At 44.5% G+C, this 57671-nt stretch carries 48 protein-coding genes and 1 pseudogene (1 of these 49 running past the window's edge); 18 read left to right on the forward strand and 31 right to left on the reverse strand.

The features are described 5' to 3' along the window. Window positions 1–26 precede the first annotated feature (26 nt). The 5 genes from W293_RS15900 to W293_RS0101365 form a co-directional block, all read right to left on the reverse strand. Window positions 27–953 carry an IS30 family transposase gene (locus W293_RS15900; RefSeq protein ID WP_037025096.1) on the reverse strand — a complete coding sequence of 309 codons (927 nt, stop codon included), beginning with the start codon at window positions 951–953 and terminating at the stop codon, window positions 27–29. Window positions 954–1392: 439 nt separating this feature from the next. After that, window positions 1393–2136 carry an amino acid ABC transporter ATP-binding protein gene (locus W293_RS0101350; protein WP_025650740.1) on the reverse strand — a complete coding sequence of 248 codons (744 nt, stop codon included), beginning with the start codon at window positions 2134–2136 and terminating at the stop codon, window positions 1393–1395. A gap of 69 nt (window positions 2137–2205) precedes the next feature. After that, complete coding sequence (locus W293_RS0101355) at window positions 2206–2889, reverse strand: amino acid ABC transporter permease (protein WP_173240328.1); 684 nt, start codon at window positions 2887–2889, stop codon at window positions 2206–2208. A 53-nt stretch (window positions 2890–2942) separates the two neighbouring features. After that, window positions 2943–3779: an amino acid ABC transporter substrate-binding protein gene (locus W293_RS0101360; protein WP_025650742.1), complete on the reverse strand. Its 837-nt coding sequence runs from the start codon at window positions 3777–3779 to the stop codon at window positions 2943–2945. A gap of 361 nt (window positions 3780–4140) precedes the next feature. Next, on the reverse strand, window positions 4141–4905 hold the full coding sequence (locus W293_RS0101365; RefSeq protein ID WP_025650743.1) for a UTRA domain-containing protein: 765 nt from the start codon (window positions 4903–4905) through the stop codon (window positions 4141–4143). A 304-nt stretch (window positions 4906–5209) separates the two neighbouring features. Here W293_RS0101365 and hutU point away from each other — a divergent pair, with 304 nt between their 5' ends. From hutU to hutI, 5 genes are all read left to right on the forward strand, one after another. Continuing rightward, entirely contained in the window at window positions 5210–6919 is a 1710-nt protein-coding gene (hutU, locus tag W293_RS0101370) for a urocanate hydratase (RefSeq protein ID WP_025650744.1), read from the forward strand. A gap of 67 nt (window positions 6920–6986) precedes the next feature. After that, on the forward strand, window positions 6987–8378 hold the full coding sequence (locus tag W293_RS0101375) for a YjiH family protein (RefSeq protein ID WP_025650745.1): 1392 nt from the start codon (window positions 6987–6989) through the stop codon (window positions 8376–8378). Window positions 8379–8518: 140 nt separating this feature from the next. Continuing rightward, a complete protein-coding gene (gene hutH / locus W293_RS0101380; RefSeq protein ID WP_037025909.1) occupies window positions 8519–10081 on the forward strand; it encodes a histidine ammonia-lyase in 1563 nt (520 codons plus the stop codon). A gap of 101 nt (window positions 10082–10182) precedes the next feature. Beyond that, window positions 10183–11310 carry a formimidoylglutamase gene (locus W293_RS0101385; protein ID WP_025650747.1) on the forward strand — a complete coding sequence of 376 codons (1128 nt, stop codon included), beginning with the start codon at window positions 10183–10185 and terminating at the stop codon, window positions 11308–11310. 290 nt (window positions 11311–11600) lie between these two features. Continuing rightward, a complete protein-coding gene (gene hutI / locus W293_RS0101390) occupies window positions 11601–12917 on the forward strand; it encodes an imidazolonepropionase (RefSeq protein WP_025650748.1) in 1317 nt (438 codons plus the stop codon). A gap of 163 nt (window positions 12918–13080) precedes the next feature. Here the strand turns inward: hutI and W293_RS0101395 are convergent, their stop codons facing one another. Further along, window positions 13081–13662: a PepSY domain-containing protein gene (locus W293_RS0101395; RefSeq protein WP_025650749.1), complete on the reverse strand. Its 582-nt coding sequence runs from the start codon at window positions 13660–13662 to the stop codon at window positions 13081–13083. A 233-nt stretch (window positions 13663–13895) separates the two neighbouring features. Here W293_RS0101395 and W293_RS0101400 point away from each other — a divergent pair, with 233 nt between their 5' ends. Further along, the gene (locus W293_RS0101400) at window positions 13896–14690 is read left to right on the forward strand and encodes a hypothetical protein (RefSeq protein WP_025650750.1); all 795 of its coding nucleotides are present in this window, start codon (window positions 13896–13898) and stop codon (window positions 14688–14690) included. Between the two features lie 177 nt (window positions 14691–14867). On the opposite strand, the gene W293_RS0101405 is transcribed toward W293_RS0101400, so the two are convergent. The 5 genes from W293_RS0101405 to gdhA form a co-directional block, all read right to left on the reverse strand. Continuing rightward, window positions 14868–15845, reverse strand: coding sequence for a glycosyltransferase family 2 protein (locus tag W293_RS0101405; RefSeq protein WP_051395141.1), 978 nt, complete (start codon window positions 15843–15845; stop codon window positions 14868–14870). 48 nt (window positions 15846–15893) lie between these two features. Continuing rightward, entirely contained in the window at window positions 15894–17150 is a 1257-nt protein-coding gene (locus W293_RS16660; protein WP_025650752.1) for a hypothetical protein, read from the reverse strand. A 113-nt stretch (window positions 17151–17263) separates the two neighbouring features. Beyond that, window positions 17264–18475, reverse strand: a complete 1212-nt coding sequence (locus W293_RS0101415; RefSeq protein WP_025650753.1) for a glycosyltransferase — start codon at window positions 18473–18475, stop codon at window positions 17264–17266. A gap of 102 nt (window positions 18476–18577) precedes the next feature. Beyond that, window positions 18578–20320 (reverse strand): glycosyltransferase family 2 protein, encoded by a 1743-nt coding sequence (locus W293_RS0101420; protein WP_198015405.1) that lies wholly within the window; start codon window positions 20318–20320, stop codon window positions 18578–18580. Between the two features lie 485 nt (window positions 20321–20805). Next, window positions 20806–22152 (reverse strand): NADP-specific glutamate dehydrogenase, encoded by a 1347-nt coding sequence (gene gdhA, locus W293_RS0101425; RefSeq protein WP_025650755.1) that lies wholly within the window; start codon window positions 22150–22152, stop codon window positions 20806–20808. A 665-nt stretch (window positions 22153–22817) separates the two neighbouring features. Here gdhA and W293_RS0101430 point away from each other — a divergent pair. The 6 genes from W293_RS0101430 to W293_RS0101455 all read left to right on the forward strand — a co-directional run bounded on the left by W293_RS0101430 (window position 22818) and on the right by W293_RS0101455 (window position 27521). Next, window positions 22818–23180, forward strand: coding sequence for a roadblock/LC7 domain-containing protein (locus W293_RS0101430; RefSeq protein WP_010201036.1), 363 nt, complete (start codon window positions 22818–22820; stop codon window positions 23178–23180). 295 nt (window positions 23181–23475) lie between these two features. Then, window positions 23476–23970: a PAS domain-containing protein gene (locus W293_RS0101435; protein WP_025650756.1), complete on the forward strand. Its 495-nt coding sequence runs from the start codon at window positions 23476–23478 to the stop codon at window positions 23968–23970. Window positions 23971–23973: 3 nt separating this feature from the next. Continuing rightward, the gene (locus W293_RS0101440; protein ID WP_025650757.1) at window positions 23974–24729 is read left to right on the forward strand and encodes a phosphate/phosphite/phosphonate ABC transporter substrate-binding protein; all 756 of its coding nucleotides are present in this window, start codon (window positions 23974–23976) and stop codon (window positions 24727–24729) included. Between the two features lie 284 nt (window positions 24730–25013). After that, window positions 25014–25643, forward strand: coding sequence for a hypothetical protein (locus W293_RS0101445; RefSeq protein ID WP_025650758.1), 630 nt, complete (start codon window positions 25014–25016; stop codon window positions 25641–25643). A 40-nt stretch (window positions 25644–25683) separates the two neighbouring features. Then, window positions 25684–26298, forward strand: a complete 615-nt coding sequence (locus W293_RS0101450) for a hypothetical protein (RefSeq protein ID WP_025650759.1) — start codon at window positions 25684–25686, stop codon at window positions 26296–26298. Window positions 26299–26855: 557 nt separating this feature from the next. Then, window positions 26856–27521 carry a class I SAM-dependent methyltransferase gene (locus W293_RS0101455; protein WP_025650760.1) on the forward strand — a complete coding sequence of 222 codons (666 nt, stop codon included), beginning with the start codon at window positions 26856–26858 and terminating at the stop codon, window positions 27519–27521. Here the strand turns inward: W293_RS0101455 and W293_RS16665 are convergent. The 8 genes and pseudogenes from W293_RS16665 to nfsB form a co-directional block, all read right to left on the reverse strand. Beyond that, window positions 27518–28612 (reverse strand): hypothetical protein, encoded by a 1095-nt coding sequence (locus tag W293_RS16665; RefSeq protein WP_025650761.1) that lies wholly within the window; start codon window positions 28610–28612, stop codon window positions 27518–27520. The two genes, W293_RS0101455 and W293_RS16665, sit on opposite strands and share 4 nt — an antisense overlap. 105 nt (window positions 28613–28717) lie before the next feature. Then, a pseudogene (locus tag W293_RS15920) lies at window positions 28718–29273 on the reverse strand (GNAT family N-acetyltransferase). Between the two features lie 34 nt (window positions 29274–29307). Then, window positions 29308–30057 (reverse strand): nucleotidyltransferase family protein, encoded by a 750-nt coding sequence (locus W293_RS0101470; RefSeq protein WP_025650762.1) that lies wholly within the window; start codon window positions 30055–30057, stop codon window positions 29308–29310. Continuing rightward, entirely contained in the window at window positions 30054–31340 is a 1287-nt protein-coding gene (locus tag W293_RS0101475; protein ID WP_025650763.1) for an XdhC family protein, read from the reverse strand. The genes W293_RS0101470 and W293_RS0101475 overlap by 4 nt, the downstream gene beginning before the upstream one ends. A 106-nt stretch (window positions 31341–31446) precedes the next feature. Beyond that, window positions 31447–33870: a xanthine dehydrogenase family protein molybdopterin-binding subunit gene (locus W293_RS0101480; RefSeq protein WP_025650764.1), complete on the reverse strand. Its 2424-nt coding sequence runs from the start codon at window positions 33868–33870 to the stop codon at window positions 31447–31449. 2 nt (window positions 33871–33872) lie between these two features. Beyond that, window positions 33873–34865 (reverse strand): FAD binding domain-containing protein, encoded by a 993-nt coding sequence (locus W293_RS0101485; protein WP_025650765.1) that lies wholly within the window; start codon window positions 34863–34865, stop codon window positions 33873–33875. Next, entirely contained in the window at window positions 34862–35518 is a 657-nt protein-coding gene (locus W293_RS0101490; protein WP_025650766.1) for a 2Fe-2S iron-sulfur cluster-binding protein, read from the reverse strand. Before W293_RS0101490 ends, W293_RS0101485 begins: the two co-directional genes overlap by 4 nt. 348 nt (window positions 35519–35866) lie before the next feature. Further along, window positions 35867–36523, reverse strand: a complete 657-nt coding sequence (nfsB, locus tag W293_RS0101495; protein ID WP_025650767.1) for an oxygen-insensitive NAD(P)H nitroreductase — start codon at window positions 36521–36523, stop codon at window positions 35867–35869. 247 nt (window positions 36524–36770) lie between these two features. Here nfsB and W293_RS0101500 point away from each other — a divergent pair, with 247 nt between their 5' ends. The 3 genes from W293_RS0101500 (at window position 36771) to W293_RS0101510 (ending at window position 39004) form a co-directional block, all read left to right on the forward strand. Beyond that, a complete protein-coding gene (locus W293_RS0101500; protein ID WP_025650768.1) occupies window positions 36771–37325 on the forward strand; it encodes a carboxymuconolactone decarboxylase family protein in 555 nt (184 codons plus the stop codon). A gap of 244 nt (window positions 37326–37569) precedes the next feature. Further along, window positions 37570–38238, forward strand: coding sequence for a DsbA family oxidoreductase (locus W293_RS0101505; RefSeq protein ID WP_025650769.1), 669 nt, complete (start codon window positions 37570–37572; stop codon window positions 38236–38238). Between the two features lie 70 nt (window positions 38239–38308). Continuing rightward, entirely contained in the window at window positions 38309–39004 is a 696-nt protein-coding gene (locus W293_RS0101510; RefSeq protein WP_025650770.1) for a haloacid dehalogenase type II, read from the forward strand. A gap of 177 nt (window positions 39005–39181) precedes the next feature. On the opposite strand, the gene W293_RS0101515 is transcribed toward W293_RS0101510, so the two are convergent. After that, entirely contained in the window at window positions 39182–40306 is a 1125-nt protein-coding gene (locus tag W293_RS0101515; RefSeq protein ID WP_025650771.1) for an S-(hydroxymethyl)glutathione dehydrogenase/class III alcohol dehydrogenase, read from the reverse strand. A gap of 196 nt (window positions 40307–40502) precedes the next feature. On the opposite strand from W293_RS0101515, the gene W293_RS0101520 reads away from it, so the two are divergent. Beyond that, window positions 40503–41411 (forward strand): LysR family transcriptional regulator, encoded by a 909-nt coding sequence (locus W293_RS0101520; RefSeq protein WP_025650772.1) that lies wholly within the window; start codon window positions 40503–40505, stop codon window positions 41409–41411. A 156-nt stretch (window positions 41412–41567) separates the two neighbouring features. Next, window positions 41568–42086: a DUF302 domain-containing protein gene (locus W293_RS0101525; protein ID WP_025650773.1), complete on the forward strand. Its 519-nt coding sequence runs from the start codon at window positions 41568–41570 to the stop codon at window positions 42084–42086. An 81-nt stretch (window positions 42087–42167) separates the two neighbouring features. Here the strand turns inward: W293_RS0101525 and W293_RS0101530 are convergent, their stop codons facing one another. The 8 genes from W293_RS0101530 to epmB form a co-directional block, all read right to left on the reverse strand. Beyond that, window positions 42168–42455, reverse strand: a complete 288-nt coding sequence (locus W293_RS0101530) for a DUF4031 domain-containing protein (protein ID WP_025650774.1) — start codon at window positions 42453–42455, stop codon at window positions 42168–42170. A 68-nt stretch (window positions 42456–42523) separates the two neighbouring features. After that, a complete protein-coding gene (locus tag W293_RS0101535; RefSeq protein ID WP_025650775.1) occupies window positions 42524–44800 on the reverse strand; it encodes a transglutaminaseTgpA domain-containing protein in 2277 nt (758 codons plus the stop codon). After that, on the reverse strand, window positions 44797–45846 hold the full coding sequence (locus tag W293_RS0101540) for a hypothetical protein (protein WP_025650776.1): 1050 nt from the start codon (window positions 45844–45846) through the stop codon (window positions 44797–44799). The genes W293_RS0101535 and W293_RS0101540 overlap by 4 nt, the downstream gene beginning before the upstream one ends. Window positions 45847–45935: 89 nt before the next feature. Continuing rightward, window positions 45936–46964, reverse strand: coding sequence for an AAA family ATPase (locus tag W293_RS0101545; protein ID WP_037025906.1), 1029 nt, complete (start codon window positions 46962–46964; stop codon window positions 45936–45938). A gap of 46 nt (window positions 46965–47010) precedes the next feature. After that, entirely contained in the window at window positions 47011–47472 is a 462-nt protein-coding gene (locus tag W293_RS0101550; protein ID WP_025650778.1) for a c-type cytochrome, read from the reverse strand. A gap of 377 nt (window positions 47473–47849) precedes the next feature. Further along, on the reverse strand, window positions 47850–49943 hold the full coding sequence (locus W293_RS0101555) for an EAL domain-containing protein (protein ID WP_025650779.1): 2094 nt from the start codon (window positions 49941–49943) through the stop codon (window positions 47850–47852). A 354-nt stretch (window positions 49944–50297) separates the two neighbouring features. Further along, the gene (locus W293_RS0101560) at window positions 50298–52115 is read right to left on the reverse strand and encodes a hypothetical protein (RefSeq protein WP_025650780.1); all 1818 of its coding nucleotides are present in this window, start codon (window positions 52113–52115) and stop codon (window positions 50298–50300) included. A 154-nt stretch (window positions 52116–52269) separates the two neighbouring features. After that, entirely contained in the window at window positions 52270–53277 is a 1008-nt protein-coding gene (gene epmB / locus W293_RS0101565; protein ID WP_025650781.1) for an EF-P beta-lysylation protein EpmB, read from the reverse strand. Between the two features lie 165 nt (window positions 53278–53442). Here epmB and efp point away from each other — a divergent pair, with 165 nt between their 5' ends. Beyond that, window positions 53443–54015, forward strand: coding sequence for an elongation factor P (efp, locus tag W293_RS0101570; RefSeq protein ID WP_025650782.1), 573 nt, complete (start codon window positions 53443–53445; stop codon window positions 54013–54015). Between the two features lie 285 nt (window positions 54016–54300). On the opposite strand, the gene W293_RS0101575 is transcribed toward efp, so the two are convergent. From W293_RS0101575 to W293_RS0101585, 3 genes are all read right to left on the reverse strand, one after another. Next, window positions 54301–56118 (reverse strand): ATP-binding protein, encoded by a 1818-nt coding sequence (locus W293_RS0101575; RefSeq protein ID WP_227502378.1) that lies wholly within the window; start codon window positions 56116–56118, stop codon window positions 54301–54303. 21 nt (window positions 56119–56139) lie between these two features. Then, the gene (locus tag W293_RS0101580; protein WP_025650784.1) at window positions 56140–57009 is read right to left on the reverse strand and encodes a ThiF family adenylyltransferase; all 870 of its coding nucleotides are present in this window, start codon (window positions 57007–57009) and stop codon (window positions 56140–56142) included. A 117-nt stretch (window positions 57010–57126) separates the two neighbouring features. Next, window positions 57127–57671, reverse strand: the 3' portion of a protein-coding gene (locus tag W293_RS0101585; RefSeq protein WP_051395140.1) for a TatD family hydrolase. Its footprint extends 496 nt past the window's final position; 545 of the gene's 1041 nt are visible here — the last part of the coding sequence; the start codon falls outside the window, past its right edge; its stop codon occupies window positions 57127–57129.

Consider the following 57671-nt stretch of genomic DNA (forward strand, 5'->3'; position numbering starts at 1 on the left):
CCTAGATTAACACACCAAGTGCAACGCTAAGTAATGGAATAAAACACCTGGTTTGGCGTTTTAAACCCTAATCGTTTTCTTGGTCTGTTGTTTAACCTGTCTTCAATGTTTTGAACCTCATCATCAGATACTTGTCTAAAGTCACATCCTTTAGGCAAGTACTCTCTAATCAAGCCATTGGTATTTTCGTTTGTTCCTCGTTGCCATGAGGCATAAGCATCAGCAAAGTAGAACCCACTATAGAGTCTTTGCTTAATGGCTTTATGATCCGCAAATTCCTTGCCATTATCGGACGTAATCGTCTTAACGTGTAGTTTCACTGGAGTTAGCATTACCACCATCGCATCCGCGACCAGATGAGCACTCTTTTTAGTCACTCGCTTCATCTTAACCAAACCTGTCTTTCGCTCTACCACTGTCACGATAGCTTGTTTATGGTTTTGACCAATGATGGTGTCCGCTTCCCAATCACCGATGCGGGATCGCTCTTTTACTACATGAGGGCGCTCATGAATTGAGATCCTGTCATTAATACGCCCACGAGTCTCAGTGGTAAGCCTTTGACGATAGGGTTTGGCTTTGCGTCTTAAATACTGCCATAGCGTGCCGCCTTGCCTCTTATCCGTCCATAAGTAACGATAGATACTCGTGTGACTGACTCCACTATGAACGCCTGCTATTTGCTCAGGACTCCACTGCAGTTTAAGCTTAGTCACGACCCAGTCCCAGACGTTTAAAATGATGGTGAAGGCATTATTTGCTCGCCTCGCTTTAGCGGTGTTGTCTGCATGCTTTGCCCGGTAGCCTCGTAGGCTTTTATTGCGTCTAAGCTCTCTTGATATGGTGCTGGGACTTCTGCCTAACGCCCCTGCTATAAATTTAATACTATGTTGTGCCCCTCTAAGGGCATAAATCTGATATCGTTCCTCTAGGCTTAGATGTGTATAGCTCATGGTTGCAATCTCACTTTGGCGGTGGATAGTAGCTTTGATGCTAGCGCATCTAGGCCTCTTTTTCACCTGCTCTTTGATATTGCACTTCATGTGTTAATCTAAGAAGTCTTTGATGTCATCGAAGCTTTTCATGCTACCAGCCATTTGCTCAGCCAGTTTCTTGATGTCAGATTGAGTCGTCATTGCTTATTCTCCTGTTAGTGGATTATAAGCAGTTACACAAAGTTTGGGAAACTCCCGAGATTTCAGTATAAATCTATCCATCATTTTCAGGTTATCTCTACATTCATTCAAATATTACAGACTATTTTATTGTTTTCAATATGATGAATCAAGATCACTTCATCGGATAGATGAACGGTCAATCACTTTAAAGGACCATCAGCCAAGCGACTGATGATTTTTTTATAGCTTAGTACATTACAATTAGATAAGTAGCTTATAGTTGAATACGCTGCAAAAATGCTTGCGTCCTTGGATGCTCTGAATCCTCAAAGAGCTGCTTGGCACTGCCCTCTTCGACGACAACACCATCTTCAATTAAAACCACATGATCTGCGACATCACGAGCAAAGTTAATCTCATGCGTAACTACGACCATTGTCCAACCTTCTGACGCCAATTTTTTCATGGTTTCAAGGACATCTTGTACCAACTCAGGATCAAGCGCGGACGTTGGTTCATCGAACAACAATAATGACGGCTCAATCGCAAGTGCACGAGCAATACCAACTCGCTGCTGCTGACCACCAGATAGCTGAAACGGATAAAGATCCGCTTTGTCCGACAGACCAACTTTTTCCAATAATACTAAAGCCTGCTCACGAGCATGCGCTTTACTTTGTCCTTGTACGACTGTCGGGCCAAGCATTAAGTTTTCAAGCGCGGATTTGTGCGGGAATAAATTATAAGACTGAAACACCATGCCCGACTTACGTTGCAGCGCCAACAAGGTTTTTTTCTTAGGCTTAGTGGCAAAATCTACCGTCAAGCTGCCGTCGTCAAAGGCAATAACGCCTTGATCTGGAATTTCTAGCGCATTTAAGCATCGTAAAAAAGTGGTTTTACCAGACCCTGATGGCCCTAATATCACCACGACTTTGCCTTTTTCAATGGTCAAATCAATGCCTTTGAGCACTTGATTGCTGCCAAAGGCTTTGTGAATGTTGGTGACTTTGATCATAAAGGTTCCTGTTGTGCGGATGATACTAAAGCTGTTCTGCAATCAGTCAAAAAGCTATTTCGTACTTAGCTATTTCGCCACGTAGCGATCAAGTCTGGTCTCAAGCTTACCTTGAATAAAGGTTAGGAATAAACAAATACCCCAATAAATCACTGCCGCTTCGGTGTAAACCAACATAAACTCATAGTTACGTGCGGTGATAATCTGAGCCTGTTTAAACAGCTCCGTGACCAGCACCAATGAGGCTAATGAGGTGTCTTTTACCAAGCTAATAAAAGTATTGGATAACGGTGGTACCGATACCCTAAGCGCTTGTGGCAAAATTACATGGCGGAAGGTTTGTAGGTAGGTTAACCCGACCGTTGAGCCTGCTTCCCACTGACCTTTTGGAATAGATAAAATCGAGGCACGTACCGTCTCCGAGGCGTAAGCACCGATATTCAATGAAAAGGCAATAATCGCTGAAGGAAACGGATCGAGCTTAACACCGACACTGGGCAAACCATAGAAGATAATAAACAGCTGCACGAGCATGGGTGTACCGCGAATAGCAGACACATAAATACGCGCAAGCCGGTAAACAATCTCATGGAACCAGCCAGCGCGTGGGACGATACGAATGAGCGCCACCGACAGCGCAATTGCCATACCAATCGCAAAGGATATCAATGCCAGCGGTATCGAATAATAGATACCGCCTTTGAGCATTGGCCAAAACGAATTGATAACAATTTGCGCTCGAGCAGGGTCCATGAATGGCAATAATGCCAGTAATTCGGCCAGCACTGACGTGATAGAAGCTAGCATTATTTTTGTTGACTTATATCAGCACCAAAGAATTCTTCGCTGAGTTTGGTCAACGTACCATCCGCTTTTAATGCGGCCATGGCTTCGTCTAGTTTGGCGACCACAGCATCATCACCTTTTAGCAATACTAAGCCCGAGCCCGTCTGCTCACTGACAGGAGCGACCAATTTGATTTCAAGCGCACTGTCGGGGAATTTCTTGAGATAATCCAATATGGCAAGATTGTCATTCATCGTAAAGTCAGCACGGTCTTGTTTGACCAATTGAATCGCTTGCGCCATACCATCGACAGGGACAACTTCGGCTTCATAGCGTTCTGCCAGCTCACCATAATTACTGCTCAGTGACTGTGCTGAACGCAAACCTTTTAACGCTTCCCATGAGCTATAACGATTGTCATCAGTTGGCGCTAACACCACAGCACCTGACCAGCTATAAGCGGTGGCTTTGTCATATTTGGCTAGACGTTCAGGCGTGGTCAAGCTAACTTGGTTGGCGACCATATCAAAACGTTTTGAGTCTAGACCTGCCAGCATCGCATCCCACTGAGTTTCTTTAAACTCAACATCAACGCCTAGTTTATCAGCGACTGCACGCGTCACTTCGACGTCATAACCCGTCAACTGACCGCTCTCATTATGATACGTGAATGGCGGATAGGTGCCTTCGGTACCGACGTTAATCGTGCCGCCATTATTGATACGTTGTAGCAAATCTGAACCACCAGTCGCAGCACTATCTGTCGCATTGGTGTCGGCTTCATTGGTGCTAGACTGACCACAAGCGGCAAGCAATACAGTACTGGCGGCAAGGGCTAAAAGGTTACGACGTTTCATAAGGCGTCCTTATAGGATAAATGAATAATGCAAAAATATAAGTAGAGCAAAATATATAAGCCAAATAAAAACGGCTAAATGATGACATACAGAGATAGCAATAAAACCTGTACGCTATTATCTGTGTCTTTGGTTGCTCAATTTGAGGATAGTAAGTCTGTTTTTCAATACTACTTTTAGGTATTAGATATAATTTTTAAGCATTTTACAGTAACGTTTACCTTTAATCACAATGGCTAGTCAGCGCTAATGGCTGTTGCCAGCTACCTAGCAAACTTAAAAATCAAATCGTAGCTAAGTTATATACTATCGTAATTGGGTAAGAATAACCGTACAAAAACAGTGAGCATGCGTAAGATTGTTAGAGTGCACCTGAGAATTGATAACGATCGCCAGCATGCCACATCTTTACAAAGGTCAATACTTTCCCTGCCGAATAAGTCTGACGACGTAGCACTAACGTCGGTGACTGCGGTGCAATCTGTAGCGCCTCAGCAATCTCATCAGGTGCTGCTAAGGCGCGAATGGTATAGTTACCGCGCTCGAGTGGACTTTCAGCAATCAAGTAGTCGCTAGTATTCACCACGCTAAAATCTTGCTCAATGAATGCTGGTACTTTTGTCGCATCGACCCAACGCTCTTCAAATTGTATCGGCTGGCCATCCGCGAAATGAATGATTTTTACTTCGTATAAAATAGCCGCCTCGGTGCTATTAATAGTGCTATCAGCTTCATTTGCCTCAGAATGCAAGACTGCTTCATCAATACTAAATTTACGGCGCATTTCATCATCTAACATGCTCGCGGTAATAGCGCGTTTGCTCAGCACTTGTGCCTGATAGTCACGATTGGCTGATTTTAAGTCTTGAGCAATATTACGCACTTCTACAAAGGTATGATTGAACTGCTGCTGGGCGACGAATGTCCCCGACCCTTGGCGGCGCTCCAATACCCGCTCTTCACTCAACTCTTTCAAGGCACGATTGACCGTCATACGCGATACCCCAAACTCTTCTGCCAAGGCCATTTCGGTAGAGATTGCATTGCCCGCCTGCCATTTTCCGGAATGGATATTGTCCAATATGGCATTTTTAATCCGCTGATAGGCTGGAATCGTCTTTGTCATATTCGTCTTTAACCGTTAGTTTCATCAATAATAATGAGGCCATAATATCACGAGATAACTTCATGAACCTCAGCAAAACCCCTTCACCTCTGTCTATCTGCCAAAACACTCACAAAAATAATTGAGTCATTTATAAAAAAGTACTTGCGTGTGAAAATAATCTTTGATAATTTGTATATACAACTTTACAGTAGTGCTAAAAATCTGCGTCATCTAATCGATATTTCGCCGAATTTATAGACTGACTGTAAAACGCTTACCTTGATTACTTTATTGTCTAAAAAGATTTCATAAGGATTTGACCATGACTACTGATACCGATAGCAACAAACCTACCCGCCGTGATGAGAGCCGCGAAATCGCCGCGCCGACTGGTAGCACATTAAATTGCAAAAGCTGGCTGACCGAAGCGCCTTATCGCATGCTGCAAAACAACCTACACCCTGATGTGGCCGAAAACCCAAAAAGCTTGGTTGTGTATGGCGGTATCGGACGTGCAGCCCGTAACTGGGAAAGCTATGATCAAATCCTAGCGTCACTCAAAGAATTAGAAGACGATGAGACCTTATTAGTGCAATCAGGCAAACCAGTTGGCGTCTTTCAAACTCATGAAAATGCGCCACGTGTGTTGATTGCTAACTCCAACCTTGTCCCGCGCTGGGCAACGTGGGAGCATTTCAACGAGCTTGATCGCAAAGACCTATTTATGTACGGCCAAATGACTGCCGGTAGCTGGATTTATATCGGCACTCAAGGCATCGTCCAAGGCACTTATGAAACTTTTGTCGAAGCCGGTCGCCAGCATTATGATGGCAGCTGGGCAGGACGTTGGATTTTGACCGCTGGTCTTGGTGGTATGGGCGGCGCACAGCCATTAGCCGCGACCTTTGCCGGCGCGACTTCTTTAAACATCGAATGCCAACAGTCTAGTATTGATTTCCGTTTGCGTACTGGTTACGTCGATAAGCAAGCCGACAATCTTGACCATGCTTATGAGCTGATTAAGCAGCATACGGATGCTGGTGAAGCCGTCTCTATCGCGCTACTTGGTAACGCTGCAGATATCTTGCCTGAGATGGTCAAGCGTGCCAATGCAGGCGAGATAAAACCTGACTTGGTTACTGATCAAACCTCAGCGCATGACTTGATTAATGGCTATCTACCAAGTGGCTGGACAGTTGAAGAATGGAAAGCAGCACAAGAAAATCCAGACCAACATGCCGCCTTAACCAAAGATGCTGCTGCATCTTGTGCCGTACACGTGCAAGCAATGCTCGACCTACAAGAAATGGGTATCCCAACGACTGATTATGGTAACAACATTCGTCAAGTTGCCTTTGATGAAGGGGTAAAAAATGCCTTTAATTTCCCGGGTTTTGTCCCTGCTTATATTCGTCCGCTGTTTTGCCAAGGTAAAGGTCCATTCCGCTGGGTCGCATTATCAGGTGATCCAGAAGATATCTACAAAACCGATCAAAAAATTAAAGAGCTGTTCCCTGAAAATCAGCATATTCATCGCTGGCTAGACATGGCGAAAGAACGCATTCAATTTCAAGGCTTGCCAGCACGTATCTGCTGGTTAGGTCTTGGTGAACGTGATAAAGCAGGCTTGGCATTTAACGAAATGGTTAAAAGTGGTGAGTTAAAAGGTCCTATCGTTATCGGTCGTGACCATTTGGATACTGGCTCTGTTGCCAGCCCAAACCGCGAAACAGAAAGTATGAAAGATGGCTCGGACGCTGTATCTGACTGGGCGTTATTAAACGGCATGCTCAATGTCGCAGGCGGCGCCACTTGGGTGTCATTACATCATGGCGGCGGCGTGGGTATGGGTTACTCGCAGCACTCTGGCATGGTCATCGTCGCTGATGGCACAGATGCCGCTGCCAAGCGCTTGGCGCGAGTACTGGTCAATGATTGCGGCTCAGGTGTGATGCGTCATGCGGATGCGGGCTATGAGCTGGCCATCAAAACAGCCAAAGAATATGGCTTAAATCTACCGATGATTAAATAGCTTGCCCTTGTCCTTATATGCCCAAATGATATAGGGACATCATCAACACTTTATCAAGGACGATAATATGTCTGAACGTGATATTTTGCCCCCAGGCAGCTCCGTGCCTAGAACGCCTCTAGACAGTCCAGCACCTGCTAGCCCGCCGCCTGAAAAGCTGCTGTCCAAACCTGTCGCACTGATACAGCTAATCGTATTTAGTGCTATTGGCTTGGTGATGTTCTTTGTGCCTTTTACTATTGGTGAAAAGAGCACCATTTTATTTGATCATGGGGCAACTTATCTAGTCACTCAGCAGCACACCCTTGCTGTGTTTTTGCTGTTTCTACTGATGATTTATGGTGTTGGCAAACCCATTTATGATGGTTCATGGCGTAAAAATATCACCAATATGATATTAACCGCCTTCAAGATTATCGGGCTAGTACTCGCCATCATGTATATCACTGATATGGCGCCTGCTATCATCATGGAAAAGGACATGTTGCCGTTTTTGTTTGAAAAACTGGCATTACCAGTCGGTATGATTGTCCCTATTGGCGCATTAATCCTCGCTTTTTTGCTCGGTTTTGGCTTGCTGGAGATGTTTGGGGTACTCATGCAGCCTATTATGAAGCCAATTTGGAAAACGCCCGGCTCATCGGCGATTGATGCCGTTGCGTCCTTTGTTGGTAGTTATTCTATTGGGCTGCTCATTACCAATCGGGTCTTTTTGCAAAATCAATATTCGGTCCGTGAAGCCATCATCATTGCTACTGGGTTTTCTACGGTATCGGCAGCCTTTATGGTGATCGTTGCTAAGACCCTTGGTCTAATGGAGTTTTGGAATCTGTTTTTTTGGTCGACACTGATTATTACTTTTATTGTCACCGCCATTACCGCACGTATTCCACCTATTCGAGGTTTTGATGATAGCGTCGAGCGTCCAAACTTAGACCACCAACAAGGCAATCGCTTAGCAGCAGCGTATCATTTAGGACTGGCTACTTCACGCCGTGCAACTGACCTCAAACAAATTATGTGGTCGAACTTTCGCGATGGACTGACGATGGCAGCTGCGATTGTGCCTTCTATTATCGCGGTAGGGTTAACTGGTTTATTACTAGCCAAATATACGCCAGTCTTTGATGCGTTAGGTTTGCTCTTGTATCCATTCACTTGGGTAACTGGTATGCCTGAGCCATTAGTTGCTGCCAAAGGCATGTCAGCAGGATTGGCTGAGATGTTCTTGCCTGCCCTATTGCTAACGGAAGCTGAGGTCTTGACCCGTTATGTGGCAGGCGTAGTTTCGATTAGTAGCGTACTGTTCTTTTCAGCGATGATTCCTTGTGTATTGGCAACTGAGATACCGCTGTCAGTACCTAAGATGGTCATTATTTGGTTTGAGCGAGTGGTGCTTAGCATTCTAATCGCTGCACCTTTTGGACATTTAGCGATATACTTGGGCTGGATCAGTTAGACCGACTGAAACAAGCGGGATTAGTTAAAGAAATTTAGACGACATAGCCTTTAGCTGTTTATAAACAACAACGCATAAACTAAAATGTATAGACAACAAAAAATACAATTAATATAGCTCATAAAATTAGGATGAATCGCATGACTGATATCAAAAAACTAACCCTACACCCACGCCAATTAAGCTTTGAGATGTTGCGCGATATTTATGAGCAACCTGTCATATTGACGTTACCTGACAGTGCTTATGAGGCGATAGATGCCTCGCATGAAGATGTACGTACCATTATTGCGCGTGATAAAAGCGCTTATGGTATCAATACCGGTTTTGGCCTATTAGCAAAAACCCGTATCAGTGATGATCAGCTTGAGCTACTTCAGCGTAACTTGATCGTGTCGCATTCTGTTGGTACTGGTGAGGCGCTACCAGACGGCGTGGTACGATTAATCATGGTCATGAAAGTAGCCAGCTTATCGCAAGGCGTGTCTGGTGTACGCCGCGAGGTAGTCGACAGCCTATTGGCTTTGATTAATAATCAAATTACGCCACACATTCCAGTAAAAGGCTCCGTTGGGGCCTCTGGTGACTTAGCCCCTTTATCACATATGACGCTGGCCATGATGGGCGAAGGCGATGTCTATGTTGGCGGCAAAAAAGTACCCGCTGCTGAGGCATTAGCGCAGCATGGTCTTGAGCCAATTACCCTTGCAGCCAAAGAAGGTCTTGCCCTTATCAATGGTACACAGGTCTCAACGGCATTAGCATTGCGCGGTTATTTCTTAGCGCGTGACTTGCTTGAGACAGCCACCATCGTCGGCTCTATGTCTATCGATGCCGCCAAAGGCTCGGATGCCCCATTTGACGCACGTATTCATGAAGTGCGTGGCCATCATGGTCAAATTGAAATCGCTAAAGCGCATCGTCAGCTGATTAAAGGCAGTGCTATTCGCGCCTCCCATGATGGTGAGCAAGACGATAGAGTACAAGACCCTTATTGCTTACGCTGCCAGCCACAGGTCATGGGTGCTTGCCTTGATATCATCAACCAAGCAGGCAAGACTTTATTAATTGAATCTAATGCGGTAACCGATAACCCACTTATCTTTAACAATGATGACGGCCCAGTGGCTATCTCAGGTGGTAACTTCCATGCTGAACCAGTTGCTTTTGCTGCAGACATTTTAGCCTTGGCGATTGCTGAGATTGGTTCTATGTCTGAGCGCCGTGTGGCTTTATTGATTGATGCAACCTTATCAGGCGGCTTACCGCCATTCTTAGTTGATAATGCTGGGGTAAACTCAGGCTTTATGATTGCCCACGTGACCGCAGCGGCGCTAGCCTCAGAGAACAAGTCTATCGCCCACCCTGGCAGCGTTGATAGCATTCCAACTTCTGCCAATCAAGAAGACCACGTATCTATGGCAACCTATTGTGCGCGCCGCCTATATGAGATGGCGCAAAATACCGCCACCATTATCGGCATTGAGCTATTGGCTGCTGGTCAAGGTATCGACTTCCATCGTGGACTAGATACCTCAGAGCCGTTACAGACAGCGCATCAGAAACTACGCGAGCAAGTCACTTTTTATGATAAAGATCGCTACCTAGCGCCTGATATTGAAGCAGCAAAGCAGCTGGTATTAGATGGCACTCTGACAAGCCACTGGCAGTCATTGCGTAGCGATTGGTACGAGTCTAAATAAAAGGTTTTATATATTTAAATCCGCTCTCAATCATCTAATTTTACGGGTGTAGGTCATACTAAATTGAGAGTCAGGTTTTATATTATGCAAGGAGTTCAACAATGACAATAACCGTTAGCTACAGCGCAGCTGATATGAGTCAGTGGACAGGACGTGCAGAGCCGTTTGAGTCTGCGCGCGCCCGCTACTGGTATCAAATAGCCGAGCCTTATGCCTTTGATAGCACCGGTCAGCAAAACGGTCAGCGCATTGGGCTGGTCGGGTTCGCTTGTGACCAAGGCGTCAGACGTAATCAAGGACGCGTAGGTGCAAGAGCTGCGCCGCCCTTAATTCGTCAAACATTTGCGGCACTACCGGTCATCGCTGAGTTACAACAACGCTTTGATGGTCAATTGCCAACCTTATTGGGTGATGCTGGCGATATCCATTGTCATGATAATGATGATTTTGCCGAGCGTACCCTTGAGCAAGCCCAAGTAAAGTATGCCGATAAGGTTAGCCATATTATCCAGCAAGGCGGCCTGCCTATTGGTCTTGGTGGTGGTCATGCCATCGCTTATGGTAGCTTTTTAGGATTGTGGCAGGCGCTGTCATCAGAAACCGATCAGCCTACTCATGACGTTAGCAATGTCAAAAACTATTTTGAAAATGATGTCGAAAGCAATCTTGAAAGCCATGTTAAAAGCCATGCAAGCACAATGCATACTATCGGGGTGATTAACTTTGATGCGCATTTGGACATTCGCCAATCTGATGTCGCCACGTCTGGTACACCATTTCGCCAAATAGCCGAGCACCTTGAAGCACAAGGTCAGCCATTTCACTATTGCTGTATCGGCGTTAGCCGGTTTTCCAACACTGCCGCGCTCTTCGACCGTGCTGAGCAGTTAGGCGTCCACATTATCAGTGACGAAGACTGCACCAATAAGAAATGGAAAAAAATTGCAGCTCAAATAGAAGAATTTATCAATGACGTTGATGTGGTCTACTTAACCATTGATATGGACTGCTTGCCATCGAGCGTCGTTCCTGGTGTCAGTGCACCAGCAGCTTATGGTATTGAGCTGAGCTTCGTTGAGCGCGCGGTCAAACGTATCATGGCGTCGAATAAAGTAAAAATGGCCGATATCGCCGAGATTAACCCGAGCTTTGATATTGATGGACGCAGCTGTAAGGTTGCCGCTCGGCTTTTGGCAACTATTATCGAGCAGCATTTACTTTTAGTATAAATAAATCGATACAGAATAAAAGTGTTATGAATATTTATACAAGTGACTGGGATGAATTTTGCGAAGCCTTTGTCTCGCTTGCGCACAACAAGCGAGTAAAATTTGTACCAGTCACGCTATAACATTTTTAAAATAAACCAACCATACAAGGCTACTGAAGTAAATTTTGCACATCCTCTGTCAGCAGCACCACAGCAAGAAGCGTTTTTACCAACGACACAATGTCTATTTTAAAGTAAGCGGACTATGGATGGCTGCACTAAATCTATACTAATAAGTAGGAGCACATTATGACTAATACGACAAATTCTACAGACCAAACGCCTATAAACGATTCCACTCTGACATCGTTTGACAACATTATTATCAATGCCAATCTCGCCACCTTTTCAGCGCAATACAGGTTTAATATTTATAGCGATAGTCAACAAGATAGCACCCCTTATGGTCAATTAATGAACGCCGCTATCGGTATCAAAGATGGCAAAATTGCATGGGTTGGCACGCATGAGCAAATAAAGCCGCACCTTACCCAATATAAAAATGATCAAATCAAAGACGTTGACGGCAACTGGGTCACGCCTGGACTCATCGATTGTCATACCCATATCGTTTATGGCGGTAACCGCAGCAACGAGTTCGAAGCGCGATTGCAAGGTGCCAGTTATCAAGATATCGCGGCACAAGGTGGCGGCATTGTCTCAACCGTTAGCGCTACCCGCGTAGCGAATGAGGAAGAATTGTTTGCGCAAAGTGAAAAGCGCCTGCTCGCGCTCATCAAAGAAGGCGTGACCAGTGTCGAAATCAAATCTGGCTATGGACTGGACTTAGAAACTGAGCGAAAAATGCTAAAAGTCGCCCGCGCGCTCGCTGACAAACACAACATTCATGTCAGCACCACCTATTTAGCCGCCCATGCCCTACCGCCAGAATATAAAGACAATGCCGATGCCTATATCGAACAAGTTTGCCAGTGGTTACCAATCTTGCATAGCGAGGGCTTGGTCGATGCGGTCGATGGTTTCTGTGAAAACATCGCCTTTAGTAGCGAGCAGATTCAGCGCGTCTTTGACGTTGCCCGCTCGTTAGAGTTGCCAGTTAAGCTGCATTCCGAGCAGCTCTCAAACATAGGTGCTAGTGCTTTGGTAGCAGAATACCAAGGACTATCAAGCGACCATTTAGAGCACTTAGCAGAAGAAGATATTGAAAAAATGTCCGCAAGCAACACGGTAGCCGTACTATTGCCAGGTGCTTTTTATACGCTACGTGATACTAAGTTGCCACCGATAGAAGCACTGCGCAAACATCAGGTCAACATTGCCATATCGACAGATTGCAACCCCGGCACTTCACCACTAACGTCGCTGTTATTAGCGATGAATATGGGCTGTACACTATTTTATTTAACCCCTGAAGAAGTATTGGCATGCGCAACTGTTCACGCGGCACAAGCGTTAGGTCTCGCCAAAAAAGGCAAAATAGAAGTGGGTTACGATGCTGATTTGGCATTATGGGATATCGCGCGCCCTGCTGACCTTGCTTATCAAATGGGGCTAAATCCTATTGCAGGTATTATGGTTCAAGGTAAATGGCGCGAGACGGTATAGCGAATTTATATAAACATTTACCATAATTAAAGAAGCCCCAACCATTAAATGATTGGGGTTTTTTTATTGGCTATCGATAGAAGTTAAGACACTGCTACTCTATAGTCAGTAAAAAATAATGTCGATACATCATGCACTGCTGATATTTATTTATGTCGCTCAGTTATTTTTTAAACTTGTTTTTAAATGTACTCCCCGTATCGGCATCGATATTTAGCCAAAGCAGACTATTGCCTTTGAGAAGTTGGGTTTCGTAGTAGGACGCATGATTAGCATAATCGCGATCATTCTTAAACTCAATTTCGAGAATGCGACCACCCGTTTGCTTCTCAGCGATACTCATCGCATCCATCACCTTGATTTTTGCTTGCTGCTGAGCCTTATAGTCAGCCAAATCGTCCTTATCCAGACGTTCGGTTTCAGTCTTTACGATTTTGCCAGTTATAGCATCAACTTTGATTTCATAACCAGTGGTATTAGTACTAAATTCCAGCTCATAGACACCGCCATCACCCTCAGCATCGCTATCATCGTCATCAAACTCTGCGCTGATTAAAGTACCGGAAGCTTCTTTGCTCGCCGTAGTAATCGCCTGCTTTAGGCTAATTTTCGCTGCTTGAGCAGCACTCACTTCGTCAGTATGATTGGCAGCACTAACAGCTGTACTAACTACACCTGCGCTCAATGCTAAAGTTAGACAAGCACCCAATGTAGTCAGTTGAAGTTTTTTGATAATATTACTCATATCTCTTTATCCTTATAGCCATTATGGAATTGCTTTTATGATACGGATATATAGGGATGAATAGCAGATAAAAAGGTAGCGTAATGTAGCTTTCCTGTTTATGCTTCTAAAGCAAGCACATGTGGAAAGAACACGAGATAACTCTTTGGTTTATATATTAATTTGAGCGAGTAAGCGCTATAATATGTCTGCCATTTCCTTCTCTGAATTTCCAAATATTGAGACCATAATTAATGATGCGAAACACGCTACAAAACTTACTTTACAACAGTAATTATGATCAATCAGACCCTTCAACCGCCGCTTTTGACACTTTGCCAATTATCATACAGAAAGCGCTATTACAACAGCAGCGTATCGTATTGATAGCCAATAATCCTTCAATAGATACAGCGAGCTTAGAGGCGCTGTTGCAGCCGACAGATATGCTGGTTTTGTTTAATGATTTTATTCATGCTGATTTTTTTGCGCATCATCCTAGTGTTAAAGATCTACCAAAACTATTATTCTTTAGAAAAATTGGCGACAGTCTGTTGCATTTTGGCATGCCGCCTCGTAGTAATAATTTGACGGCGATGCTCGATATGGCAAAGCATGCACCACTTGGCATCTTGTTTGGCAATACTGACTACCAGTTTCCATTACTAGCTGATGACCCCAGCCCTAATGATGATCCGATAACAGCCAGCCGAGTATTAGAGATTCCAGAACTGCTAAATGAATTATTGCATAGCGATGAGCATTGTCGCGTGTTATCAGAGCAGGATAGCGTGGTGGCAGATTATCCTATTTTTGCTGATATCCATTCATCAGCGCCGACCTCAGGGTTTCTGTTATATCGGCTATTATTGGCGGCGCGCTTACATGTGCAGCAGCGACAGAACGCTGAGACTCCGCTATCGATAGTCATGTTGGGCTTTAATAATGATGACAAAACAGCGCACTTTTGGGATGGGCATAATTGGGCGTTTGAGAGACAAGAGCTTGCGACGCCGCCTAATAGTGTCGAGATTATTCGTCAGTACTAATAGAACACTACTAATAAGATTAAACACTTATAGTTGATTCACTTTAAAACTGATATAGCGAGACTGGGATAAATTTCTTGCAGCCTCTGTCTGCGCAGGCACAGCACGCAAAAGAAATTTGTACCAGTCTAGCGTATTAATGCAATGTATCTATTTTATTTAGTATCGACTATATATCTACACATAAGGCGCATCCGGATAATGAGCCGCTCTAATCTCGACTTCACTTGGCTGTCGATTAATAGCAATCGGTACTGTCTGCTCGTCTCGCCAGTTAATCAGTTGTAATTGCGAAAATTCCGCTAACCATCCTGACATCGGCCAATGTTGCCATTTTTCATAAAAGCGATTGGCATTGATAACGATACTATCCAAATGATTAAGCGGCGGTCTATAGACACTATGCTGTTGATGGTAAATCACATCATCAGTTAAATAAAAATCGATATTTAACGCGCGCGCCATAAAAGCAAAATCCGTATCTTCAGCGCCATAGCCGACATAATCCGTATCAAAGCCACCAATTTGCTCAAACTGACTGTGCATAATAGCAAAGCAAAGACTCCAAAACGCACCATAGTCTTGCGTCTGTTTAATAGACGTACCCTGATGTTGTAAATCAAAGTTATCCCGATAAGGGTTAAATACAGACAGCTTGTCTAAAAAGTCGGCTGCCAATTTACCTTGTTGTAGCTGTCTACCCTCATTATCCGTCAAAGGACGCGTCAGATAACGCGGTTGACCCATCAGTAAGGCGTTGGGACGTGCTTGAAGTTTACTATATAGCTGCTCAATAAAGGTTGGCGCGACGATACAGTCTACATCCAAGAAAATCATGGCATCATACGTGGCGCGCGCCGCTCCAAGGTTACGGTTACGACCGATATCAAATGATGCGCTAATTGCTAGTCCATTCTCAGTCGCTGTAGTCGTTGCTATCTTAATGATATTTAAATCGTATGCTGCCAGACGTTCAGGCTCAGCGTCATCATTAACGATAATAACTTCTGCTGGTTTGACACTACCCTGCTCCAAGCTACCGAGTAGGTTGTAGAGATGCCGATTGCGACCGTAGCAGGTAGTAATGACGCTTAAAGGCACGCTAACGGGAGTAGTGGCATGAGTGGCCTCTTGCGCTTTGGTTGTCGTTGTCATAGAGATCTTCTTTGCTCTTATTGTAGAACCTTTTGTTTTTAAGGTTTCTTATTGTTTATCAGGTTTTAGGCCCAATTGTGGCAATAACCATTCTTCAAACCAAGCTTTGACGGAAGTATAGTCAACAATGCTATCCATAAATTTTTGCGCTGGCGTATTATCTTGATTATCCGTTAGAGCAGTCTTATCAGTGTTGATTGACTCATTGCTAATCGATTCATTGCTAATTGACTTATCGTTAACTGATAAAAAAGACGGTATATCCTGACTACCCAAACTTGAATTTTGAGCCATGAACTGTGCCCAACTTAGAGCACGACCTTGCTCAATCAGCGCCTCTGCCATGACTTCCTGCTCACGATGCGGACGCTCATCTGGCAACACCACGAGCGGCGTCGCATAGTCATAAGCTTGCGCAATACCGTTCAAACCACACGCCATCAACAGCAGGTCACTATAGGCAATAAATGGCGTCACATCATTTACGTGAGCAGCAATATCAACACAATGTCGTGCCTCGTCGTTAATAGGTCCAAGCGATATAATCAATGCATTCGGTAATGCACGGCGTAGCTCGGGCAGCTTGGCATCAATAGCGTCGTGCCCACCGTAACCTTTGATAACCGTTATGATTGTAGTATCAGCTATTTTTTGTTTATTATCCGAAGATGAAAGCCGCTCATGGATACTAATACTACTAGTAGTGAGCGTCATGAGCTTATTTATAAAGGCGGTAAACGTTAACAGCTCATCCGTCTTATTGGGCATGAAATCAAGATATAGCGTTTTTTGGCGTACCCAGTCCAGCGTTGCTGACGCTTCAAGTGCCTTTGGGTAAGGGGTTAATAATCCCAGCGCGCCAGCAAAGGCGTTCAAGTGCGGTATATCATCGCGCTCACCTGCCAGCCTTACGTATAAGTAAGGAATACTAGCCACGCGACACAGCATAGCAACTTCGGCGCTGACATCAATAATCATTAGGTCAATCTGACGCTGACGAATCTCATCGAGTAACTGCCAGCTGCGCATCTGCACATTGCGATTACCTACTGGTGAATAATGCAAACTACTTGGCTGCCAATATTTTCCAGCTCGCCCTAGTAGTACATCTTCTGGTAGCTGATCCTCAGCGCTTAAACGTACGATTTGCTCATCAGTTATCGCGCTAAAGTGATAACCATCATTAGGCAAACTGGTAAACACTGTCATCTGCGAGCGTAATTTAGGCGGCAATAGAGCAGCCAATTTATCTGCTTGGCGACAGTGACCTGAACCATGATGATGGGCATAATAGCCAATACGCATAAGGAGATTTCCCAAAATTTACTGTTTAAAAACTGACGCTTAAATAGCTAGTAAAGTTAGTCTGTTTATTTAGAAAATTTTTAGTAGGCTAGAACTTGAATCATAAGTATCATCTAGAAAGACAAGGCCTGAATCTGAGCACTATTACTATCACCACTTTCCAAAGCCTGCTCGTATAGCCGCAGATAACCATCCACCATCGTAGCGACGGAACAAAACTGCTCAGCACGCAGACGACATGCCGCGCGGGAAATATGTTTGATATCAGCAAAAGCTTGAATGAAAGCGTCTTTGTCCATCTTAGGTACAATGATACCAGTCGATGACGTGACAATCTCAGCGCTCGCACCGACATCAAATCCAATCACTGGCGTACCGCAAGCCAAACTCTCAGCCAGCGTTAAGCCATAAGGCTCGTCCCATGTACTGGTAAATAGCATAGCAGTCACTTGGCTTAAGCGTTCATTGATTTGATCTTTACTCAGATGACCGACGTAATCGAATAAAGACCCAGCGTTTTTATCTTCTTCTAGTAACGGTGCAACGTACTCATCAAAATATTCCTCATTACTTTTTGGCCCTGCAATAATGAGGCGCTTGCCGGCCGCTTTGCAATACTCCATCGCTAAATGGGTGCCTTTTTCCACACAAATGCGCCCATACCAAAAGTAAATCTCGTCTTCAATTGGGTTTGTATTGGCATCAAATGACTGTACATCAATACCGTTATAGACCACATGAGAAGGCACGAACTCAGCAAATAACTGCTGCTGATGACCACTAATCGCGGTGAACTGGGTTTGCGTGCCTTGACGTAGTGTCAATAATGCTAAGCGCAGCTGCGGGAAAATCGGCGTATGAAAGGTGGTAAAAAAACGCGCGCCAAATGCCTGTCCCATCATCATCGGTATATGGTGCAAGCTGTGATTGTGCACCACATCGATCATGCCCTGCTCATCACGACTGATGATATCGCGCATGGCTTGCTGATAGACCAAATACTGATACAACTCTTCGCGACTCATACCTACCGAATCATGCTCATTGTCATAGACCAACGCATCAAACTGCGTGCGCGTCATAAAGGGCACGAGTGTCGCATTAGTCTGACTATCAGCATGCGCATAGAGCAACACTTCATGTCCTTGAGCGACCAATTCATCACATATAAGCTCGGTAATCATCTCAAGACCGCCAGCATATGGCTGCGCGATTGGATATAGAGAATGCGCAATAATGGCAATGCGCAATACAGGAGTATCTATTACGCTAGCATCACGGTAAGCAGTAATACTTGATATATCGACAGTAGGGCTAGATAGCATAACAAGTCCAATATGAATTTATTAAGTATAAATTAACTAAATATGAGTTGAATGACAGTCATTAGGTACAGATAAAAATTGTAGAGATTAAAATTAATGTTGTTAAAAATTAACAGCATTGTCGTCTTTAAATGAAGACGTCAAAGGTTTGTCTTTTGATTTAGCAATACTAATCATGTGCGGCTGAGACAAGTTTTTAGTAACGAAGCTTTTAGCACTGAGGTTTTTAGTAATTAAGGTCTCAGCAGCTACCTTTTTATTTGCAACCTGATATTCTTCATAGCTGTAATTATCCAGCATCACCTTGGCAGCCCATACTTTTAGAATACAAACCATCACGGCGCAGCCAAATAGTAGCGGTGAATATAAAAGGGAAAATGGCGATACAATTATGGCTGTGGTTATATTTAACATTAGCAATACTTTAGGCATCGCCATTAAATTGGCAACATAAACTGATTTTCGCGTACGTATCAACTCTTGCTTCGGCGTACAGATAAACGGCTTCTTTTGTCCCCATAGTACTGGCCACCATGATAAAGCGCCCAACTCCCAAAAATTCAGATGCACAGCCCAAGCCCGCAAACGATTACTTAAGCTTGGCGCAGCTCCATTGCTAGTTTGCTGATTGAGCGATGCCCTATCCTGCATATATGCCCATAAACGCCTACCCAAAAATATGGCGTAACTCGCATACACGATATATAAAGGAGCAAGCAAAGCATAAATATTTAAACTGGTGCTGAATAGTAGCGCACTCGTAATAATAAGTAGCGTCAATAGCTGCAATACGATAAAGATACCGGTAAAATTGACCCAAGCACTAAGCTGAGATAAGTGTGCACCCATGTACGCTAGACGCTCACTGAGTTTCTTTTTTGTAGCGGATGAGTCTGTGACGAGTGAATCTATGATGGATAAACTTGTTGAAGGCAAGTTTGATGACGCTGAAAAGTAAGTATTAAGCACTTGCATATTGCCATAGATCCAGCGTCGCCGCTGGCTCATCAAGTCGTGCAAGGTAGTGGGTAGCAGTCCTGTCGCGATAACCTCAGGGACAAACTGACTGCGCAAGCCGCGACTATGCATCAGCACACCCATCTGCGCATCTTCGGTAATTGATGCGCCTGACCAGCCGCCTAAATCTAATAGCGCACGGCGGCGAATGACTGCATAAGTCCCAGTCGATAGCGCACGTGTGCGATTAAACGGACGGTATAAATGGTGATTGAAATAGTGATTTAGCTCGCTATGAATATCGACTCGTCCGGCGTCACGATAAAACTGAGGAAACTGCAATAGCGCATGGGTCGGATAACACTCGATAGCATTGGCAATCGATACTCGCGCTTGCGGTAACGCCTGATAGTCACTATCAACTACCACTATATGGCTGCAATTGGGGTCCATAAGCCCCAACGCTAAATTAAGTGCGCCAGCTTTAAAGCCTGCTACTGAATCGATATGATAAAAATGTACATTGTGACGCGCATCCAGACTGGCACAGAACTGAGCCAATGGCTTGTAGAGCGTTGTTTGAGTATTATTATTATCGACAATTAAAATCTCATCGTCATCTGCTTTAATCGCCAACAACGACTTAATCGTCTCAATCACCATCGCTGCCGGTTCAGCACGGGTCATTAACTGAAAGCTTAAGCGGATAGAGCTTTTTGAAGTATGACCATAAAACTTATGGATACTTACAGCCTCTCCAAGCTGGTCTTCAATACCAGCATAGCCAACAATATCACTATAATCGTTTAAAGCACGACTGCCTTTTAATGTACGGTCTTTATATAATCCAATTTTTGGGGCGGTGCGTTTTAGTAAGTGACTTCTCAAAGCATGAAAATTGCTTTTATAATCACTAAATAGATAATCGCTAAATAAATAATCGCTAAATCGATTTCCTATCATAGGAATCGAACTCAAAAAAATTGAGTTTTTGTCAGTATAGACTCCCTTGTGGACGGTCATGGTTGATCCCTTGATGAATGTATCAAAGCTATAGGTAAAAACTTTGGGTAAACTAAAATGAACCTAGAGAATTGATAATAGTCAAAAGGACTAATAATGATTACTTATAATCTGTCTAATAAAATAGATTAATGTAACTTCAAGTAAAACATGTAAAAACATTTATAAATTAGGTACTTATAAGCCAAAAAACTTTAGTGAGCGTCCTGTCGAAAAAGGCAAAAAAATTTCAAACAAAAAAATACCGCCCTTATTAGAAATAAAAGCGGTATTTAAAATTTCAATAAGCGAACTAAGACAAACTGTCCTTTTAGCTCAAAATACTAAAAGTTGGTTCGAGATACCAAAAGTTAGTTCAAGATACCATAGGCACATAACGCATCAGCCACGCGCTTGAAGCCCACGATATTGGCGCCAGCCATATAGTCGATATAGCCATCATCAGTCTGACCATAGTTTTCTGATGCTTCAGCGGCACAATCATGAATATTTTTCATAATACGCTTTAGGCGCTCATCGATTTCTTCAAAGGTTTTATATTGGCGCACTGAGTTTTGTGACATCTCAAGACCAGATACTGCCACACCGCCAGCGTTAGCCGCTTTGCCTGGTGCATAGTGGACACGGTGCAGACGAATATAATCAACAGCTTCGGCAGTCAATGGCATGTTAGCGCCTTCAGCGATATATTTGATGCCGTTTTCAACCATTAATTTAGCATCATCTTCGTTGACTTCGTTCTGTGTCGCTGATGGGATAGCGATATCACCTTTGATGTGCCATGGTTTTTGCTTAGCAAACCACTCACCACCATAAACATCAACATAATCACACAGTGGCTTGCTTTGTGCTTTTTGATTTTTTAGCCAATCAATTTTTTCTTGATCCATGCCTTTTTCATCATACAACGTACCTTGTGAGTCAGATACTGTCAGTACGGTTGCGCCTAGCATATTCGCTTTTTCGGCGGCGTGCAGTGAGACGTTACCCGCCCCTGAGATCAGCACTTTTTTGCCTTTGATGTTTTCGTTTTGCGCAGCCATCATATTTTCTAAGAAATAAACCGCGCCGTAGCCTGTCGCTTCTGTGCGCATTAAGCTACCACCAAAACCAACGCCTTTACCAGTCAAGACACCGCCGTGCTCGCGAGTCAAGTTTTTATACATGGCAAACATATAGCTGACTTCACGTCCACCCACACCGATATCGCCTGCTGGTACGTCAATGTCCTTGCTGACGTACTGATGCAACTCGCGCATAAAGGCATAACAAAAACGGCGGATTTCGCTGTCCGATTTACCTTTAGGATCAAAGTCAGCACCACCTTTACCGCCGCCCATTGGTAGACCTGTTAAAGCGTTTTTAAAGATTTGCTCAAAGCCCAAAAACTTCAATACGGATTGGTTGACGGTAGGATGGAAGCGAACGCCACCTTTGTACGGGCCTAAGGCATTACTAAACTGAACACGCCAGCCGCGATTGACCTGCACTTCGCCTTGATCATTTTCCCAGTTAATACGGAAGCAAATAATACGATCAGGCTCAACCAAACGCTCAAATATCTTTAAATGTTCATATTCTGGATGAGCGTCATACAGAGGTGCGATGGTAAGCGCAACTTCTTTTACCGCTTGCACGAATTCAGGTTGATGGGCATAACGTTCTTCGATTTTTTCGATGGCCTGACTGATACTCATATAGCTTCCTTAAGGTAAAAATTGTGATCTGTTGATATACATCCACGTCTTATCATTTGCTAGCAAACGATAGGATTATAAACGCCGATGTGGGATTAAAACGCTCCTATACACAGGTCGGTATAAAAACTAATGGGATTGAACGCCAACTGTTTGTCTTCTATAAATAATCGGTTAAATGCATAGCTAATAAGTAACAACTATTTTTATCTCATATCTATATATCATTTTTAGGGTCTATAAGTCTAGTAAATATCACCATCATGAAAAATGATGTGACTTTTTTCAGTATAGTTGATGCGGCAGGTTTTTGTTTGTACTCCATAGTCAAACGATGAGCAGCAATTATTCGCTTATCACTAAACCTTTTTAACGAAAAGAATCTATCGCACAATTCACTTGTTAAAAAACGTTAAATTAGTGGTAATGAGGTATAAAAATAAATAACTATTCAATATTTTATTAAAATCTATATCAGAAATAGTGATAAAAAGTAGAAATCGACCACTAAGCAGTAAAATATCTAGAAAATACCTCTTTTATTGGCATAATCGTATATCAATATTATTAGTAAGGAATTATAATGCCCTTCTTAAAGCAAGGATATTTTGGCTACCGCCACTCGTTCACAAATACATACCAACCACCAGTACAGAGAAAGCGATATGCGTACAGATTCATTCCAGCAGATTTTGGAAGACCTAAACAGCTCATCAGCCGATGTAGAAGCATCTGCCCTTATTTCTAACGATGGTCTGATGATTGCTTCAGCCTTACCAACGGGCGTTGATGAAGATCGCGTTGGCGCCATGTCAGCCGCGCTTTTATCCTTGGGTGACCGCGCAGGTCGTGAGCTCGCACGCGGCAGTATCGATCGCATTATGATTCAAGGTGAAAAAGGCTACGTGATTATGACGTCATCAGGAGATGAGGCAGTGCTGACCATTATGGCAAAACCCAATGCCAAGCTTGGTTTGATATTCTTGGATATCAAGCGCGCCTCAGAAGCCCTAGCCAAACTCATCTAATTGGTGAGCATAAAGCACTGTCGATGCCGCGTTATGGTTATCGCTATAGATAACAAGAGATAGCAAGTTATCCGTCCTACTCTAAATTAAAATTGGTGCTATGTCTTATAAAAACTATTTAAGGTAGTGCACACTGTTTATATGAAAGGCTTCAATGATGAGAGAAGAGATGAGCGATGAACTTATTAGAACAATAAAAAATATCTGGCTTATCATTCATTCTATTATCGACCGCTAACACACCAAATCCGCTTTTTAACCCTTATGAATACAACGTTAAATGAAGGAGATTACGATGGGTTCTCCACTCCCTGATGCACAAAAACCTGAGTTACCTGCAGAACAAATCATGCTGACTTATCACGATGGTACATCGCGTACTGTCTATGATACTGGTATTGAACGCCCCTACCCAGACGGCAAGCTTATCGTCTCGCGTACAGATTTGGACGGCATTTTAACGCACGTTAACGACGCCTTTGTCGAGATTAGTGGCTACAATGTCGACGAGTTAATCGGCAAACAGCACTATATTTTGCGTCATCCTGACATGCCTAAAGCGGCTTATAAAGACTTGTGGGATACCGCTGAGTCTGGGCAGAAATGGCACGGTTACGTCAAAAACTTATGCAAAGACGGCAGCCATTATTGGGTATATGCCACGGTCGTGCCTAATATTCGTCACGGCGAAACGGTGGGTTATACCTCGGTCCGCCGTAAGCCATCACGCAGCAAGATTGATGCAGCAATGGCTCAGTATGCTGAAATGAAACAAAATGAGGAAGGCTAAATCATGAGTGAACCCACGTATAACTTATTAATCGCCCCTGATTTTTCTCCTGAGCGCTTTGCCGGTTGGCATATGTTTAACACCCTTATGCAAAAGCGTGCGGGTATTCATATGCATCTCAACACACCGACGTCGTATGCTGAACAAGAAGCCCTTATCAAAGCAGGCAACGTCCATGTCATTTACGCCAATCCCTTTGATGCAGCGGCGCTGATACGCGAGCAAGGCTACCGTGCTATTGCCCGCCCTATCGGAAAATCGGATGAAATGGTCATTGCGGCAGCGGCAAATAGCGATATCAATCGTTTAGAAGATATCCGTGCTGGCGCGACAGTAGCGATGGCGGACAACCGTGATGTTAAGCTGATTGGCTTACGTTTACTCGAAGCGGTTGATATAGAAGATTCGGATCTCAATTGGGATGTCACCGAAACCTACCAAGCCGCCGCGCGCAAAGTCATTAAAGGGGAGGTCCAAGCGGCGTTCTTTTTGGCAGAGATTTTCCATGGCTTTTCACGTCTGACCAAAACCCAGCTATCGGTACTTATCGAAAGTGATTTGGCAGATATCAGTCACGTTTTATTAATCAAAGACGATGTTGCCGATGCCGCAGCGATCACCGATGCCGTCCTGAATTTTAATAAGGATGACGATGGTCAAGAAGCATTGGCTGAACTGGGTATGCCTGAAGGATTTGAGCCTATGAGTGAAGAAGACGCTGAGTTTATGATAGATTTGATGCAGACCTTGCTTGACTAGGGCATGTCTTCATTTCAAAAATGGTGATAAAAATGAGATAAATTGCCGTCAAACAAGAAAAAATAGCGCAGATAATATCGGGATATTAACCAGCTATTTGACGATGTTTGGCAAGATTTAGCCATTTTTAGCCCATTTAGATGACTATCGAATGAGTTGAAGACACGCCCTAGTATGTTATCTAGCGTTTTGCTTAGCATTCTGCTTCACCTTGGTTTTATTTTGCTTAGTTAGGTTATCGCCTATGGCACTCGAGTGCGAGCGATGACCTAAAGGACACCATTATGTCTGATGTAGACCTTATTAAAGAAAGTGAGATGGCCGCGCGCAAGGTGTTTCGTTTTTACTCGCGCAAGGTATTCTTGGCGCCCAATAATCGGTATTTTCACGAACAACGTATCAATGCAGCACTGTTATTAAACGAGAAAGAACCGCTACAAGGTGCTGTGGCGGACTTTTTTTATGGCTGCTGGTATGACATTCCTTACGATGTGACCAATTTATTTACTCGTATTCAAGACCGCCTGTATCCGCAGGTTGAGCAGGGTTTTCGCGACTGTATTAATAAAAAAAGCTATATTCAGCGCAATAGTATGCTGGCGACCCGTTGGAGCGTGCTGGTGTCGCCATCGCTGAACGAGCAGACAAAGCGTTTGCGTATCAGTAGCGATGATGCCAAAGAGATTGCAAAAGACATCACCACTGAGCTGATGCAAGCACGCAATAATCAAGACTGGGGCACGATTGAGCAAATCGAAAATGAGTTCTTTGCCCACTGTATCGCGCGCCATGATCGCCTTGCCTTCTCATTAGTTTGGTTTCGCTTAGGCAAAAGCGATTGGCAGTTTGATGAACGTTGGAACCATTGCCAGCAACGCCTTGACCAAACTAACGGCCAGAATATCAAAACTTAACTTATCGCCTATTTAAAACTTCCCAACAACGGTAGCCGCTATGTCTTCTTACTTAAACGCTGATAAAACCTATCTGACCTTAACCCCAGCCGGTATTTTTGAGGCATTTTCACAAAACGAGCCGACCGATGCGCAGCTGTCTTTACAGGATTTATTATCCTATGAGCAGACACTACTGGCTGCTGACTGGCTAGCACGCTACTCTGACGGGTGGTTACAAAGTTTTATTGAACAAGGTTGGATTGAAAAACTGTCGCTATTTTTACCCGCGCCCAATCTGCCCTTGGATCAATTTCTACCCTACGTGGTAGCGAGCTTATCTGGTAAGCGCCGAGCAGCCATTGGCTCTGATGAAGGGTTTTGTCTTGCTCGGATTGGCTATAGTCAAGAAGAAGCGGATATGCTGAGTGTGGCGGCCGCTGACTTCTCAGGCTTTATGCTACGCCAAAAGCAACGCGGCTGGGCAGTAGAAAGCCAAGCGATTTCGTTCTTTCAGCAAGTAGACTTGTTGATTCCTGAGACCAGCTTTGTATTCTTATGGATTGATGGTTCAGGTTATGTACTCATCATCGATGGTGAGCCTCTGACCAATAGTCGTGCCTTTGTGGAGTTGGTCTGGGCATTAAAAACGTCTGGACTAAGATTTTTGAATTAAAGTGACTGCCTGACTTTAAGCGGGTCACAATCTAACGTATTAGGCTGGATACCTCGCCTCTATTGCTGCGCCTTAGGATAAGTAATAAGTAATAAGCACTATTCACTTTTTATATAAGCTATTTTTCTACGTTTGCGCCATGTTCAACGTGTCATATAGTGAGTGAAAAGTAATATCGAACCATCATGCACTGCTGATATCAACTTTTCTTGCTTGCTGTACCTGCGCAGACAGAGGCTACAAAAAATTGATATCAGCAATACCGTCGCGTTTTAGAATATTTTGACTATAGCTAATTGCTACTAAATATTTGATAATTAGTTAGCTAATCGGTAATTAGTAAGAATAACCTCCTCAGAATTAACAACAACTTGTCAAATGTTAGGTCATACTATCATCGTCCAAATGAGAATATTTTTTCTACCTATTCTTTTACTTGACGCTTATCACCTCTCCAAGATTTAAACGCTGCAAACCCTACCCAACAGCTTTTCCCCTCATTGAAAGTGGCACCCTCTGCCAAAGCTTGCATTCTTGCTTATTTTTTAGGACAGTTTATGACTTCGCTGACCACTGTGCGCGTGCGTTATCAAACGATTGAAATTGGCAACACCGATATCCATATTTGCACCTTACGTGACAACCAACAATTTAGTGACCCTGACGATGAGGCGCTTAACCTAGGTATTTGCTCGACTTCTTGGCCGATGTTTGGCGTGATTTGGCCGTCAAGCTTGGTATTGGCCAATCACATGCTCGATTATGATATTGCGGGCAAGCGTATCTTGGAGGTTGGCTGCGGCATGGCATTATCGAGCCTGCTGCTCAATCATCGGCATGCAGACATTACGGCAACCGACTATCATCCGACAGTTGAGTACTTCCTTGATCGCAATACCACCTTGAATAACAATAAAGAGATTAACTTTGAGCGTTTAGATTGGGCAGAAGACAATAGCCACCTTGGCAAGTTCGATATCATTATCGGTAGTGATTTACTCTATGAAGACCAACATATTGATATTTTGGCTGAATTTATCGAGCGTCATGCGTTACCAAAATGTGAGGTCATCGTCGTAGATCCTGGGCGTGGCCGAAAAAACAAGCTAACCAATAAAATGCTTGAATATGGTTTTAGCAGTCAACACGTCAAGCCCGAGAATACCACTTATCTAGACTTACCGTTTAAGGGACATATTTTGACGTTTTCGCGGAGTGGTTAATCGGCAGACTTATCTTTATCGTTACCAAACTTTGAAATAAGCGCCATGATGACTTCTTGAGAGTTAATTGGATAAGATTCATTACTGACAGATTGGAAGTCTTTAGGTGCGAATATTCTTTGAGCGATTTCTGACTTTATTTTATGTTGCTCTTCTTCAGGTAACGAGGCTATATAAGGATTAATAGCCTTTAAATCCAATGATGTTTGAAGATGAGTATATTGTTGCTGACGATGCTTAGTAGACTCGCGAGCTAAATAAGCAGCTGGAACTGATAATAAAAAGACTAATGCTAATCTTAAAAGAGCATTAGAAAGATCAAAGTTTTGATGAATAGATTCATAGAAAGAATATCCAGCTATCCCAATAATGATTGCCATACAAACCAGTGAACCCGCTCTTAACCACTCGGCAGCTATTTTTTCCTGTTTTGCGCTATCAGCATATTCTGAAACAATAACTCTGCTTGCCGCATTACCTAGAAGAGTATCTAACTGATCGTTTTTATCATTAATAGCTTTTAACTCTTCTTCATATGCTAGCGATATGGCACTAATTTTACTTTTGTATGTCTCTTCTAATGACTCTATTTCTTTCGTTAAAATATTAGCCTTAACTTCACTTTCATCAAGTGATTTTTTTACTTTACGATTTAACTGTTCAAGTTTTTCATTCGTATCTTTTAATTGTTTCTTAAAAGATCTATAGTCTTGCATGTCGCTTGAGACATTTGAACGTGCCTTATCTGTTAAAGGAACTGTCAAAATTGGTGAACTTTCTATCTTTCCACGAAGAAAACTAGCACGTTCCGATAAATTTTTACTGTATTTTTTTGTTTGCTCATCTATATCGTTAACAAACATATTAATTGTACTTGCGTTCGAACAAACACTTAAAGCAGCTTCCGCAATTTTCTCTGCACTGCCTTTTTCCAGAGCAACCATGTAACTTTCATAAGCGCTTATAAAATAATCAATACGATCTCTAGTGCTTTTAGATACTGGATTTTCACCAATGCTATCTCGAAATTTATTAAATAGCTCTAAGATATCTGCTATACCCTTTTCGAACTCTAACAGCATATCTTCCATAATGTTCTCGGTCTGTATACATAAATCGATAATTATATATTAAATTTAAGAGTATGAGATTTAATTGTTCAACTAGGTCGCTATCCCAACTAAGTAAATATCTACTTAAGCAAGCTGCCACTCTTGACGCGTAATCTTGTACAGCACATGCTCAGCCAGTCGATGATCAGCATCGAGCATCGGATGAGAGAAGTTGTCCTGCGTATCAGTCATACCAATACGCTGCATAAGCTTTTGCGAGCGCTTATTTATAACGGCAGTAAAGGCAATTACTTCGCTAAGTTCTAAAACATCAAAGGCATAGCGCAAAGCAGCCTGCGCGGCCTCGGTCGCATACCCTAATCCCCCAATAATCATTGTGCAATCGCCAACCAATCTCAACAGCAGGAGAAAACGGCATATCAGCATGCGCGTCATTTAAACCAACCATACCGATAAAGTCATCGCTTTTGTTTGAGCCGCCTTTGCGACTCACCGCCCAAAACCCCCACCCATTATCCTCAATCAGCGTTTGGCACTTTTTGGCGATAGTATTACTCATGGAAGTGGTTAATAACTTGGGAAAGTATTCCATCACTTTAGAATTAGCATTCATCTCAGCGAATGGCGCAAAGTCGCTCGCTTGCCACTGTCTTAAGTACAGTCGTTCGGTTTCTATCATGCTTGTCATGTCGGTCGCTTAATACTTATTATCGCTAGGATTTCTTATCCAGCCAGCCTTGTTGTCTAGCATAGGTTAGGTGTTCGGGCGTATCAATATCATAGGTAAGATTATCGTTGATCACTGTACCTATTTGATCGGCTGGTAACCCTCTAATCAAATGCCTTAACCCTTTATCTCCTGCTAACATTGCCTGCCATTGTCTAAGCAGTTTATAGTTAATGACTAAAGGTAGACCAATGATATTGCTTGTGGATTTATTGGTGGCAGAGTTATTATTAAGTTCTGCTTCACCTAAATTTTGGCAGTTGTGCCAACTATAATAGCGACTTGCCACTACAGACTGTTCACCAGCCAGTAAAGCGGTTAAATGTGGCTCATCTAGTAGAATTTGATCAACACCCATAATGAGCACTCGCTCGATTGAATAAGCGTCAAGACTGGCAATTTCAAGACTAGCGATGGTCTCAATACCCAAACGCAAACTGTCCGCCATGCCGGTGTCAGGTTTTGAATTTAGCACCGCTTGAACCGTTGGATATTGCATAGCCAGCTCTGTAACTGCATTAGCAATTGCAGGATGCTTATCAGGAATTACAACGACGATGGATTGCGGATTGGTGCTTACTGCTAATCGGATCATGCGCACGATTAATGGCTCGCCATTTTTAACGAGTAGCTGCTTAGGTTGACCGAGTCGCTGACTGAGGCCACTTGCCAATACGATGGCCGCATGATTTTGTACTTGGCTGTCAGTGTCTTTTATAGGCGTACCGCTACTCATATAAGACTTGCCACAATATCAGCGTCCATATCATCACCGCTTGCTGCTAAATTCGAGATTTCACTGCGAGAACCCTCTACTGATACAGTTTGATCGTGCATGACTGCATTTATCTGTGCCATGATACCAAGTGCGAGTGACTCTGGACCATCTCCGCCCAGCTTATAGCCAATCGGATAATGTAATTTACGGATACCATCACCCAAAACAGTAGGATTCGCTATGTTGGCGCTGATTTCATTGATTAAGCGTTCAGTACGATAGCGCGGCCCCAACTGACCTAGATATCTATAGTTTTGCGCATGTGCTAGCAATATCGCCAAGCGAGCGCGGTCTTGAGTCAAGCTATGTGACATCAGAGCAACCGCTGCATTCTCACTTAGCTTCAGCAGAGTATCACTATCCTCTAGAGATAACGCCATCACCGCATCTGCCTGAGGAAAACGCATACGAGTCGCATATTGCGTGCGGCTATCTACGACTGTGACATGCCAATCTTGTAGTTTTGCCATCGTCACCAGTGGCATCACGTCATTGCCTGCGCCGCAAATTAATAAACGCACTTGTGGTTGCAAGCGTTGTACGAGCCACTCAGTAGTTACGTCGTCCGTTTCTATGGTCACGTATTCAGTATTGTTCTCAGACAGCTTGTACTCTGCTAACGCCTCTACGATATAGGCAATTATATTCGAAGGGTTTATTATCTCTTGCTCTAGTGAATTTTCCGAATTGTGATATTCGTCTAGATTAATACGCAGGCCAATTTGCAACTCGGTATTCTGATAACCGTTGGCGCGAATCAAAGTAGCGACCATAACTGGCTGCTGATGACGTCGCACCTGACGAACTAACTCTAAAAATGGTGCAGCTTTTGCCAGACGCTCAAACAGCACATGCACACGTCCATTACAGCCAAGTCCAAAGTTTAACTCATCAAAGTCCATGTCATCCAAGTCGTTTAGATCATCACCTGTATCGCCAGCTTCTTTGTTGATCGCTACCTGCGCTTGACCATTTTCGGCATATTCGATGTCATCACCCGTCTGATAGACTTGCACATTGGCACCGTCACGCGTGAGCCAAAAGGCACGTTTGATAATATGCGGCTCAAGGCAGCCACCACTTATCATTCCGACCGAGCGTCCATCTGCGCATATAAGCATCATCGCGCCAGCACGACGGTACGCTGAGCCTTCGGTACGGACGACCGTTGCCAGTACAGCATCAACGTTTTGTTGAGCGGCCTCACCTGCTAGCTTGAGAATGTCAGCGACTTGATTCATAACACCTCTTGTTTTGCTTATGTTATAACTTGCTTATGTTATAAACCGTTAGGGTGTAAAAACCCGCAGCTTAGGCGGGTTTCTTTAATAAAACTTGAGTTAAAAATCACTCTGGCATTTCAGCAAGCAGCTTATCAAGCGTAATTGGGAAGTCATAAACACGCACACCGACCGCATTATAGATAGCATTGGCAATCGCGGCAGCAGCACCTGCAATAGCCGTCTCACCGATACCTTTGATGTGCATTGGATTGGTATAAGGATCATCTTCTTCTACCAATATGACATCTAACTGCGGTACGTCCGCATTAACTGGCACATGATACTCGGCAAGGTCATGGTTACAGAGACGACCGTCATGTTTGTCATGAATCACTTCTTCCATCAACGCTGAGCCAATACCGAACACCATACCGCCATAGCATTGCGACGTTGCAGTTTTGTGGTTCAGAATACGACCAGCGGCAAATGCACCTGTCATACGTTTCACCCGAATCTCACCAGTGACTTTATGAACCGCCACTTCAGCGAAGTTCGCACCAAAAGAGGCTTGGCGATGGCTCTTACCGTTCTTACCCGGTTTTATCTGGCCTTTGGCAGTGATTTTTTGCTCATCATAGTCAGCGACCACATCCGCAAGCGCATAAGACTCTGTATTATCAAAATCATACTCTTGTGATGCTGACTGTCCTGATAGCGAAAGCCCTGTGGTTTGCGATAGCTTATCAATAGTGCTGTCAGCAAATGATTGGCCGCTCTTTTTGGCAGCCTCCATTGCCGTTAAAGCATGCTCGCCTGTTTTCTTGATTTGACCATTGTCTAACTGAATGTTGTCAGGATACAGACCAACTTTTTCTGCTAACATTTCACGCAGCTGCTCACAAGCAAGATAGACACCACTACCCGCACTCGCAGCACCCCAACTGCCACCTGAGCCTGATGCTGGTGGCAATGCACTGTCACCTAGTTTCATCTCAACATGGTCGATAGGCAGTCCTAACAGGTCTGCCGCTACCTGAGAAAACACCGTATAAGACCCTGTACCGATGTCTGTCATGTCTGTCTCGATAACTGCTTTGATACCAAGTGCTTTTGACTCATCTACCTGTAGGGTTGCACGTGCTTCAGATGGCTGTAATTGGTTACCACGGGCAGCCGCCGCCATGCCTGTACCTATCCACCAGTCACCTTCTAATTGACTGGCAGGCTTGGCGTTTCGCTCACTCCAACCAAAATGCTCAGCACCTTGTTCCATACAGGCAATCAATTGGCGCGTTGAGAAAGGAATATCTTGACTCGGATCTTGCTCTGGCTCATTACGACGGCGTAGTTCAACCGGATCAATCTCCAACTGTGTGGCAAGCTCATCCATGGCACATTCAAGCGCGATCATACCTACCGCTTCGCCAGGCGCACGCATAGAACCTGACAACACTTGGTTCATGTCTACCATCTCATAATTCACACGGCGGTTTTTGCCGCTATATAGATGGTGCGTAGATAGAGCAGTTGGCTCAAAGAAAGCCTCACCTGGCAAATTACTAGAGATCGTATCGTGAATCAATGTATCGATCACGCCGTCATTGTTCGCGCCGATTGCGATACGCTGACGCGTGTTTGAGCGTCTGACCGTTGCTTCCATCACTTGTGAACGCGTCATAGTGATTAGCACAGGACGACCCAGATCTTTCGCAGCAATCGCCGCTGCAATAGATTCAGGAGCAATACCGAGCTTACTACCGAACCCACCACCCACATAGTGTGCGATCAGTTGTATTTGATCTTTATTTAGGTCCAGAGCATCCATGACTTGCTGTTTGCAAGAAGCGATCATCTGATTGGAAGTATACAAAACGAGCTTATCGCCTTCCCAATGAGCCAACGTTGTATGGGGCTCCATCGGAGAGTTGCTTTGACTTGGGGTATGATAAAAGCGATCAACGGTCACTGCCGCATCAGCTAAGCCTTGGTCTGGATCGCCTTGGACATTATTTTTATCAGAGCCTTTTTTTTCATCTACCGCATGTGCGTTAGAGAGCTCTTGAGTAAAGTTTAATGCCGCTTGGTCAGTCTCATCCTTATAAGTCACTTTCAGCGCTTTAGCGCCTTCTCTTGCCGCCTCAAAAGTTTCGGCGATTACAACAGCTATGGGCTGACCATGATAAAACACTTCACTCACACCTTGAGTTGGTGCTTTTGTTGCCCCGCCCTGTTGCGAATTACGTAAGAAGTGCTCAGGATCGGTCACCACTTTAATAATATTAGGAATGCCTTTTAGAGAGTCACTATCGATACTCTCAACTTGACCTTTAGCAATGGTCGCGCCTACCAATACACCATAGGCTTGATTGTCCAAGTGTATTTCGGCACTGTATTTCGCTTGACCGCTAACCTTTAGGGAACCATCAACACGGTTGATTGGCTTACCAACTAGCTTGCTTGCCGTTGTGCTAAATAGCGTTTCAACAGGCTCATCCATGGTCAGTTTTTTGGTTGGTTCTGACTGGGTGATTGATTCTAATAGTGCCATGATTATGCTCCCTCGCCCGCTAATGCGCGCTGAATAACTTGTTTTAGTAGGCGACGCGTCAACGGTATTTTAAAGTCGTTCTGACCATTACCTTTGGCATCATGCAATAATAGATCAGCGGCCTGCGTGATAACGTCGCTATTGCCATCGGTATCCGTTAATAGTGCCTCAACCTCTTCATTACGCCATGGCTTGGTACCGATGCCGCCGAACGCCAATCGTACTGTCTTTAGGTTGCCATTGTCGTCAGCATCGATGACTGCGGCACAAGATACCAGTGCAAAGGCATAAGAAGCGCGATCACGCACTTTGTCATAGGTATGCATGCCCTTAATAGGGGCAGGTAATACAACATGAGTAATCAGCTCGCCTGCTTCTAGCACATTTTCGATATGCGGCGTGTCTTTTGGCAAACAATAAAAATCTTTCACATCGATAGCGCGAGTCGAGCCATCTGCTTTAACTGTCTCTATCGTGGCATCCAGTAAGCGCATTGCCACTGCCATATCGGATGGGTGCTGAGCAATACATGAATCACTGGTACCTAAGACAGCTAGGGTACGGTTCTCCCCGTTGATAGCAGGACATCCTGTGCCCGGTTCACGTTTATTACAAGCGCTGTCTGTTTGATAAAAATAATAGCAACGAGTACGCTGCAAAAAGTTGCCGCCCGTTGTCGCTCTGTTACGTAGCTGACCAGTCGCTCCTGCCAATATGGCACGAGACAATACCGGATAATTTGCAATGACGTCAGGATGGGCAGCCAAATCACTATTGCTGACCAGCGTACCGATACGCAGTCCGCCGTCATCAGTCGTTTCTATCTGTTGTAATTCTAAGCGCGTCACATCAACTAATTTAGTTGGCGTTTCAATCTCTAGCTTCATCAAATCTAAGAGGTTGGTACCGCCTGCGATAAAAGAAGCGTCTTTGCCGCTAGCAGAGGTTGCGGCTTGCTTAGGTGCATCAGCGCGGCTATATTCAAAACGTTTCATGAGTGGTCTCCTGCCTTGCCTGTTATTGTTTTGTTATTCGCTGAGGCTTTATGGAACTGAGCCTCGCTTGACGGCGGTGACCAAATACCTGTTACGCTTGAATTTTGTGTAGAGGTGTCATTGGTCTGGGCAGCAGACTCTGACATCTCATTTTCAAGTACTTGTGAGATGGCTTTGATGATATTGGGATAAGCGGAGCAGCGACAGACATTACCACTCATGCGCTCAGCGATTTCTTGTACCAGAAGGCTATCAGGATGTTGTAAGTCTGTGCTCACATGGCTTGGCCAATTTTGTTTTACTTCTTCTATTAAGGCAGTCGCTGAACAAATTTGACCTGGGGTGCAATATCCGCACTGAAAGGCATCGTTATCTTTAAAGGCTTGTTGCAGCGCCGATAGTGAATCCGGCATACCGATGCCTTCGATGGTCGTAATCTCATCACCATCATGCATGATAGCAAGTGTGAGACAAGAGTTGACTCGGCGACCATTGATGAGCATGGTACAAGCGCCGCATTGGCCGTGGTCGCAGCCTTTTTTGGGTCCAGTAATTTGTAAATGTTGACGACAGACGTCGAGCAGTGTCGTACGGGCGTCAAGATTCTCGAGCTGATAATCCTGCTTATTGATTGTTAACGTCAAGGTAGACATGCTGGCTTCTCGCTGGCAGATGATTATTAAATTATCGTTACTTATATAAGATAAAAGTAACCTCAATTTTTTTATTATGACTGACAGCAAAGGTTAGCTTTGTTATTACTTTGTAATGCTTAGGGTATAGTTTTTTTAATAAAAACCATAGGTTAGCAGCCTCAATAATTAAAACTTAGGCACTCATGACGACAATAAGTAGATGAAAGAATATGCTAACGCGCATAAAGAAACCCCATAAAGAAGATAGGCTTATGGGGTCATTAATGGCTGACTATCTATAATCTTATAAGCGTAAGTTTATTCCGACACGCTTATCCTTTATAGCCATATAGATAGAGTTTTAATTTATAGCTTTGTAAAAACAGCATCTTCACTTAAACGTGATTTTGGTAGATCTGCATTGTAGCCATCACCACTACGGTAGCCAAGACTGACCACGCCTAACGCCGTTAAACCTTTACTGTTTAAATCAAGTTCAGCATCAAGTACCTCAAAATCAACGCCTTCCATCGGGGTGGCATCGATACCGAGCGTTGCTGCCCCAAGCAATAGCGCACCCATACTGATATATACTTGCTCAGCCAACCAATGTGACTCATCTTTTAGGGCATAGCGGTGGTTATTTACTGACTTTCTACGTTTGTCATCCATCTGTTTTTTGCGCTTTGGCTCCGTAAACCGTCCATCAGCCGCTTCTTTTTCGAGTACCGCTGCCAAATGTGGCTCATCTGCATGGATGTGGCTACAGAAAACGATGACGTGTGAAGCTTCTCTTATCTTTGAAGAGTTGGCCTCATGATGTCCATCAGTGCTTTTGGCAATGCGATCTTTGCCCGCGTCATCATCAGCGATGACATAGTGCCATGGCTGGATATTGGTCGCTGACGGACTGAGGCGTAATACCTCCTTTAAGCTTTGAAAGTCCTCTACTGATAGCTTCTTGCTAGGGTTATAGTCTTTAACGCTATAGCGCCATTCCATCACTTCGGTCAGATTCTTCATGTATACTCCAAGGTTGGTGTTAAGCTTTTATTATTCAGTAAATATTAACCATGCGTAAACCAATGCGCGTCATAGTTTAGCGATTCTAATAGAAAGCCTATTTAAAAACCGTTACAAATTGATTAAACATTTCATTAGTTTGTTATTGAGCAATCACTCAATTTAGTTCTTTGTTTTTAACGGACTTAAGCTACAAAAATTTAACAACCAAATAATAACTAGAGAATAGTTATACTAAGGATTTTATATGACCGAATTTACATTGCACGACAAGCAAAGCGCGCCAGCAGACAGCAAAGACTTGCTCGATGTTTCTATTAAAGCGTTTGGTATGGTTCCAAACTTGCACGCTGTGATGGCTGAAGCGCCAGGCTTGCTTGAAGGTTATCAACAGCTGCATCAATTGTTTTTAGACAGCAGCTTTGATGATGAAGAAGTCACCGTCGTCTGGCAAACCATCAACGTTGAGCACGCTTGTCATTACTGCGTACCTGCGCATACGGGCATCGCCAAAAGTATGAAAGTGGATGATGCGATTACCGAAGCATTGCGTAATGAAACCCCACTACCGACTGATAAGTTAGAGGCGCTACGTCACTTTACGCTCTCTGTCGTCCGTGATCGTGGTAACGTTGATGATGACGCCGTCCAAGCATTTTTGGATGCGGGTTTCACCAAACGCCAGATTTTAGAAGTCGTCCTTGCTGCTGCGCAAAAGGTAATGAGCAACTACACCAACCATCTTGCCAACACCCCAATCGACAAGCCATTCCAAAAGTTTGAATGGCACAAGGTTGATTAATGACGCTAACTGATAACGCAACCCAACAAAACAGATTAATGATGCAACCAATCTAGGGTTGTAATAACTCCTTGGCTGTTTTTATACTGTTACTTGAAAGCTAGCGTGTAAAAGACTGTTGTTCACAGATAGCTGTTGCTCAAAAAATTGAGCAGCAGTTTTTTCAGTTAATACAGGGTACGCCCTAGGGATATGTGTCCTAGTAAAACTATAATGAATTAAAAAATAGATAACGAGAGATCATATGGAACATTCAAAGCCATTATCATCAGCGCAGCCACTACGTATAGACATCGTTTCAGACGTTGTTTGTCCTTGGTGTGTCATTGGTTACCGCCAGCTGGCAGAAGCGCTCAAGCAAACCAACACCGAACACGAGATTTACTGGCATCCGTTTGAGCTTAATCCAAATATGCCAAGCGCAGGACAAAATATGCGTGAACATATTATGGAGAAGTATGGCTCTAGCAAAGAAGAATCTAATGCTAGCCGAACTCGATTGACGGAAGCGGGTCACGAGGTTGGCTTTGAGTTCAACTTTAACGATGACACGCGCATGCACAATACCTTTAACTTGCATCAGCTGCTGCATTGGGCAAATCAGCAAGCTCGCATGCACGACTTAAAGCAAGCGTTGTTCGCCGCACACTTTACCCATGGTCGCAATATTTCTGACAATGCCGTGCTCGCCGATATCGCTGCAGAGACTGGCTTAGATCGTAATGAAGCGCTAGCCGTGCTAGAAGACCAGCGTTTTGCTAAAGAAGTAAGAGAGGCTGAGCAACATTGGCAGCAGCAAGGCATTCAAAGCGTGCCGGCGGTAATTTTTAATGAACGTCATTTGGTTAGCGGTGCGCAAGGTGTAGAGAATTTCACGAATATTTTGCAGCAATTAGCTGACATGCCAGACTAGCTTTGTTGATAGTATTTCCTGACTAGCTTTGTTAACAAAATTTCGTTCGCTACTCATAAAAGGATCTTTTATGTCCTCTAATAAATCAGCCTCGATTATCGTGTTTGATGTCAATGAGACGCTACTCGACATCGCCACTCTTGAGCCATTGTTTGCCCGACTGTTCGGTGATAAGCAGATACTCAGAGAGTGGTTTGCCCAATTGGTGCTTTACTCACAAACCATGACTTTATCAGGACTCTATACGCCTTTTGGTGGGCTTGGCGTCGGTGCGTTGCAGATGACCGCTGATATCCATGAAATCACGCTAACAGGTGACGATATCGATGAGTTAAAAGAGCGCATGAGCGAAATGCCTGCTCATCCTGATGCAATACCGGCATTAACCAAACTACGTGACGCAGGGTTTCGACTGGTAACGTTAACCAACTCAGCGAGCAGCCCGTCCCCTACGCCACTTGAAAAGGCAGGGTTGAGTGAGTTTTTTGAGCAGTCTTTTAGCGTTGAGAAGGTTGCAAAATTCAAGCCTGCGCCTGAGACTTATCAAATGATCACTAAAGAGCTGGCTGTTGAAATGTCAGATTTGTGCCTTGTCGCTTGTCATCTTTGGGATACGATTGGCGCGCAAGCGGCTGGCTGTCAAGGAGCATTTCTTAAACGTCCTTATAACGCTATGTTGCCCGCCTCCAATGTGCCAACACCGGACTTTGTGGCCTCAGATCTTGTCACACTTGCTGAGCAGATCATTCTTGATACTCAAGGCTAACCGTTATTTATAAGCCTATCGTCAACATATCCTAAAAATGCTACGATGTTGCTGATATATCGATATTACTTTTCACTGACTATATTTTTAATGCTAAAAAAATGCCGCCCTTATATAGGGACGGCATTTTTGGTTTTTCTATCTTATAAAACTAGGGCGTGTCTTCAAGATTATCTCTTAAAAATGAATAACCGTACGAATACTCTCACCCTTGTGCATCAAGTCAAAGGCTTCGTTGATATCTTCTAATGGCATAGTGTGAGTGATAAAGTCCTCTAAGGGGATATCGCCTGCTAAATAACGCTCAACGTAGCCAGGCAGCTCTGAACGGCCTTTGACGCCGCCAAATGCTGAGCCTTTCCAGACCCGGCCCGTCACTAGCTGGAATGGACGGGTTGAGATTTCTTTCCCTGCACCAGCGACACCGATGATGACCGACTCGCCCCAACCTTTATGGCAGCACTCAAGCGCTGAACGCATGACATCGACATTACCAATACACTCAAACGAATAGTCTACGCCGCCATCAGTCATCTCAACGATGACCTCTTGGATAGGCTTGTCATAGTCTTTAGAATTGATGCAATCAGTCGCGCCAAGCTTCTTAGCCAACTCAAATTTATCTTCGTTAATATCAATACCGATAATACGACTGGCTTTTGCCATTTTTGCACCAATGATGGCGGCGAGGCCAATACCACCAAGACCGAAAACAGCAACGGTAGAACCTTCTTCAACCTTAGCCGTATTCATAACCGCGCCCATGCCGGTGGTCACGCCACAACCAAGTAGGCAAACTTTTTCTAACGGTGCGTCTTTGTCCACTTTGGCCAACGAAATCTCTGGCAAGACGGTATATTCAGAGAAAGTTGAGCAACCCATGTAATGATAAATTGGCTCACCGTCTTTATAAAAACGCGTGGTGCCGTCTGGCATTAAGCCTTTACCTTGAGTCTCGCGTACGGCTGAGCATAGGTTGGTTTTACCTGAAGTACAGAATTTACAAACGCCACACTCTGCGGTGTATAAAGGAATGACGTGATCGCCGACTTGGACGCTGGTCACGCCTTCGCCGATTTGCTCAACGATACCGCCGCCTTCATGACCTAAAATAGCTGGGAATACACCTTCTGGATCTTCACCAGATAAGGTAAAGGCATCGGTGTGGCAGACACCACTGGCGATGATTTTTACCAATACTTCGCCTTTGCGCGGCAGCATGACATCCACTTCTTCGATAGATAGTGGTTGGTTTGGGCCCCAAGCGATGGCGGCTTTTGATTTAATAAATTTATCTGACATAGTTGTCTCTCTTTTTAATTAGTTTTATCGGTTATTGAGCACAGACCTATTCATCTTATATTGCTGACTTAGTAGAGGCAAGCTACAGTTGTACCAGTCTGTGAAGCATTAAACTTTATACTGACCATTATAGTCGTTTCTGCCATGATGACAATGTGCTATATTTGCAAATATCTTTTACACGGTGGTAATAATCATGCGCTGGGACGGTATTAGCGAGTTCGTTTATGTGACGGAGTACGAGAGCTTCACACGTGCTGCAAAAGAATTGGGCATCTCAACCGCGCAAGTCAGTCGGCAGATAAGCGCTTTAGAGAAACGTCTCAATATTAAATTGCTATATCGTACAACTCGTAAGGTAACACTGACTGAAGAAGGCCGCGTGTTTTATCAGCATTGCCGCAGTGTACTCGATGGCTTGGATGCCGCTGAGCAAGCGGTGAGTAACTTACAATCAAAACCCCAAGGCAGGATTAAACTGACCGCCCCTGTCACTTATGGCGAGCAGCAATTATTGCCACTGGTCAATGATTTCATGGTGCAATATAGTGATATCGAAGTGACGGCATTTTTGAGTAATCAAAAAATTGACTTGGTTGATGGCGGCTATGACTTGGCAATTCGTATTGGCAAATTAAGCGACTCAACCATGATGGCAAAAAAACTCAGCCGTCGTACCAACTTCGTCTGTGCCGCACCCGCTTATCTTGAAAAATACGGCACGCCTCATGCTTTGTCCGAGCTAAGCCAACATAACTGCTTACTTGGCACTCGTGACTATTGGCACTTTATAGATTTTAAAAAAACAGATTCTAAAAAAACAGGTTCTGGAAAAGACGCTGATAAAGAAAAAAACCTGCGAGTGTCTGGCACTGTGCAATACAACAGTGGTCACAGCCTAGTCGATGCTGCCTTAAAAGGTCTGGGTATCGTGCAGCTACCTGATTATTATGTGCAAAAACACTTAGCATCAGGTGCGTTGGTCAGCTTACTGGATAACTATAGAGAGCCTGAAGAAAGTATCTGGGCCGTCTATCCGCACAACCGTCATTTATCGCCAAAGATTCGGTTGCTCGTAGATTATCTAGCAGAGCGTTTGGCTTAGATGATAGTTTTGGCTTAGTCATTCTTTAAGAGGTGTTGTAATGCGACCCTTTACTATGCGCAGTTTATTACGCACAGTGTTATAGCTCACAATGAATATTCGATGTTGCTAACCATCAATCACTGAATAAACAACCACCATAAAAAAGGACTTTTTATGCTTAAAATTATCTCTATTGCGGCGTTAGCTTTGGCTGTATCCTCTTGCGCCAGTGTTGAAAATATTTTAAACGCGCCAGATAAGGTGCAATCAACGCCAGAAACGATGACTGCTATCAATGCTGAGAAGGGTTTGGTGACGATGCAAAGTAATCACTCCGTTCAAGATACTGCGGATAAGCTAGCAGCGATTATCGAAAGCAAAGGTATGAAAGTATTTGCGCGCGTCGATCATCAGAAAAATGCGCAAGGTGTTGATTTAACATTAAGACCGACGCAAGTGATTATGTTTGGTAATCCGAAAGCGGGTACGCCATTGATGAATTGCGAGCAAAGCGTCGCCATTGACTTACCGCAAAAAATCCTCATCAGTGAAGATGCCGATAAAAAAGTTTGGTTGTCGTACAACAATCCTGAATATCTCAAAGAGCGTCATAATATAAAAGGTTGTGATACTGCTATTGATAACATCGCAACAGCCCTTGATGGCGTTAGTAAAGCAGCTATTGCGAAATAAACTTCTAGCAAAAACCTGAACAAAAAAAGGTGGGATACAAAAGCATAACCCACCTTTCTCATGTTTTAGAAAATTAAATTATTAGCGATTCTCAGATTGTGCTATTTGCTCATGTAACTCTACTTTCAACTTCTTTGCACATTCAATAATTTTCTTTCGACCGGCAGGAATAGCGCCGTACTCAATTGCTGTCTCTCGCATTTGCACCGTCACATCATAGTGCGGATAACTGGCATGACGGTGGAATAAACGCTTATCCACTTCAATCAATGCCGCAAAGTCATGCAACTCTTGCAGGGTATCAGCCAGCATATGGCACCATTTATAGCCTTTAAATTCTATCTGCATAAAATCAACGTATATCGCCATAGAGTCGCCTCCTTTATTATCATTAGCTATTTTATCATATGCTAAACAACGCTTTCACAAAACAGCCATTAGAACAATTCACGTGCATCTTTCTTAAGCTGCTTTAGGATAGTTTGGTATTCGCTATCATTGGTTTCAAGGCTGCTTAGGCATCCATAACGCAGTTGACGATAGTCCTGCCTCATCTGTATAATTTTTGCTTGTACAATCTCTGAGTGACCGCTATCTGTTAGCTTACTAACTTTACCACCCGCACCGCTACTTACAGTATTGTTACGGCTATCCATGTCACTATTTATATCATTGCCTCGGTTATTAACCGCCGCTGCCAAACGCTCAAGCCAAGCCAATTGCCCTTCGTTGTTATCGCGAGCGAGCGATTTATCCGCTTTGCCAATGCGCTTTGATAATTGTGCAAGTGGTAGATCGGCTGGATGCCAACGCTTACGGCGACGTTGCCAAATGACAAAGACCAAAATCACCATGACAGTAATAGCACTTGCCGCTAGCCAAATAATTTGCTGCATGATTGCACGGATGTTAAACCATTTGAGTAACGAGTCAGCTTGCTTATCCTGATCGTAACCAACGACATCTTTTTGCCAATAGTAACTGGCTTGATCTGACAGGCGGCGTAAGGTTTGTAGCATTTGATACTGCTGATAGCTGATTTGCGCACTAGCCCCATCACCGAACATTGCTGCCCCTTGTGCCTGCGTCAGTGCATCCATACCTTGCTCGACACGCTCAGGCGCTACAAAAGCCGTCGGATCGACACGTACCCAACCTTGACCGTCAAGCCAAACCTCCGTCCAAGCGTGCGCATCCTTTTGCCGTACTTCCCAAACATTACCACCGCGGCTCAGCTCACCACCTTGATAGCCCGCCACGACGCGTGCTGGAATGCCAGCAGCGCGCATCATAAAGGTGAAGCTGGAAGAATAGTGCTCACAAAACCCCGCTTTGGTGTCAAATAAAAACTCATCAATACGGTTCTTATGCAATCGTGGCGGCGACAACGTATAACGAAAGTCCGTTTGGTTGATCCAGCGCTCAAGTGCTTGCATGTAGCGTACTGGGTCTGAGTCTGATTGAACAAACAGCTGCTGCGCCAGTGCTTTTGCTTTGGGATTGCCGTCAGCTGGTAGTGTAAGATTTAGACGTCGCGACTCATCAGAGAGAATCGTATCGATACCCATCGGGGCAAACTGTAATACCTCGTAGCGCAGCTGTTGGGTAACCGGCTGGTCTTTTAATAAAGTAAAGTTTGAAGTAATACTAATGTCTTGACGCTGAGCAAAAGGATAATCAAGGCCAAATAGCCAGTTTTGTTGCGTGGGCTCTAGAATAATCTCATAGCTGGTCGGCGCAGCTTTCACCTCATCAGGGATAGTAGCAAAGGCATTCTCAATCCAAGCAGGTATTCGCTGCGTCGGCTGCCACTGTCGTTGCTGAGGGCTAGGACGCCACGTCACCCCGTCAAAGTCGCTAAATACCAAGCCGCGCCAATATAGCTGCTGCTGTGGTGGGCGCTTATCTGCAAACTCTACCCGAAACGCCAGCTCAGTCGATTGTCCCAAATTGGCAAAATCACCGGGCGACATATTATCAGAGACACCCGTGGTCGCCTGCTGCCCTGATAGTTGTACTGACCATAGCGGTGGCAAGCGCGGAAAAAACAAAAATAGCACGACCAATAACGGTAGTGCCCCAAGACCTAATACACCCAAAGTACGCAGACGACCATCACCACGAGTATTGCCATCGTCATTGAGCGCAATAAATGCCAATAATATGATGATCGCACCGACGACTACTTCTAACGTCGTCACGAGACCTTGATCCATCAAAAATAGCGCAGCCAGTACAAATAGCGATAAATTCAATACCACATAAGCATCACGGCGCTTATACAATTCCCATAGCTTACTGATAAGACAGAGCACTAAAAACGCCACGCCCATATCGAGACCAAACGCTGTATTATAAGTCAGCCACAGACCTGCCAGCCCCAATAAAAAGCCGAGCATTTGCATGCTTTGATAGACACGCTTTAAATGCGCTAATTTTTTAAATCGCGCTTTTACGCGTGGCAACTGAGCCACAATACTGACCACAGCAAAGCCAATCAACCATAAAGGCAGATGTGCTGCATGCGGTAAAATGACGATGATTTGGGCAATTAAGACCCAATAATAGGCTGGCAAGGCGAGTAGCTTGCGAGTCCATTTAGCATCGCTAGCCTGCTCAGTGTGAGAAGTGATATGTTGACCCAAAGCCAATTGCTCAAAGCTTGCAGGATTGATCTCTGTCTCATTTGTAGAGGAATTTTTAAAATTGATCATGGTGCTTTCGCCAGCCTTAACAAGCATGCTCGTGCAAAGCTATCGCCTTCACCCATTGTTGCACTAGAGGATTGATCAAAGCGCATGTCATTCGGTAAGCGCATGTTAAATGGTACGCCAAGTTCACCTAATGTCATCGCCCCGTACGCCAGTTGTGCCAGCCTCTGTTCATGATGGGCTGCTGGCATATCGGCATAATCCAATGTTTGCTCATCACCGACTGGATCAGCGAAATGCTTGGTAAACATGCCTTGACCGCGCGCCACGTGACCCCAAGAAACCCGAGCCAGCGACTCACCTTCGATATAATTATCGAGCCGCTCAAAGTCATCTTGACCTTGACGATATTGCCCGCCTGTGGGTAAATCCTCCAAACTTGCGACCGAATACTGCGTCTGCCAGTCAAAGGCTTCAGGTTTTGGATAGACCCAAGCGCTACGGGCAAAATAGACATAAGACCATGCACGCATGATCCCTAATGGATAAACGGTTTTGATGGTTAATCGTGGCAACTCAAACGCGCCACGATTATGCGTCTGCACCGGCAAACGAATAATTTGCTCATCTTGTAACCGTGTAACAAGTACAGAATGCGCACTATCTGCGTGATGCTTAATTTTCTTACCAGATTTTTTATCCATCTCTTTATCAGTCTGCGCAAAGCTAAATAGCAGCTGGCGTCTTGGCTGGCGACTCTCACTACGCAACTGCAGGGTCACCCAAACAGGCGCACCCGCTTCTGCCATGGTCACTTCTATTAATTGTACTTTTAGACCTGAGATATGAGCAAAGGTCACATGAAAGCTGATCAGCCAGACACTGATTAGATAAAAACATAAGCCCAATACCAAGTTATTGCCATAGTTGATACCAGCGATAAAGGTAATGACCAGTAAGACAGCAAATAGCATCCCTTCACGGCTAAAAAAGATATAGACGTTACGCAAATTGAGGGTGGCACTATCACTTTTGGGCGCACGCGAAGCAAACCAACGGCTTAATGCTGAAGTAGCTGGTACGGTTAAGGCTTTTGGCAAAAAGCTCATGACTACCCTATCCTTACCATAAAATGGATACTCTCATCGATAACTGAATGATCGTTTGAAAAATAAGCATGCGATTAAATAACGGACTCTTAAACAACAACCGCTACGTCTGCCAAAATGCGTTGGGCGATGGTCTGCGTCGCTTGTCCTCCCGTCACATGCGCGGGTACAAAACGCTGACCGAGACGGTGATCAGTGACGGCGGCAAACACCGCTTGAATGTCTTCAGGCGTCATCTCCATATGCCCCGATACATAGGCATAGGCTTGTGCGGCACGCTGTAGCGACAGCACGCCACGTGGTGATAAGCCATGATACTCTTGGCTTGATCGTGTTTTTGCCACCAGTCTTTGTAGATAGTCCAAGACCACATCCGCGACATATACTTGCTTGACGCCTTGCTGCGCTAACAAGACCGCCTCGGTATCAAGTACCGCAGACAACTCTTTTAGTAACTCACGGCGATCCTGACCTTTTAAAAGCTCACGCTCTGCGGCAGGTGATGGATAGCCAAGCGACAAGCATAGCAAGAATCGATCTAGCTGCGATTCAGGGAGTGGATAGACGCCTGCTTGCTGCAAAGGGTTTTGAGTTGCAATCACAAAGAACGGTTGCGGCAATGGATAGCTTTGTCCATCTTGGGTCACTTGCCGCTCTTCCATCGCCTCTAGTAGCGCACTTTGGGTCTTAGGGCTAGAGCGATTAATCTCATCAGCGAGTAACAGTTGAGTAAAGATAGGCCCTGAGCGAAACTCAAATTGCTGTTTACTTTGGTCATAAATGCTCATCCCTAGGATATCTGCTGGCAGCATATCATTGGTAAATTGCACACGGCTAAAGCTCAGACCAAGCAACTGCGCCAAGCCTTGTGCCAAAGTGGTCTTGCCCATACCCGGTATATCTTGCAACAATAGATGACCACCTGCCAATATACCGCTGAGCGCAAGCTTAACGGCTTGCGGCTTATCTAACACAATTTGATTTAATTGCGCCATAAGCTGGGCAATTTTTTGCTGATTGCGACGATAGTCGGCAGTGCTAAAGGTCGGCTTATCAGTCACCTCTGCTGCTGCTTGACGTGGTGTTGTAATGGCACTATTGATGGCTGCGTGGGTCATAGTCAATTATTGGCTCGTTTTTTGAATAGTAAGTATAAATCAGAGATTACTTTGACTCATCTGCAACTATCGGCGCGGCGGCGCGCAGCGTTGACAGATAAGCAATCACATCCGCACGCTCTTGTGCATCTGGCATCGGGTCTGATAGCATCTTTGAGTTTGGCATGGCTTTTTCCGCATCTGCAATATAAGGGTCGAGCGTTGCTGCATCCCATACCCAACCTGAGTTTTTTAGCCCGTCACTATAGGTATAATCTGCTAACTCTGCAGCGGGCGCGCCATATATATTCATCAACTGCGGGCCTTTTTTATTGAGTCCAGCATTCCTCTGATGGCATTGGCCACAAGCGTCTTGATAAATTAGAGCACCATTATCGGCATCACCTTCAGTATATATTGGCAGCGTGACAGGCGCGCGATAATCAGGTGGGATACTTTCCCCGCAGGCGGTGAGTAGCAGAACAGCGGAAAAAATACCGCTCAATATTGATGTATTGATGATAGACATTTTTGGCAATCTTTAGTTGAGGAGCGCCAGCTATGTGAGACAACAGGCATAGTGCATTGAAAAACCATGTAGAAAGCAACATCAGGCGGCACACATAGATAGCTGTTTAAAAATAGAGCGCAATTTATCGGCAGCTAAACCAATAAATCACGCTTAAGAAACGTCTAGGATTATAACTTTATAATCACACATGAGATTAGGGCGTGTCCTCATTTTAAAAATGGTCGTAAAAATGAGATAAATTGCCGTCAAATGAGAAAAATAGCGCAAATAATATCGGGATATTATTCAGCTATTTGACGATATTTGGCAAAATTTAGTCATTTTTAGCCCAGTTAGATACAAGCGCTTGAATTGAGGACACGCCCTAGGTTCTCTTATGTGCCACTAGCAACTTTCATTGTACTGCTTGGCTCTTCCAAATAATACCCTTGCAGGTAACGCGCACCCACACTCCAAGCGACAGACATGGTTGCCGCCTCTTCAATGTAAGGCATCAACACATCAATATTAACCGTATTGGTACGTACGATTAGTGATTTAACGGCTTCTAAATTATCTGCAGAGTCGATATCTTGTACATAACTGCGGGCCAAACGCACCACATCTGGCTGCACAAAGCTGGCAATCTCAATAGACTTAGTAGATGAGCCGAAGTTATTGACGCCAAGCTGACAGCTCACTTTATTAAGGGCCTCAAACTGAGATTTGGCGACTGTTAAATGATCGGCAATATCTTTTTCGTTGAACTGTAGCGTTAACACTCCTGCCGCACCGCCAACCGCATTAATCAGCTGACTGGCGACATTGGGCAGCTTTTTATCCACCAGCGAAGCACTGGTCAATTGTACCAGTAGTCGCGCCTCAGGATGGGTTTTACGTACATCGTTTATTTTTTTGCAGGCATTGATCAGCACCCAGCGATCTATTTTTTCTAACAGTTGATGCGTCTTTGCAACCGCCATAAATTGATCAGGGGTCAATACTGTATTGTCAGCATCTGCCAATGGCAAACGCAGATAGACTTCAAAAAAGTCACTACGATCATGATTGATGTCATATATCGCTTGGAATGATAGCTCAAAGCGATTATTGGCAATGGCATCGACTAAAGACTCCGCCAGCGCATGGTCATCACTATTGGCATGTTCGCTTGGATCATATAGATGATAAGTACCACCGTTATTGGAGGTCTCGGTCATAATCTGGGCGATGGCATCCATCGCTCGCTCGAGTACTATTTTAGGCTCAGCAGTATTTCTTTCGATTTTGACAATACCAATACTCGCCGTCGTGCTGGTCGTGCGCTTATCGACTTCAATAAGCATGCCACTAATCCGTAGGCCAATATGCTCCGCAAGCTTTTCGAGATCGTCGGTGGTCTGGTTTTCTACTAGTATCGTAAATGCTGTGTCACTAAAGCGGCTCACATAGCCTTCTGGCACCAGCTCATCTAAAGCATAAGCGACCTGTCTGACTGTCGTATCGACACCTTGCAAACCCAAGCTACTTCTGATCTTACCAATGTTATCGAGCTGAACATACAACAGCCCAGCAGTCAGAGTACCAGCCAACGCTTGCTGGTGTAATATCGCCAACTGCTCTTCAAAACCACGACGGTTATTGATGCCTGTCAAGCTGTCCTTACGCTCAGCTTCTGCCAAGCGCTTAGCAACCTCAGCACTATTACTGTTATTTTGTTGAATAATAATCTGGGTAACCGGCTCACTATCCAAGGTAGCTGCTGCCAGCTGTAATTTTGCCTCAAAGGTACTGCCATCCGTACGCAGACTCTCAAACTTGAACTCGACTTCGTCACGGCTCCCTTTATCAAACTGCCGCAAAAACTGCTTAAAGGCTTTGATGTTATCACCGCCTGCGATCAAGTCAATAACCGGTACGCCAATGATATCGTTCATTGAGTCAAAACCGAATAGCTGAAGATAAGGGTCATTGGCAAAGATATGAATCCCTTGATCAAGGTAGGCAACCGCACTTTTAGAGTTTTTGATCAAGATATTAGCGCGCTGCTCTGCTTCAGATAACACGTGACGCAAGGCTTTAAGCTGATGACGACTCCGCAAATTACCATGCTGTAAACAGATGGCCATCACTACCGCTGTCTCTTGGTCTGCCCTAAGCGCCTTAACCATCGTGCTATTCATGACCGCAGGCAAACCTTCCTCGTTATGGGCAGTCGCAGCCATCTCCGCACTCATCAAGCATATCATCGGCAAGTCAATGCTTTGCTCTTGTACGATACCCACAACGTCGGTAAAGCCCATATCATAGGCTTGCCCAAAGACTAAGACATCCCACGGCTGGCGTAGCGATTTGAGCAGTTCTTCCTTGTCATCCAAAAAGCCTAGGTTGACGCTGTCATAATAAGAATCTAGCAAATCCACTAGGCGCTCAGCATAGAGCTGATCGTCATCGATAACTAATAGATTTAAGACGGACTGAGTACGCATAGGAGGCCTTTTGAATCTTATGATCGTATTTATTTTTATCGCTTAACTTCGATACCTCGCCCTTTTATCAATATTTAGATAGCGCGGCAAATAGATAAGCACTATTCGGGTTCGGTTCGGGCGGTACTGACAATACTGGTTTATTGATATGATCTAGGCTGACTGGCTTAGTAGACATATCTTACCTATCAAACTTAAGCCATGGTATCCGTCATTATAGACAATAATTTGACCGACTGCAGCTTAACTTATTACTCATACCGTCAGATAAAGTGGTTATACCTGCACCTTCGCCATGTAACCATCTACACTTATATCCATGCTGGTATTTAGGACACGCCCTAATTGAGCAGATTACAATTGTACTACTTCATATTGGCTAAACTCATCGGTAACCAGTAAAGGATTTAATAAGCGTAAGGATTTCTGTTTATTATTTAGGCGCATTATCACTCTATCACTGGTTTGAAAATGAGAGGTCGGCACGACTAAGCTACAAGTCGTCTGTAGCTGCTCATCACCAGCAATCATAAAAGCTGGCACAAAATGCTGACTGCGTGAGTCTCTGTCCTCTAGGCGCAGCCCACAAGAGATGAGCTTGTGACCGAGCACTTGCCATTCTACTTCTGGGTTTCGGGTATTAAGATTGAGCCAACGCACCACTCCCATCGACCAATCAGCTGCGGTCTTCGTCTCAGAACGGCATAATAAAAAGAGACTCATCATTTGCAACGGTGGCGGTGCAGTATCGCCAGGATGAATATCAGCATTAGTAGTATTGCTGTCCATCACTGCTACCATACTACTCGCTTCGCTACCGACTTTGCTCATTGTCGTTATCGTGGCGGTGCTTGGGGTTACAACCTTGTCTTCGGTAACAGCAGATATATCTTCAGGATTGATAATCAAGCGCAGCGTGCGAAAATGCGACAGGGCGTCCTTACTGTCGAAAGTCTCAACGGATAATAAGCCATTGGTCGTTTGTTTTTTTGGCACGGTATCATAGCGAGGTCGCTGCGCATCCGGCAGCTCTTTAGTACCAATCAAACTTATTAGACCTTGCGCATGGCTAGCATGATAGTGAATGTCATTAAATCCGGTCACCATTGTGGCGTTTTGCTTAGGACTATACTTGGTCGGTACGGTCAATTGCGGCTGAATATAACGATAGGTTAGCGCCATGGCCATCTTATCGAGCAAACAACACTCAACGCCTTCGCTACCCTCATTCATTAACGCTTGCCGGCGTGCTTTTAGATAGGTGACCACTGGTGCTAGCTCAATGAACAGACAGTCGTACTGGTTTTCGTAAGGATTGATATCAGAATGCGCGGTCAAATAAGTAGGTGGACTGTCACTATGCAAGTTAACGAAGACCCGCGTCTCAGTTTGCGGCTCTATGGTCGCAACGATTGGCTCAGCCCACTCAGGTAGCGAGCGCTGAACCAGCAGCATATTAGGCCGGCGCATGCCACGCACATTGAGTAAACTGTGCAGACATATTTGACAGTACAAGCGATGTATAGTTTCTGCACGATTGGTGACGACATGACCGCTCAGGTCAAGGGTAGCAGCATGGCGCTGATGGGCAAGATAATACAATCGATTGATTGCAGCCCATACATACGACGGTGGCTTTTGATAACAAAGCGCGTCTTCAATCAATAGCTTTTGGTACATGAGTAGCGTCTGGTAAATGGCAATAGCTAACCTAACGGGAGAAGACTTTTCGCCCGTGAAGTGGCGCTGCCAGCCACTACTTGCTGGGGGTTTTTGCTGATCTAGCAATGCTATTTCGCGGCGTATCACCCCGTCATAAGTTAAAACAATGAGATAGTATAAGGATTTTACTTGAGCAACATGAGCCAACTGCGCGTCACTTAGCGCTCCTGCTTCATAAATATAATACTGACGTAAAGCGGCGATCAGCCGATCAGCCGCTTCAAGGACGATAGTGATTAAGGTAAAGCGTTGCTGATCATCTACATCAGCCACCCTCAATTCCATGAGTACTTTTTCCAATTGCTCCGTTTGCTGCGCTTCTGTTTGCGATGGCATCAGCGCTACCCAGTTGCGTAGGTGCTGCTCTTGGCCGTCGGTCGATTTACCAGATGCTGCGGGTAACGCTGCAATCGACGCCAACTGCTGTTGAAAAACTGATAAAGTTATCATTACTATCCTTAGTCATTGCACAGTAACGGCTGTACAAGTTAGTAGCAAGCAGGTAGGTAAGCTTTAGCTATCGATTGGATATAATAACGGCTGCTTATGCACTTATTAGTCATTATTTGTCTGCTAATAGCGCTACTTTATCATAATGCAACTTTTAGACTTCATTGTAAATGTCAATCGGCACCTTAAACGGTCTATCTGGCAACTCTCTAACCAGCTTAGGTACTAGATAGCCGGGTAATGCTGCCAATAATGACCAGTAAAGCGCTATTGCTGACCGCTCGTCGCTATCGAAATGTGCCGCGCCTGCTACTTTATCCAATACGTGTAGATAATAAGGCAATACCCCAGCAGAGAATAAACGTTGACTTAAGGCAGTTTGAGCAGCCACGCTGTCATTGATACCTTTTAAAAGCACAGCTTGATTCAATAGCGTCACGCCAGCCGCCCGCGCCCGCTGCAAATATTCTGCTGTGAGCGTATCGATTTCATTGGCATGGTTACAGTGAATGACCATGACGATATGACAGCGACTTTGTGCTAGCCGCTCTAATAATGGCGCATCTAAACGCGCTGGAATCACAATTGGCAACCGAGTATGCAGCCGAATGGTGGTCAATTGCGGAATGGCCTCTAAAGTATCAAGCCAAGCAAACAGTCGTCTGTTGGTCACGTTTAAAGGATCGCCGCCACTTAAAATCACCTCATTAATGTCGGGATGGGCGGTAATATAATCGATGATGCTTTGTTTGGCATCGGCAGTGGGCATATTGGCACTGTAGTCAAAATGCTGGCGAAAGCAGTAACGACAGTGAATCGCACAAGCACCCGTAATCGTCAGCAGCACTCTGGATTGGTATTTATGCAATAAGCCTTTGGTTGGGTTATGAGCATTTTCCGCTAAAGGATCTGCCACATAGCCAGTCACTGCGATTTGCTCTTGTCGGTCGGGTAGCACTTGCTTTAATAAGGGATCATCGCTATCGCCGACGGTCATTTTTGCGACAAAAGCACGTGGCACGCGTAGCTCGAAATGCTCAGGCACATAAACCTCTGCGCGCCGCGATTCAAGCTTTAGGATACTAAGCAATTCATCGATGCTAGTAATGCCTTCGGATAATTGCGTTTGCCAGTTTTTTTGTGTGATTAAATGGTTTATCATGACAACCTAGTACCTGTGCCTAAAAGGCGTCATTATACGCCCTTAGTGAGTACCCTATCAAAGCATACCTGTCAGCCATCAATACTTGGTATGACGACAGCGCTTAGCACAGTCAGCTCCACACCCAAATACCGATCATATATTCGTAACCCTTAGGAGTTTCTTGTGGCAAGTTTTTCTACTAATGAATTTAAAGCCGGTCTCAAAGTCATGCTCGATGGCAATCCCTGTGCCATTCTCGAAAATGAGTTCGTCAAACCTGGTAAAGGACAAGCGTTTAACCGCGTTAAATTGCGCAATCTACGCAGTGGCAGAACGCTAGAGCAAACGTTTAAGTCAGGTGATAGCTTAGAAGCGGCAGATGTTATAGATACTGAAATGAACTATCTGTATAACGATGGTGAGTTTTGGCACTTTATGCATCCAGAAAGCTTTGAGCAGCTACAAGCGGACAAAACAGCCATTGGCGACGCGCAAAAATGGCTCAAAGAGAACAGCAATGCGCTTTGTACCATTACCTTATTCAATGGCGTGCCGTTATCAATCACCCCGCCTAACTTCGTTGAGTTGCAAATTACCGAAACCGATCCCGGCGTACGCGGCGATACATCAGGTGGCGGTGGCAAACCTGCCACGTTAGAGACGGGTGCGGTGGTACGTGTGCCATTATTCGTCCAGCAAGGTGAAGTCGTGCGTGTAGATACCCGTACTGGTGACTACCAAACCCGCGTGAGCTAATCGTTCAAATTGCTTGAGTAATACATAAAAAAAGCTTAACCATTATTAAATGGTTAAGCTTTTTTATTAGGGTCTGTTAAACATTCAAATGTGGCACGGGCGGTGGCCACAAAAAATTGATATGAGCAATAGCGTCGCGTTTTTAGGATGTTTTGACTATATCGTAAAAAATTTAGGATAAATGACTCAAGTTGCTTTAACTGTCGATATAGAAAGAAAAAGCCTATGTAGCCGATGGCAAGTCTAGCGAGGGAAATTCACAACCCTTACGTCTGTCTTATTCACTCAATCAGCTGACGATTGCTTATGCATTAGCCAATATTGCACCAAGGCATTTAACTGTTCTTGCTTAAAAGGCTTGGTGCAATAGTCCTGCATGCCCACATCAAGGTATTTTTGGCGCTCGCCATCCATCGCATTGGCAGTCAAGGCGATAATGGGTGGCAATACTTGAGGGTCATACAGCTCATGCAACTTAATGGTCGCCTGTACGCCATCCATAATCGGCATATGATGATCCATCAAAATGAGATCATAACGCTCAGGGTACAAAGCAAAAGCCTCAATCGCTTGCTGTCCATCGGTGACGTGGGTTACCGTATGGCCGCTATTACTCAAGGCTTTTTTGGCAATTGTCGCATTGACACTATCGTCTTCAACCAACAGTATGTGACCAGAACGCTCCTGACTCGGGGCGGTCATGGTAAAGTCGTTGGCAACTTGCCAATTTTCATACTGTTCCTCATCGATAGTAGCGAGCGGCAACAATACTGTGAAGGTTGTACCCTCACCGACCACACTATCGACGTCGATGCGCCCACCCATTAAATCCACCAGAGACTTACATACAGACAGCCCCAGACCCGTACCACCATAAAGACGATGGGTTGATTTATTGGCTTGATCATAGGCATCGAATATCGCGTCCAATGATTCAGGCTTAATACCGACACCCGTATCGGTGACCTCAATACATAGAGTCATGTTTTCGTAAGCAATACTCTCTTTGGTAATGTTCTCTTTAGTAATATTCTCTTCACCAATAATACCATCAGCAAACCCGCCATTGCTTTCATGTTTTTCAGCATTGTCATCGATACAATGGCAATTGGGCACGTGCTTGACATCGATACTGACTCGCCCACCTTCACGGGTGAACTTGATGGCATTATTGACAAGGTTGACCATGATTTGTTTAAGACGTACCGGATCGCCTTGCACATAAGGTGATAACGACTCAGTATAATGGTAATCTAAAATCAAGCCGCGCTGGCGAGCTTTGATCGCAAAAAGACTGACTACTTCATTGCATAAGGTGGACAGATTCATCGGAATGGTATCAATGGTCATTTTACCAGACTCAACTTTCGATAAGTCCAAGATACCGTTGATAATCGCTAGCAAATGCTCATTGGAGACTTTGATATTGTCCACATACTCTTGTTGTTCGTGACTAAGATCAGTCTCGCTAAGCATCTCTACCATGCCGATAATACCATTCATCGGTGTGCGTATTTCATGGCTCATATTGGCCAAAAAGTCCGACTTCATCTCGTTGGCATGTTTGGCGACCCGTTGTTTGTCTTGTAGTTGTAGCGCATCGGCTGCCATCATCGCGAACTGCGCCAATAATTGCGCTTGCTTATTATCAAAATCATCATGGGGTTTCATATCCATCAGACAAAAAGAGCCTAAACGGTACGTCTTATTGTCTTCATACATGATAATGGGCGCCCCGGCATAAAAGCGCAGGTACGGAGATTCTGTCACCAATGGATTTTGACTAAAGCGGCTGTCTTTTGTCAAATCCGCAACCACAAATACCTCGTCAGACAGCACGGTATAGTTGCAAATAGCCACTTGGCGCGTCGTCGTACATACCCCGCCAAGCCCGTGCACAGATTTTAGATACTGGGTTTCTTCATCCATAAAGGTAATGGTGACGACCGGCATATCAAAAAACAACTTGGCAAGTTCAGTCAGACGCGCAAAGGCAGGCTCATCATTGTTGTTGAGCACCTGATGTTTTTTGAGCTTATTAATGCGCTCTACTTCATCTGCGGCGACCGGGTAGCGGCGCTTAGGTGAGTTAGGTATCGTCAAAGTGGACTCCATTCATTAAAATCAGACGCCTGTCTGCTTTATCAATAATTGTAACGCTTCGCTCACCATCAGCATAGCCACAACCGATGTCACTACGACCGCTGAACCGTAACCGCCACAGTGTAAACCGCCCGTTTGACAGCTTTTATCGACGCGTGGTGGTTCTGTGGAATAAACGCATTTGATTCCAAATTTTTCTTTTAAAGCGCTGTTAATGCCTTTTTCATGACGCAGCTTATTGCGGAGCTTGGCGAGTAATGGATCTTGATAGCTATCACGCAAGTCACTCACCGTAATTTTGCTTGGGTCTATCTTACCACCCGCACCGCCTGCGCAAACCAATTTTAGTTTATTAAAACGGCAATGCAGGGCAATAGCAAGTTTGGCATTCATATCATCGACACAATCTAGCACGGCAATAGGATGACCTTGAGCAATGGCAGCCTTGGCTTCGTCACGGCTCGGCAGCAGTGCAGTGACATTATCAGTGGTGAGAAAATCATCAATTAAATTGACCGTGACCTTGGGGTTAATCTCAGCAATGCGCTGCGCCATCGCTGCAATTTTACTTTGACCAAAGGTGCTGTCCAGCGCTGGCAATTGCCGATTGACATTAGAAGCCACCAATACGTCTAAATCAATCAACGTAATAGTACCAACCGCAGTACGAGCCAGCGCTTCAGCTGCCCAAGAGCCAACACCTCCGATACCAATCACATACACATGCGCTGCCGCAAAAGTATCAACGGCTGAGCCGCCGTAGAGAGTTTTTGTCCCTTGGAAACGTCGCTCGTATTGCTCACTTGCGCTACCACTATCGTCATGAGCGACAGAATGCTCAACGGAATTAGGCTCTACAAACGACTGGTCAAATAATTTTGCTTCACTCATAACAGATTAAACGCTCTTTTGAGGGGTATATAATCAACGATAACTTATGTTGCTCTTATTTTATTCTGTACTATTTTACTTTTGGCGATATCATTTTACTTTGAACAACAGTAGCTTTTATGACTGCCTAGGATACAGCCATTGCGTGCGCAAGGCATCGCAACTATTTTGCCATAGTTGCTCAGCAAGACGAGCTGGTGGCACATCAAGTAACTCACTGAGACTGAGCAGCACCCATGGCAAATTGGCAGGAACATTCCTATTATGATCGGGCGCATCACCCCATTCATTATCAGGACTTTGTCCAAGCGCTGACTGATTATTGGTTGACGGATTGCTATCTGAGTGCTGGCACATGATGGGAGTCATATCCGGACAATCCGTCTCAATCACCAAACATTCAAGACCATAAGTATCAACTGCTGCTTGAATCGCCCGACGCAGTTTTTTGGCATTCGGATTGGTGACTTGTCCAGTGACCCCGAGCTTAAAGCCGAGTTTTACAAAGGCCTTTGCCTCTTGCTCACCACCACTAAAACTGTGAGCGACACCGCCCAACTTGTGCGCATCATAATCGTGCGCTTTTAATATCGCTAAGGCTTCAGCATGGGCTTTACGAATATGCAGCATGACGGGTAGCTGATGCGCCACTGCCATATCCA

Source organism: Psychrobacter sp. TB67 (genome assembly GCF_000511065.1).
Lineage (GTDB): Bacteria > Pseudomonadota > Gammaproteobacteria > Pseudomonadales > Moraxellaceae > Psychrobacter > Psychrobacter okhotskensis.

Bases quoted from the DNA above. Each gene is read 5' to 3' on its own strand.
- nfsB (WP_025650767.1), bottom strand. From the start codon at position 36,523: ATGAAGAATCTGACCGAAGTGATGGAATGGCGCTATAGCGTTAAAGAC.
- W293_RS0101535 (WP_025650775.1), bottom strand. From the start codon at position 44,800: ATGATCAATTTTAAAAATTCCTCTACAAATGAGACAGAGATCAATCCT.
- W293_RS0101440 (WP_025650757.1), top strand. From the start codon at position 23,974: ATGAGTGAACCCACGTATAACTTATTAATCGCCCCTGATTTTTCTCCT.
- W293_RS0101560 (WP_025650780.1), bottom strand. From the start codon at position 52,115: ATGATAACTTTATCAGTTTTTCAACAGCAGTTGGCGTCGATTGCAGCG.
- W293_RS0101430 (WP_010201036.1), top strand. From the start codon at position 22,818: ATGCGTACAGATTCATTCCAGCAGATTTTGGAAGACCTAAACAGCTCA.
- W293_RS0101395 (WP_025650749.1), bottom strand. From the start codon at position 13,662: ATGAGTAATATTATCAAAAAACTTCAACTGACTACATTGGGTGCTTGT.
- W293_RS0101510 (WP_025650770.1), top strand. From the start codon at position 38,309: ATGTCCTCTAATAAATCAGCCTCGATTATCGTGTTTGATGTCAATGAG.
- epmB (WP_025650781.1), bottom strand. From the start codon at position 53,277: ATGATAAACCATTTAATCACACAAAAAAACTGGCAAACGCAATTATCC.
- W293_RS0101365 (WP_025650743.1), bottom strand. From the start codon at position 4,905: ATGACAAAGACGATTCCAGCCTATCAGCGGATTAAAAATGCCATATTG.
- W293_RS0101405 (WP_051395141.1), bottom strand. From the start codon at position 15,845: ATGACAACGACAACCAAAGCGCAAGAGGCCACTCATGCCACTACTCCC.
- W293_RS16660 (WP_025650752.1), bottom strand. From the start codon at position 17,150: ATGCGTATTGGCTATTATGCCCATCATCATGGTTCAGGTCACTGTCGC.
- W293_RS0101530 (WP_025650774.1), bottom strand. From the start codon at position 42,455: ATGGCGATATACGTTGATTTTATGCAGATAGAATTTAAAGGCTATAAA.
- W293_RS0101355 (WP_173240328.1), bottom strand. From the start codon at position 2,889: ATGGACCCTGCTCGAGCGCAAATTGTTATCAATTCGTTTTGGCCAATG.
- gdhA (WP_025650755.1), bottom strand. From the start codon at position 22,152: ATGAGTATCAGTCAGGCCATCGAAAAAATCGAAGAACGTTATGCCCAT.
- W293_RS0101445 (WP_025650758.1), top strand. From the start codon at position 25,014: ATGTCTGATGTAGACCTTATTAAAGAAAGTGAGATGGCCGCGCGCAAG.
- W293_RS0101555 (WP_025650779.1), bottom strand. From the start codon at position 49,943: ATGCGTACTCAGTCCGTCTTAAATCTATTAGTTATCGATGACGATCAG.
- W293_RS0101520 (WP_025650772.1), top strand. From the start codon at position 40,503: ATGCGCTGGGACGGTATTAGCGAGTTCGTTTATGTGACGGAGTACGAG.
- W293_RS0101480 (WP_025650764.1), bottom strand. From the start codon at position 33,870: ATGGCACTATTAGAATCAATCACCCAGTCAGAACCAACCAAAAAACTG.
- W293_RS0101580 (WP_025650784.1), bottom strand. From the start codon at position 57,009: ATGAGTGAAGCAAAATTATTTGACCAGTCGTTTGTAGAGCCTAATTCC.
- W293_RS0101515 (WP_025650771.1), bottom strand. From the start codon at position 40,306: ATGTCAGATAAATTTATTAAATCAAAAGCCGCCATCGCTTGGGGCCCA.
- W293_RS0101500 (WP_025650768.1), top strand. From the start codon at position 36,771: ATGACCGAATTTACATTGCACGACAAGCAAAGCGCGCCAGCAGACAGC.
- W293_RS0101470 (WP_025650762.1), bottom strand. From the start codon at position 30,057: ATGAGTAGCGGTACGCCTATAAAAGACACTGACAGCCAAGTACAAAAT.
- W293_RS0101525 (WP_025650773.1), top strand. From the start codon at position 41,568: ATGCTTAAAATTATCTCTATTGCGGCGTTAGCTTTGGCTGTATCCTCT.
- W293_RS0101540 (WP_025650776.1), bottom strand. From the start codon at position 45,846: ATGAGCTTTTTGCCAAAAGCCTTAACCGTACCAGCTACTTCAGCATTA.
- W293_RS0101475 (WP_025650763.1), bottom strand. From the start codon at position 31,340: ATGAATCAAGTCGCTGACATTCTCAAGCTAGCAGGTGAGGCCGCTCAA.
- W293_RS0101485 (WP_025650765.1), bottom strand. From the start codon at position 34,865: ATGAAACGTTTTGAATATAGCCGCGCTGATGCACCTAAGCAAGCCGCA.
- hutH (WP_037025909.1), top strand. From the start codon at position 8,519: ATGACTGATATCAAAAAACTAACCCTACACCCACGCCAATTAAGCTTT.
- W293_RS0101455 (WP_025650760.1), top strand. From the start codon at position 26,856: ATGACTTCGCTGACCACTGTGCGCGTGCGTTATCAAACGATTGAAATT.
- W293_RS0101490 (WP_025650766.1), bottom strand. From the start codon at position 35,518: ATGTCTACCTTGACGTTAACAATCAATAAGCAGGATTATCAGCTCGAG.
- W293_RS0101435 (WP_025650756.1), top strand. From the start codon at position 23,476: ATGGGTTCTCCACTCCCTGATGCACAAAAACCTGAGTTACCTGCAGAA.
- hutU (WP_025650744.1), top strand. From the start codon at position 5,210: ATGACTACTGATACCGATAGCAACAAACCTACCCGCCGTGATGAGAGC.
- W293_RS16665 (WP_025650761.1), bottom strand. From the start codon at position 28,612: ATGGAAGATATGCTGTTAGAGTTCGAAAAGGGTATAGCAGATATCTTA.
- W293_RS0101385 (WP_025650747.1), top strand. From the start codon at position 10,183: ATGACAATAACCGTTAGCTACAGCGCAGCTGATATGAGTCAGTGGACA.
- W293_RS15900 (WP_037025096.1), bottom strand. From the start codon at position 953: ATGAGCTATACACATCTAAGCCTAGAGGAACGATATCAGATTTATGCC.
- W293_RS0101360 (WP_025650742.1), bottom strand. From the start codon at position 3,779: ATGAAACGTCGTAACCTTTTAGCCCTTGCCGCCAGTACTGTATTGCTT.
- W293_RS0101550 (WP_025650778.1), bottom strand. From the start codon at position 47,472: ATGTCTATCATCAATACATCAATATTGAGCGGTATTTTTTCCGCTGTT.
- W293_RS0101505 (WP_025650769.1), top strand. From the start codon at position 37,570: ATGGAACATTCAAAGCCATTATCATCAGCGCAGCCACTACGTATAGAC.
- W293_RS0101415 (WP_025650753.1), bottom strand. From the start codon at position 18,475: ATGCTATCTAGCCCTACTGTCGATATATCAAGTATTACTGCTTACCGT.
- W293_RS0101450 (WP_025650759.1), top strand. From the start codon at position 25,684: ATGTCTTCTTACTTAAACGCTGATAAAACCTATCTGACCTTAACCCCA.
- W293_RS0101350 (WP_025650740.1), bottom strand. From the start codon at position 2,136: ATGATCAAAGTCACCAACATTCACAAAGCCTTTGGCAGCAATCAAGTG.
- W293_RS0101400 (WP_025650750.1), top strand. From the start codon at position 13,896: ATGATGCGAAACACGCTACAAAACTTACTTTACAACAGTAATTATGAT.
- hutI (WP_025650748.1), top strand. From the start codon at position 11,601: ATGACTAATACGACAAATTCTACAGACCAAACGCCTATAAACGATTCC.
- W293_RS0101375 (WP_025650745.1), top strand. From the start codon at position 6,987: ATGTCTGAACGTGATATTTTGCCCCCAGGCAGCTCCGTGCCTAGAACG.
- W293_RS0101545 (WP_037025906.1), bottom strand. From the start codon at position 46,964: ATGACCCACGCAGCCATCAATAGTGCCATTACAACACCACGTCAAGCA.